58 protein-coding genes (2 of these 58 running past the window's edge) are annotated in these 57,671 nt (G+C 46.2%); 33 read left to right on the top strand and 25 right to left on the bottom strand.

All coding sequences use genetic code 11. The features are described 5' to 3' along the window. Positions 1-215 carry the 5' portion of a TIGR03862 family flavoprotein gene (locus tag ACFQS8_RS08335; protein WP_382166857.1) on the bottom strand. It extends 1,018 nt beyond the left edge of the window, so 215 of the gene's 1,233 nt are visible here — the first part of the coding sequence; the start codon lies at positions 213-215; its stop codon lies beyond the left edge, outside the window. A 130-nt stretch (positions 216-345) separates the two neighbouring features. On the opposite strand from ACFQS8_RS08335, the gene ACFQS8_RS08340 reads away from it, so the two are divergent. Beyond that, positions 346-1,005 carry an RluA family pseudouridine synthase gene (locus ACFQS8_RS08340; RefSeq protein ID WP_382166858.1) on the top strand — a complete coding sequence of 220 codons (660 nt, stop codon included), beginning with the start codon at positions 346-348 and terminating at the stop codon, positions 1,003-1,005. A gap of 23 nt (positions 1,006-1,028) precedes the next feature. On the opposite strand, the gene ACFQS8_RS08345 is transcribed toward ACFQS8_RS08340, so the two are convergent. The 6 genes from ACFQS8_RS08345 to cysS all read right to left on the bottom strand — a co-directional run bounded on the left by ACFQS8_RS08345 (position 1,029) and on the right by cysS (position 6,380). Further along, positions 1,029-1,580, bottom strand: coding sequence for a hypothetical protein (locus tag ACFQS8_RS08345; RefSeq protein ID WP_382166859.1), 552 nt, complete (start codon positions 1,578-1,580; stop codon positions 1,029-1,031). Between the two features lie 145 nt (positions 1,581-1,725). Continuing rightward, complete coding sequence (locus tag ACFQS8_RS08350; RefSeq protein ID WP_382166860.1) at positions 1,726-2,175, bottom strand: iron-sulfur cluster assembly scaffold protein; 450 nt, start codon at positions 2,173-2,175, stop codon at positions 1,726-1,728. A 45-nt stretch (positions 2,176-2,220) separates the two neighbouring features. Further along, complete coding sequence (locus tag ACFQS8_RS08355) at positions 2,221-2,856, bottom strand: exopolysaccharide biosynthesis protein (RefSeq protein WP_382166861.1); 636 nt, start codon at positions 2,854-2,856, stop codon at positions 2,221-2,223. A gap of 83 nt (positions 2,857-2,939) precedes the next feature. Beyond that, complete coding sequence (locus ACFQS8_RS08360) at positions 2,940-3,902, bottom strand: alpha/beta hydrolase family protein (RefSeq protein ID WP_382166862.1); 963 nt, start codon at positions 3,900-3,902, stop codon at positions 2,940-2,942. A gap of 63 nt (positions 3,903-3,965) precedes the next feature. Then, the gene (locus tag ACFQS8_RS08365; protein WP_382166863.1) at positions 3,966-4,928 is read right to left on the bottom strand and encodes an alpha/beta hydrolase family protein; all 963 of its coding nucleotides are present in this window, start codon (positions 4,926-4,928) and stop codon (positions 3,966-3,968) included. Positions 4,929-4,994: 66 nt separating this feature from the next. After that, positions 4,995-6,380 carry a cysteine--tRNA ligase gene (cysS, locus tag ACFQS8_RS08370; RefSeq protein WP_382166864.1) on the bottom strand — a complete coding sequence of 462 codons (1,386 nt, stop codon included), beginning with the start codon at positions 6,378-6,380 and terminating at the stop codon, positions 4,995-4,997. A gap of 344 nt (positions 6,381-6,724) precedes the next feature. Here cysS and folE point away from each other — a divergent pair, with 344 nt between their 5' ends. After that, positions 6,725-7,339 (top strand): GTP cyclohydrolase I FolE, encoded by a 615-nt coding sequence (gene folE, locus ACFQS8_RS08375; protein WP_382166865.1) that lies wholly within the window; start codon positions 6,725-6,727, stop codon positions 7,337-7,339. Between the two features lie 72 nt (positions 7,340-7,411). On the opposite strand, the gene ACFQS8_RS08380 is transcribed toward folE, so the two are convergent. Further along, positions 7,412-7,624, bottom strand: a complete 213-nt coding sequence (locus ACFQS8_RS08380; protein WP_382166866.1) for a helix-turn-helix transcriptional regulator — start codon at positions 7,622-7,624, stop codon at positions 7,412-7,414. Between the two features lie 14 nt (positions 7,625-7,638). Next, positions 7,639-8,058 (bottom strand): hypothetical protein, encoded by a 420-nt coding sequence (locus tag ACFQS8_RS08385; protein WP_382166867.1) that lies wholly within the window; start codon positions 8,056-8,058, stop codon positions 7,639-7,641. A 141-nt stretch (positions 8,059-8,199) separates the two neighbouring features. On the opposite strand from ACFQS8_RS08385, the gene hisI reads away from it, so the two are divergent. The 5 genes from hisI (at position 8,200) to ACFQS8_RS08410 (ending at position 13,739) form a co-directional block, all read left to right on the top strand. Then, positions 8,200-8,622, top strand: coding sequence for a phosphoribosyl-AMP cyclohydrolase (gene hisI, locus ACFQS8_RS08390; protein WP_382166868.1), 423 nt, complete (start codon positions 8,200-8,202; stop codon positions 8,620-8,622). Positions 8,623-8,791: 169 nt separating this feature from the next. Then, positions 8,792-9,967: a glycoside hydrolase family 108 protein gene (locus ACFQS8_RS08395; RefSeq protein ID WP_382166869.1), complete on the top strand. Its 1,176-nt coding sequence runs from the start codon at positions 8,792-8,794 to the stop codon at positions 9,965-9,967. 94 nt (positions 9,968-10,061) lie between these two features. Next, on the top strand, positions 10,062-11,186 hold the full coding sequence (locus ACFQS8_RS08400) for an RluA family pseudouridine synthase (protein WP_382166870.1): 1,125 nt from the start codon (positions 10,062-10,064) through the stop codon (positions 11,184-11,186). 463 nt (positions 11,187-11,649) lie between these two features. Continuing rightward, complete coding sequence (rpoH, locus tag ACFQS8_RS08405) at positions 11,650-12,537, top strand: RNA polymerase sigma factor RpoH (protein ID WP_382166871.1); 888 nt, start codon at positions 11,650-11,652, stop codon at positions 12,535-12,537. Positions 12,538-12,704: 167 nt separating this feature from the next. Then, a complete protein-coding gene (locus ACFQS8_RS08410; RefSeq protein ID WP_382166872.1) occupies positions 12,705-13,739 on the top strand; it encodes an NAD-dependent epimerase/dehydratase family protein in 1,035 nt (344 codons plus the stop codon). A gap of 28 nt (positions 13,740-13,767) precedes the next feature. On the opposite strand, the gene ACFQS8_RS08415 is transcribed toward ACFQS8_RS08410, so the two are convergent. Then, positions 13,768-15,060 carry an adenylosuccinate synthase gene (locus ACFQS8_RS08415; RefSeq protein WP_382166873.1) on the bottom strand — a complete coding sequence of 431 codons (1,293 nt, stop codon included), beginning with the start codon at positions 15,058-15,060 and terminating at the stop codon, positions 13,768-13,770. Between the two features lie 159 nt (positions 15,061-15,219). Further along, the gene (locus ACFQS8_RS08420; RefSeq protein ID WP_382166874.1) at positions 15,220-15,795 is read right to left on the bottom strand and encodes a hypothetical protein; all 576 of its coding nucleotides are present in this window, start codon (positions 15,793-15,795) and stop codon (positions 15,220-15,222) included. A gap of 222 nt (positions 15,796-16,017) precedes the next feature. Here ACFQS8_RS08420 and ruvB point away from each other — a divergent pair, with 222 nt between their 5' ends. From ruvB to thiD, 15 genes are all read left to right on the top strand, one after another. Further along, positions 16,018-17,049, top strand: coding sequence for a Holliday junction branch migration DNA helicase RuvB (gene ruvB / locus ACFQS8_RS08425; RefSeq protein ID WP_382166931.1), 1,032 nt, complete (start codon positions 16,018-16,020; stop codon positions 17,047-17,049). Between the two features lie 147 nt (positions 17,050-17,196). Next, positions 17,197-17,643 carry a tol-pal system-associated acyl-CoA thioesterase gene (gene ybgC, locus ACFQS8_RS08430; protein WP_382166875.1) on the top strand — a complete coding sequence of 149 codons (447 nt, stop codon included), beginning with the start codon at positions 17,197-17,199 and terminating at the stop codon, positions 17,641-17,643. Positions 17,644-17,925: 282 nt separating this feature from the next. After that, positions 17,926-18,735 (top strand): protein TolQ, encoded by an 810-nt coding sequence (gene tolQ, locus ACFQS8_RS08435; RefSeq protein WP_382166876.1) that lies wholly within the window; start codon positions 17,926-17,928, stop codon positions 18,733-18,735. A 3-nt stretch (positions 18,736-18,738) separates the two neighbouring features. Further along, positions 18,739-19,197 (top strand): ExbD/TolR family protein, encoded by a 459-nt coding sequence (locus ACFQS8_RS08440; RefSeq protein WP_382166877.1) that lies wholly within the window; start codon positions 18,739-18,741, stop codon positions 19,195-19,197. A gap of 90 nt (positions 19,198-19,287) precedes the next feature. Beyond that, on the top strand, positions 19,288-20,088 hold the full coding sequence (locus ACFQS8_RS08445) for a cell envelope integrity TolA family protein (protein ID WP_382166878.1): 801 nt from the start codon (positions 19,288-19,290) through the stop codon (positions 20,086-20,088). A gap of 101 nt (positions 20,089-20,189) precedes the next feature. Continuing rightward, on the top strand, positions 20,190-21,554 hold the full coding sequence (gene tolB, locus ACFQS8_RS08450; protein ID WP_382166879.1) for a Tol-Pal system beta propeller repeat protein TolB: 1,365 nt from the start codon (positions 20,190-20,192) through the stop codon (positions 21,552-21,554). A gap of 332 nt (positions 21,555-21,886) precedes the next feature. Further along, complete coding sequence (gene pal, locus ACFQS8_RS08455; RefSeq protein WP_382166880.1) at positions 21,887-22,429, top strand: peptidoglycan-associated lipoprotein Pal; 543 nt, start codon at positions 21,887-21,889, stop codon at positions 22,427-22,429. Between the two features lie 73 nt (positions 22,430-22,502). Next, the gene (gene ybgF / locus ACFQS8_RS08460; RefSeq protein WP_382166881.1) at positions 22,503-23,363 is read left to right on the top strand and encodes a tol-pal system protein YbgF; all 861 of its coding nucleotides are present in this window, start codon (positions 22,503-22,505) and stop codon (positions 23,361-23,363) included. A 28-nt stretch (positions 23,364-23,391) separates the two neighbouring features. After that, positions 23,392-23,934 carry a type III secretion system chaperone family protein gene (locus tag ACFQS8_RS08465; RefSeq protein ID WP_382166882.1) on the top strand — a complete coding sequence of 181 codons (543 nt, stop codon included), beginning with the start codon at positions 23,392-23,394 and terminating at the stop codon, positions 23,932-23,934. Beyond that, positions 23,888-25,354, top strand: a complete 1,467-nt coding sequence (gene tilS / locus ACFQS8_RS08470; RefSeq protein ID WP_382166883.1) for a tRNA lysidine(34) synthetase TilS — start codon at positions 23,888-23,890, stop codon at positions 25,352-25,354. The genes ACFQS8_RS08465 and tilS overlap by 47 nt, the downstream gene beginning before the upstream one ends. Before the next feature lie 241 nt (positions 25,355-25,595). Beyond that, the gene (gene ftsH, locus ACFQS8_RS08475) at positions 25,596-27,512 is read left to right on the top strand and encodes an ATP-dependent zinc metalloprotease FtsH (RefSeq protein ID WP_382166884.1); all 1,917 of its coding nucleotides are present in this window, start codon (positions 25,596-25,598) and stop codon (positions 27,510-27,512) included. Between the two features lie 73 nt (positions 27,513-27,585). Continuing rightward, positions 27,586-27,903 carry a cupin domain-containing protein gene (locus tag ACFQS8_RS08480; protein WP_382166885.1) on the top strand — a complete coding sequence of 106 codons (318 nt, stop codon included), beginning with the start codon at positions 27,586-27,588 and terminating at the stop codon, positions 27,901-27,903. A gap of 26 nt (positions 27,904-27,929) precedes the next feature. After that, positions 27,930-28,736, top strand: coding sequence for a dihydropteroate synthase (gene folP, locus ACFQS8_RS08485; protein ID WP_382166932.1), 807 nt, complete (start codon positions 27,930-27,932; stop codon positions 28,734-28,736). Between the two features lie 83 nt (positions 28,737-28,819). Next, positions 28,820-29,875 carry a toll/interleukin-1 receptor domain-containing protein gene (locus ACFQS8_RS08490; protein WP_382166886.1) on the top strand — a complete coding sequence of 352 codons (1,056 nt, stop codon included), beginning with the start codon at positions 28,820-28,822 and terminating at the stop codon, positions 29,873-29,875. Then, positions 29,872-30,729, top strand: coding sequence for a bifunctional hydroxymethylpyrimidine kinase/phosphomethylpyrimidine kinase (gene thiD, locus ACFQS8_RS08495; protein WP_382166887.1), 858 nt, complete (start codon positions 29,872-29,874; stop codon positions 30,727-30,729). The genes ACFQS8_RS08490 and thiD overlap by 4 nt, the downstream gene beginning before the upstream one ends. Here the strand turns inward: thiD and ACFQS8_RS08500 are convergent. Continuing rightward, entirely contained in the window at positions 30,713-31,174 is a 462-nt protein-coding gene (locus ACFQS8_RS08500) for a DMT family transporter (protein WP_382166888.1), read from the bottom strand. The genes thiD and ACFQS8_RS08500 overlap by 17 nt on opposite strands. A gap of 97 nt (positions 31,175-31,271) precedes the next feature. Further along, entirely contained in the window at positions 31,272-32,615 is a 1,344-nt protein-coding gene (locus ACFQS8_RS08505) for a methyl-accepting chemotaxis protein (RefSeq protein ID WP_382166889.1), read from the bottom strand. A 230-nt stretch (positions 32,616-32,845) separates the two neighbouring features. On the opposite strand from ACFQS8_RS08505, the gene ACFQS8_RS08510 reads away from it, so the two are divergent. Together ACFQS8_RS08510 and serA are read left to right on the top strand one after the other, a co-directional pair. After that, on the top strand, positions 32,846-34,006 hold the full coding sequence (locus ACFQS8_RS08510) for a phosphoserine transaminase (RefSeq protein ID WP_382166890.1): 1,161 nt from the start codon (positions 32,846-32,848) through the stop codon (positions 34,004-34,006). Between the two features lie 97 nt (positions 34,007-34,103). Continuing rightward, positions 34,104-35,681, top strand: coding sequence for a phosphoglycerate dehydrogenase (serA, locus tag ACFQS8_RS08515; protein ID WP_382166891.1), 1,578 nt, complete (start codon positions 34,104-34,106; stop codon positions 35,679-35,681). Positions 35,682-35,740: 59 nt separating this feature from the next. Here the strand turns inward: serA and ACFQS8_RS08520 are convergent, their stop codons facing one another. Further along, a complete protein-coding gene (locus tag ACFQS8_RS08520) occupies positions 35,741-36,640 on the bottom strand; it encodes a hypothetical protein (RefSeq protein ID WP_382166892.1) in 900 nt (299 codons plus the stop codon). 216 nt (positions 36,641-36,856) lie between these two features. On the opposite strand from ACFQS8_RS08520, the gene ACFQS8_RS08525 reads away from it, so the two are divergent. Then, positions 36,857-37,492 (top strand): trimeric intracellular cation channel family protein, encoded by a 636-nt coding sequence (locus tag ACFQS8_RS08525; RefSeq protein ID WP_382166893.1) that lies wholly within the window; start codon positions 36,857-36,859, stop codon positions 37,490-37,492. 4 nt (positions 37,493-37,496) lie between these two features. Here ACFQS8_RS08525 and ruvA read toward each other — a convergent pair whose 3' ends face one another. Both ruvA and ruvC read right to left on the bottom strand, forming a co-directional pair. Continuing rightward, positions 37,497-38,120 (bottom strand): Holliday junction branch migration protein RuvA, encoded by a 624-nt coding sequence (ruvA, locus tag ACFQS8_RS08530; protein ID WP_382166894.1) that lies wholly within the window; start codon positions 38,118-38,120, stop codon positions 37,497-37,499. Then, positions 38,117-38,620 (bottom strand): crossover junction endodeoxyribonuclease RuvC, encoded by a 504-nt coding sequence (ruvC, locus tag ACFQS8_RS08535; RefSeq protein WP_382166895.1) that lies wholly within the window; start codon positions 38,618-38,620, stop codon positions 38,117-38,119. The genes ruvA and ruvC overlap by 4 nt, the downstream gene beginning before the upstream one ends. A 157-nt stretch (positions 38,621-38,777) precedes the next feature. Between ruvC and ACFQS8_RS08540 the strand changes: the two genes are divergently transcribed. Continuing rightward, on the top strand, positions 38,778-39,527 hold the full coding sequence (locus tag ACFQS8_RS08540; RefSeq protein ID WP_382166896.1) for a hypothetical protein: 750 nt from the start codon (positions 38,778-38,780) through the stop codon (positions 39,525-39,527). Between the two features lie 21 nt (positions 39,528-39,548). On the opposite strand, the gene ACFQS8_RS08545 is transcribed toward ACFQS8_RS08540, so the two are convergent. Together ACFQS8_RS08545 and ACFQS8_RS08550 are read right to left on the bottom strand one after the other, a co-directional pair. Continuing rightward, positions 39,549-40,007, bottom strand: a complete 459-nt coding sequence (locus ACFQS8_RS08545; RefSeq protein WP_382166897.1) for a YcgN family cysteine cluster protein — start codon at positions 40,005-40,007, stop codon at positions 39,549-39,551. A 10-nt stretch (positions 40,008-40,017) separates the two neighbouring features. Continuing rightward, positions 40,018-40,512: a hypothetical protein gene (locus tag ACFQS8_RS08550; protein WP_382166898.1), complete on the bottom strand. Its 495-nt coding sequence runs from the start codon at positions 40,510-40,512 to the stop codon at positions 40,018-40,020. Positions 40,513-40,710: 198 nt separating this feature from the next. Between ACFQS8_RS08550 and ACFQS8_RS08555 the strand changes: the two genes are divergently transcribed. From ACFQS8_RS08555 to galU, 4 genes are all read left to right on the top strand, one after another. Beyond that, on the top strand, positions 40,711-41,313 hold the full coding sequence (locus ACFQS8_RS08555) for a hypothetical protein (protein ID WP_382166899.1): 603 nt from the start codon (positions 40,711-40,713) through the stop codon (positions 41,311-41,313). Between the two features lie 272 nt (positions 41,314-41,585). Then, positions 41,586-43,109, top strand: a complete 1,524-nt coding sequence (locus ACFQS8_RS08560; RefSeq protein ID WP_382166900.1) for a phosphomannomutase/phosphoglucomutase — start codon at positions 41,586-41,588, stop codon at positions 43,107-43,109. A 493-nt stretch (positions 43,110-43,602) separates the two neighbouring features. Next, complete coding sequence (gene glmS, locus ACFQS8_RS08565; RefSeq protein ID WP_382166902.1) at positions 43,603-45,429, top strand: glutamine--fructose-6-phosphate transaminase (isomerizing); 1,827 nt, start codon at positions 43,603-43,605, stop codon at positions 45,427-45,429. A 133-nt stretch (positions 45,430-45,562) separates the two neighbouring features. Beyond that, the gene (gene galU, locus ACFQS8_RS08570) at positions 45,563-46,456 is read left to right on the top strand and encodes a UTP--glucose-1-phosphate uridylyltransferase GalU (protein WP_382166903.1); all 894 of its coding nucleotides are present in this window, start codon (positions 45,563-45,565) and stop codon (positions 46,454-46,456) included. Between the two features lie 105 nt (positions 46,457-46,561). Here galU and ACFQS8_RS08575 read toward each other — a convergent pair whose 3' ends face one another. The 3 genes from ACFQS8_RS08575 to argE form a co-directional block, all read right to left on the bottom strand. Beyond that, positions 46,562-48,007: an MBOAT family O-acyltransferase gene (locus ACFQS8_RS08575; RefSeq protein ID WP_382166904.1), complete on the bottom strand. Its 1,446-nt coding sequence runs from the start codon at positions 48,005-48,007 to the stop codon at positions 46,562-46,564. Next, positions 48,004-49,074: a hypothetical protein gene (locus ACFQS8_RS08580; protein ID WP_382166905.1), complete on the bottom strand. Its 1,071-nt coding sequence runs from the start codon at positions 49,072-49,074 to the stop codon at positions 48,004-48,006. The genes ACFQS8_RS08575 and ACFQS8_RS08580 overlap by 4 nt, the downstream gene beginning before the upstream one ends. Positions 49,075-49,198: 124 nt before the next feature. Further along, positions 49,199-50,353, bottom strand: a complete 1,155-nt coding sequence (gene argE, locus ACFQS8_RS08585) for an acetylornithine deacetylase (protein WP_382166906.1) — start codon at positions 50,351-50,353, stop codon at positions 49,199-49,201. 98 nt (positions 50,354-50,451) lie between these two features. Between argE and ACFQS8_RS08590 the strand changes: the two genes are divergently transcribed. After that, positions 50,452-51,084, top strand: coding sequence for a glutathione S-transferase N-terminal domain-containing protein (locus ACFQS8_RS08590; protein ID WP_382166907.1), 633 nt, complete (start codon positions 50,452-50,454; stop codon positions 51,082-51,084). A gap of 65 nt (positions 51,085-51,149) precedes the next feature. Here ACFQS8_RS08590 and ACFQS8_RS08595 read toward each other — a convergent pair whose 3' ends face one another. From ACFQS8_RS08595 to ACFQS8_RS08610, 4 genes are all read right to left on the bottom strand, one after another. Continuing rightward, positions 51,150-51,827, bottom strand: a complete 678-nt coding sequence (locus ACFQS8_RS08595) for a glutathione S-transferase family protein (RefSeq protein WP_382166908.1) — start codon at positions 51,825-51,827, stop codon at positions 51,150-51,152. 14 nt (positions 51,828-51,841) lie between these two features. Further along, entirely contained in the window at positions 51,842-52,804 is a 963-nt protein-coding gene (locus tag ACFQS8_RS08600) for a cation diffusion facilitator family transporter (RefSeq protein ID WP_382166909.1), read from the bottom strand. Between the two features lie 39 nt (positions 52,805-52,843). Beyond that, positions 52,844-53,374, bottom strand: coding sequence for a CC0125/CC1285 family lipoprotein (locus ACFQS8_RS08605; protein ID WP_382166910.1), 531 nt, complete (start codon positions 53,372-53,374; stop codon positions 52,844-52,846). Between the two features lie 159 nt (positions 53,375-53,533). Beyond that, entirely contained in the window at positions 53,534-55,039 is a 1,506-nt protein-coding gene (locus ACFQS8_RS08610) for a helicase HerA-like domain-containing protein (protein ID WP_382166911.1), read from the bottom strand. A 201-nt stretch (positions 55,040-55,240) separates the two neighbouring features. On the opposite strand from ACFQS8_RS08610, the gene ACFQS8_RS08615 reads away from it, so the two are divergent. Then, positions 55,241-56,341 carry an AI-2E family transporter gene (locus ACFQS8_RS08615; RefSeq protein WP_382166912.1) on the top strand — a complete coding sequence of 367 codons (1,101 nt, stop codon included), beginning with the start codon at positions 55,241-55,243 and terminating at the stop codon, positions 56,339-56,341. 553 nt (positions 56,342-56,894) lie between these two features. After that, positions 56,895-57,671, top strand: the 5' portion of a protein-coding gene (locus tag ACFQS8_RS08620) for an NAD-glutamate dehydrogenase (RefSeq protein ID WP_382166913.1). It continues 4,062 nt past the right edge of the window; the window shows 777 of its 4,839 coding nt (coding positions 1-777); its start codon is at positions 56,895-56,897; its stop codon lies beyond the right edge, outside the window.

The following is a 57,671-nucleotide window of genomic DNA, read 5'->3' on the forward strand; positions in this document are numbered from 1 at the left end:
CGCGTATTCTCGCCATAACGGGAGAGAAAATCTTGTGTGTCTTCAGCATGTGTAATGTTGAGGCCGCTTTTCCCTGCCATCAAAAACTTACGTCCCATGCTTGGCATTGCATCAAATATATCGACGCCAACGCCATTTTGCGTCAGCACTTGCGCCGCCATTAGTCCAGCTGGTCCCGCACCTATAATTGCTACACGCTGAGAAACATCATTCATGGGTAAGTGTCCGGCTAGAAAAAAATCAAAAGCGCAAAGCGCGATCCCCTTGTTAGAGTGTTGCGCGTTAAATGCAAAGCTTGATTGAGAAGGCTTGCCAGCGCGCCAGCAAAGTGGCACTTCCCTGCTCATGAAACGTGAGTTTATCTACGCCCCCGCCAAACATCCCAATATTGTCGTCATTTATGAAGACGAAGCCTTCCTGGTGCTGGATAAGCCGTCTGGACTATTGAGCGTTCCCGGCCGCTTGCCTGAACATGCTGATTGTCTAGAAACACGCGCCCAATCTGAATATCCCGAAGCACGTACTGTTCATCGTTTAGACATGGCAACATCGGGTGTATGGGTTATGGCCCGCAAACGGGAAATGATGCGTCATTTAGGACTTCAATTTGAACGCCGCCACACATCAAAAACTTATATTGCGCGCGTATGGGGGGAGATTGAAAAAGATGAAGGCTTTATCGACGAACCTCTCATCTGCGATTGGCCCAACCGCCCTAAACAAATGGTGTGTTACGAAAATGGCAAACCATCCCAAACACATTGGCGCGTGCTAGAGCGAAGCAATGGCACAACACGCGTAGAGCTGACGCCCATCACAGGACGTACACATCAATTGCGCGTCCACATGCAGCATATAGGACACCCCATCCTTGCAGATCGTATTTATGCGCATGAGGAGGCTTTTGTTTTAGCTGATCGCTTACAGCTTCATGCTGCATCAATAACAATGCGTCATCCGATTGGGGGCGAACCTATCACATTTGAAAGTCCGGCACCTTTTTAGCGTTAGACTATTGAATATGTTGATTATTCGACGTCACATCCACGTGCAAACGCGCATTCTGTCAATTCGATAGTTGGATGTTCAGTCATAAAATCCTGTGCAACATCCTGACTTAGGTCTTGCATCACTATCGCACCCACAGCCGCAGCACTTCTCAATACAAATCCCAACTTACCATAGTCATTTTTATATGCCTGTGAATATTGGCCATTGTTGATGAGGTTTGGTTCCGCGCCACCAAATGCGAATGTTTCACCCGCAAAATGACCGTAACGATTGCCCGAAAATGTCATTCCAACACTTACCGAGCGTGTATTGCTGAGCTCACGAACTGGGCCCCAATATTGGCGTTCTGTGTATAAACCCACTCTTGGCTGGGAGGCATAATCACTACGTGCTGTTTCTTGCCCAAACGGAATAACCATTTTCACACCAAAGGAACGATCATATTCATAAGCAAGATCATTCACTTCATAAGCAGGAATAGATGTGAAAGGTGTTTGGGCCTGTGCTGAAGTACATAGCGCAAAAAGCGCTATACACGCACAGGAAGTCACTTCAAGAAGGCTACGCATGGAGAAGACTCTACCTTAGCAAACTAAACTGAAGGTAGTGTTTCACCTTCCCATTTATAAAAAGCTAACCGCAGTTCTTGTAGCTGACAAATGACAAAAATGACCGTTTTGTAACTTTTAGTAACAAATGCCGCCGCTTTAAGGCTTAATCCGTCGTATCTGCCTGATTTTCAAGCGCATTATCAATTGCAGCAATCAGCGCTTCAAACGCCAACAAAGTAGATGTATGGCGCTGGGGGTAATCTCTCACCCCTTCCAAATGCCGTAATTCCCAAAAATCACCCTCTGGCGGAGGTGCGCCCTCTTTAAGCATCGCGCGGAATGCATCTCTTACAGCTATGATATCAGCCCGTGTCTTGCCCTTAGCATGAGCGGACAACACCGAACACGATGTTTGCCCTAATACACAGGCTTCAGGCTCAAACCCAATATCTGAAATTTTGCCAGCTTCATCCAGTATAACGTCAGCAGTTATAACTGAGCCACATACACGCGATACCTTCTTGGCTGAACCATGCGGATTTTCCAAACGCTCTGCATTCGGAATATTGGCGGCCAGCTCAAGCACACGATTATGATAGATTTCATCAAACATAAGGCTTTAGGTCGGCGCGATCACCGATTTCGTCAAGAGGGCAATTTAACTTAATCCAACCATGCCCAGTATACGCCCAGCCAATCGTGTCATTAAAAAGATGCTCCCCCCAAAAGTCACGCCCGCAACAATAAGCAAAACTCCATCTCTGGAAGCCAGCCCCAAACCAATCATCAAGATCGCAAGACTAGGCAGTAAAGGCCCAAGAGGCACCAAGCCCAAAGGATAGGTCAAGAAAGCAGCTGCAACACAAATCAGCGCGACAAAATTCACGAAAGGTGGTTTTGATAAAGCGACGATTCTAGGTTTGGTAATTTTATCAATACGCTTGGCCCAAGGCTCAATTTTATCTAAACCGGACACTAGATATTCGCGCGGAAAATCTGAATCCAACACTCGCTTTGGAACCCACGGATATGGTCGCCCAAACACGATTTGTATCGCTATAATCCAAGTCACTGTCGCGAAAATCCAATTCGCCCCCGGCACAATTGTAAGCGGGGAAATTGAAATAAACCCGAGCAACAGAATGACAGGCCCATAGGCACGCCGACCGACCACATCCAAAAGATCACGAACTGTGACCTTATCGCCTTTCGTCCCGTCTTTTATTTTTTCCAGCAAGGTTGCAAACGTGTGGTTGGACTCTTTAACTTCAGAAGAGGCTTGTTCTTCGCTCATTATATTCCCGCTCAATCTGCATCAATTGTGCAATATCCCTGCGAATATAATGCATAACAGCACAAAACGTTGCATATTTCAGCTTACTCAGCTGCCACCGCCCCACCTCTCGTAGATTTCACTCTGTCAAAGAAAGGCGCAGCCCGCTCCACAAAGTCAGGCTGTAAAGGCACATTAATATGTGTACCCTTTTCAAAGTGAAGATAGGTCACGTCATTGCCCTGACGCTCCAAAGCATCCGCAAGAGATTGAGACAACCAAGCAGGAAGGATTTTATCTTTCCCTCCAGACAAAACGAGTATAGGCGCGGCAAACCCAGCCAAAGGCGTCGCGTTGTCGCCTTCTTGATCCGATTGAGCTGGCTCAAGCTTGATAAATGGTATCATTCTCAAAAACCAAGGCTTCCAAACCTTCGCAGCTTCTTCTGCGCTTAGTGCAGTCGTCTCATAAACAAAACCATCAAACTTAGGTGAAATCGCCGCCATGTGTGGACATACAAATCCGCCCAAGGAATGCCCCCAGAAAATCAACTGGCGGTCCCCCGAAAACTCATTCGCAAGCTCTACAATGGCAGGTGTAATCTTTTTAACAGCAGCAATTGATGGCTCTCCTGAACTATCGCCATAGCCAGGATAATCAAATTGCAACACATCGCCCCATGGCAGCAATTTTTCTGCGTAATACACACCGTGATTGGGCCTATCACCGCCTGAACCATAACAGCTTAAAATAAGCGGACGATCACTGTATCCACTTTTCTCATTTGCTGAAATCAAAGAATAAGCAATGCGCTCATCCTCCGCATCAATAAAACCGTGTTTGATAGTCGCGGGAAGTATATTCTTGAACTGAGACTGTTGGAGCAACTTAGATGCTTCTGATGTAAGCTTTGCTTCATCAACAAATTTCAATTCATCAGCAGTTAGTGCAATATCTTTCCATTTAGGAGGATTAAAAATTGCATCGTCCGACATTGTGATTGTGCACCCCGCACTGCCTAGCAGTGCCATCACGCCCACACCAATTTTCTTAAAATTATAAGTCATCACCCACACCCTCTTTTGCCTGTATAAGACTATACGAAGCTTAAGAGGAGTTGGTTCACCAATTTATTTATTTTTTAGATCTCTCACGTCTTCCAACAATGGATTGATACGTTTTTGAAAGTCAAATTGATCTGTAATCGTTGAATGTTCCGCTTTACGAAACTCAAAATAACTTACATTCAAGTCACGTTTTTTCAGCGCCTTGTGCAGTGAACGCGCTAGACCTACCGGCAGGGTTTCATCCTTTTTTGCACCCAAAACGATGATCGGCCCATCAAAGTGTGCAAGTGCACGCGCATTATCATAATCATTGAGGCTATCTTTGATATCTACACCAACAAATGGCAAATACCACGGTGTCCACGCTTCTGCGACCTCTTTCACGTTCAATGCTGTTGCTTCCAGCACAACCGCATCCGTTTCACGTGCTGTACGCGCCAGCTCTGAACACACAAACCCGCCCAAAGAATGCCCCCACATTATAACAGGACGATCAGCGCCAAGCTCATCTACATTATCTGAAACCAAAAGCTGCATGTCGTGCATGCTTTCTGTAGTCGCAACTCCGCCTGAATCTCCATAACCTGGATAATCAAACAGAAGCACATCTCCCCACATAAAACTCTTTTTCGCGGCCCATACCCCATCTCGAATACGGTCCGAAGCATTGCCAAAACAATTGACAATCAAAGGCCGCTTCGCCTGTTTTTCCGCACTTGTAACAGAGCTAACCAACGTCCATGCAATACGGCTATCACCCTCACCCCAGAAGCCATGCGTGAGGGTAGCTGGCATATGGGAAGCATACCCCCGCGCCTCAACCAGCTCGTCAGCAGATGGCTGGGTCAAGCTCTCTTCATTCTCAAGACGCATTTGTGAGGCGTTGATAGCGGGCGTTTCAATGGGACGCGGTTTAAACACCACAGACTCATCTATTTCTTTTTCAAAACACCCCGTTAAAAAAACCGAAAGCCCCAATGCTCCAACGAAAGCAAGACGATTGGCATTAAAAAGTTTCAACGTCATTTAGTCTTCCCCGTGAGAATCAGATGCAGCTCTCAGTTATTCATCTTTGTTGATATTAACGCTGAATCATACACGCCGCCAAGTAGATGCCTGCGCTTTGTCCATGATCTCAATGCCCTGCGCTGCTAATTCATCACGAATACGGTCAGCCTCAGCCCAATCCTTATTCGCACGCGCATCCAAGCGCGCCTGAACTAACGCATCAATACGTGCTGCATCATCACTATCATCGCCTTTTTCCCACTCTTCAGGCGTTAATTGCAACAAGCCCAACATGTCTCCTGCGAAGATGAGGTCAGCACGTGCCTGAGCCATAGCTTCTTGGTCTCCAGCATCTGCTGCTCTATTGGCCTCTCCTGAGAGACGCGACATTTCTGCTAACGCTTGAGGGGTATTAAGATCGTCACATAGCGCTTCAAGAACGCCAATATCTTCTACCTCTAGATCGGCAAAATCCCAGACGCGGCGCAAAGCCCCATAAGCGCGATCCAAGGTCGCTTTACACTGGTCCAGCAAGGCTTGCGTCCAGTCGAGAGGTTGACGATATTGCGCCGATAGCAAAGCCATACGCAGCACTTCACCATGCGTCGTTTTCAGCATCTCGTGCGGCAGTTTCACATTCCCAATGCTTTTAGACATTTTTTCTGATTCAATATCGAGAAAACCATTGTGCAACCAATAGTTCGCCATTGGCTCCCCATGCGCACATTCAGATTGTGCGATCTCGTTTTCATGGTGGGGAAATTGAAGGTCTATCCCTCCGCCGTGAATATCAATCGTTTTGCCTAAAACAGCAGCAATCATCGCCGAACACTCAATGTGCCAACCAGGACGACCTCTTCCCCATGGGCTATCCCAAATCGCATCTTCTGGTTCACCCGGCTTTGCTACTTTCCAGAGCGCGAAATCAGCCTGATCACGTTTCTCATCCGAAGTATCGACGCGTGAACCCGCAAGCATATCGTCAAGATTGCGCCCTGATAATTTTCCATATTCATCCATAGACTTCACATGGAACCACAAACCTGACTTTGTTCTATATGCGTATTTCTTACGCTCTAGCTTTTCCATCATCTTAATCATTTGCGGGATGTGAGATACAGCCGTTGGTCGGAAATTAGGTTCAAGGATATTTAGTGCTGCGGAATCTTCCAGATAAGCCTCTGTATATTTCTCAGTAATCGCAGAAATAGGTTCGCCAGTTTCGTTTGAAGCCGCGATTATCTTATCATCAACATCTGTAAGATTGGACGCATAGAGAACAGCTTCATCCCCGTAACGCGAGCGCAAAAGACGATATAAGACATCAAACGCAACAGGGGGACGAAAATTCCCAATGTGTGCGTAGGAATACACTGTGGGTCCACACACATACATTGTCACCCGCTTTTCGTCCTGAGGTACAAACACCTCTTTTTTGCGCGTCAGTGAGTTTGTAAGTTTGATTTCCACGAGTCTTATCTTCCTAATTTAAAAATGATCCAAACACCTTCTAGCCGATTGCACGCGTACCACAACCACAATCAGTTTGCGTTCCTCAAAATCAGCTTATGTTTCCTGTTTAATTGCGACATTTACGCCCTAGAGGGAGTATTTTCACCTTGTAGCCATGTGAATCGCGCAATCGTCAAGGTGATCCAATTTGACAATCTTGATTTGAAGACTATCTCTACAGCTCACCCTGAGGGGATTATTTTCGGGCGGGCGTTAAGTCCGGGCTTTGGCAAATGGACACACTCTATGCCAATTGAGCCCCGGCTCGACCCCCGTCCCTCAGACATGGAAAGGTCCATCAAGTGGACGCTATAGTAAAAGATGGTGCTGTGACGCGCGATACAGATGATAAGCGCCCTACGCGCGAAGAAGCTGAAAAAGCTGTAAAAACCCTATTGGCTTGGGCTGGTGATGATCCAGAACGTGAAGGTCTTTTGGATACTCCCAAACGTGTCGTAAAAGCCTATGAAGAATGGTTCTCTGGCTATCGCGACGACCCTGTAAAATACCTATCAAGGACTTTTGAAGACGTGCAAGGCTATGACGACATAGTGATGCTTCGCGACATTGATGTCGAAAGCCACTGCGAACACCACATGGCACCTTTCATGGGGAAAGCCTACGTCGCTTATATGCCAACAGATTCAGTTGTTGGTATTTCTAAACTTGCGCGCGTTGTTGAAATTTACGCCAAGCGTTTGCAAACCCAAGAAACAATGACATCGCAAATTTGTGATGCAATCAATGAAAGCCTAAAGCCTGCAGGGGTTGCGGTAATGATTGATGCTGTTCACCAATGTATGACGACACGCGGTGTTCACCACCCAAACGTCTCTACAATTACCACCCAATTTACGGGTGTCTTTAAAACAGACAAAGATCTACGTGACCGCTTCCTTCGTCTTAGCGAGCGTTGATTTAATTTAAAATTAGAACCTAAAAAGTCCCGACCGCGAGAGCAGTTCGGGACTTTTTTTATTGTCACTTGTCTAATCCGTCCACACAAAAACATCTGTTATACCAACGCCTAAAACATGCGAAATTTTAAACGCTGCCTCCAGAGAAGGTGAATATTTCCCCTTCTCTATGGCAACGATGGTTTGACGCGTCATACCTATCGCATCCGCTAATTCTTGCTGGGTTATTTTCTTTTCTTTGCGTAACTCAAGGATCGCGTTTGAAAATGGAAGGGCTTTTGCCATATCAGCTCCCCTTCTTATAGCCAGTGACGATATTTAGCGATTTGCATTCCATAACGCACCAGCTCGCCGACAACGACAGCCAAAATCACCCAATTTCCAACCTCAACACCATTGGCACCTCTAAACGCTGTTGCCGCTGCTAATAGCGCTCCGCCGATCGCGATATTTCCGCCTAACGCACCAGCTTTCGCAGCTATAAGCACATCACGTTCATCACATTGAGCATCCGCACCTTTGGGAGACGAAACCGCTGCAATTATATGTCCCACAATCATCACCACCACAATTGAAATCATCAATCCCAATTGAGTCATCATAAACGCATCACCCGATGTCGTGTCTCGAATACGAAAACCTGAGTCCACAAAATAATAGCCATATACCGCCAGTAAGCCGACCATACAGACCCACGCACTCTTCTCTCTGAAAGACATTTCCCGCTCCAAATGTAAAAAATAATATACACCCATATATGTCTAATATATTTTACATGTCAAATATTATTTACACAAAATGTCTACTATTTTTTACTTGCACTCCCTAGCGAGAGGCGACTATTCCCTTTAAAAGGCAGTATGACCGATACACAAAACACAGATATTTTCGCTTCCCCGCTTTCTGGTAAAGCGCAAGATGAAACGACCACACTTCGCCCCCGCTTTAACGAGGACGGATTGGTCGCGGCAATCGCACAAGATGCCAAATCTGGTGAAATTTTGATGTTAGCATGGATGAATGCTGAAGCGCTAAAACTCACCATCGAGGGTGGACGCGCAGTATATTGGTCGCGCTCACGTCAAGAATTATGGCGCAAAGGCGATACATCTGGTGCATATCAGCATGTTGAAGCGATTTTTACGGACTGTGACCAAGATGCCATCTTGCTCAAAGTACGCCAAACTGATGGCGCATGCCACACTGGCCGTGTGTCCTGTTTTTATCGTCAAATAACCGATACTTCGACACTCAATCTGACATCCAAACGCCCTAAAGCATGATTTCCTTTTAAGGCAAGGCGACCAGCAATACGTGACCTAGGGTCGTTTTCCTTCTTGTCGCAGTTTCACAAGCATGTAAAATGGCCCGAACACATTATGGTTAAGCCATAAAACACCTTATATGATGCAGGAAAGCTCATATTTGCGTCGAACTCAGGGGATGGTTTTGATGTCGGGTCCAAGCGTTTACGAAAGAACAATGAACCACATCTTCACATGGGAAGGTGGTTATGTAGATCACCCAAACGACCCGGGCGGTGCAACTAATTTTGGTATCACACGCAAAGTCTTGGCAGAATGGCGCGGCCAACCCTCACTCTCCAAGCAGGCGGTTAAAGAGCTGACGATCCAAGAAGCCGCCGAAATTTATCGTGCAAACTATTGGAATAAAATTATGGGGGATGAACTTCCTCCCTCTATCGCTCTTCTAATGATGGACGCTGCGGTTAACTCTGGTCCGGGTACTGCCGTTAAAACACTGCAACGCGCTGTGGGCGCATTAGGTAAACGGATCAGCGTTGATGGTGCAATTGGTCCAAATACGCTACGCGCAGCACGCAGCGTAGATGAAGAAAAACTGCTTAATGAATTTGTGGTCCGTCGCGGTGTTTTTTACGGAAGCCTCAAAACATTCACAACATTCGGATTAGGTTGGGCAAGACGCCTCGTCTCAGGCGCACGTGCAGCCAATACAATCCTCTCAGAGACACGAAACGCGATAGCGACGCCGCCTACACCTACCCCTGAAACACCATCCGAAGACACCTCCACAGAACTACAACTAGCACCAGAGTCTCAATTGCCAGCAAACATATCTTTAAAGCGGCACTTCTTTGATGAGCGCGGTGTGCAAGTTTATGGTAGCTTTTTTCAATGCTGGGGCGGCTGGATTACGGCCGGTCACGTCATACAACAAATGCTGCGCACATCACCGCCTTTCACAAGTGGGCAGCAGATTTTATATCCCGGACAATTAGATGCCTCTTTGATCGGATGCCAACTTCCCGATCAACAACCCGCGCCTCCAACTGTTGGACAGAAAATAATCGTCGCGGGCTACCCCGCCGGTTCAAACACGCCCTCTTTGCGAGAGGGTGAGGTATACATGCAGCGTCCCCAAACAACCGACTGGATTGCGACAATCTCCAATCCATCAGAGCCTGTTGTGGTGGGGATGTCCGGCGGTGTTGTGTATGATGCGAATAGCAATGTGATTTTGGGTATTTTAATCACGCGCAATTCACCCGCTGACCTTGATGCAGATGGTATTGCCGACCAAAATTTTGATTTCGTCGCCCTCTATGATGTGTGGAACCAGCTACGCACCTTCCCGCCAATTGGTTAAACTTCGCACTTTCGAGAATAGAAACGCATAAACTATCTAATTTATTTGCTACTGAGGTTTGACAAGATCGCACTTGCGCTGCACTCGTCATTTCATGACATATTCAAACGACACAAACTCATCTTCACAAAACTCTACAAATGCCGCCCAAGATGCGCGTGCTGATTCATTGGTCATTATTGCGCCAAGTGAATTTGCTGGCGAACGATTAGATAAATGGCTGCCAATTGCTCAGCCTGAATTATCTCGTTCACGGGCAAAAGCTGTAATTGAAGCTGGAGATGTGTTCTTAAATGATGTCGCCATAACCAGCGCAAAGCATAAAGTTGTTGCTGAAGGCCGTTATGTCATTCGCATGCCGCCGCCTTTAGATGCAGAACCGTTACCCGAAGATATTCCGCTGGATGTTTTGTTTGAAGATGAGCATCTCATCATCATCAACAAACCTGTTGGCATGGTCGTCCACCCCGCCCCGGGTGCGAGTTCGGGCACTTTGGTCAATGCTTTGCTACATCATTGCGCAGGACAATTATCTGGAATTGGCGGCGTTGCTCGCCCAGGAATTGTACATAGATTAGATAAAGACACATCCGGTGTTATGGTCGCCGCTAAAACCGAATTTGCGCACACAGGATTGTCATCCCTCTTTCAAGCTCACTTTATGGAGCGTGCTTATCTTGCCGTCACGCGCGGCGCACCGCGCCCGCTTGTTGGCCGCATCGAAAACCGAATTGCGAGATCAACAACCGATCGCAAAAAAATGTCTGTCGTCAGAGAAGCTCATTTTGCAGCTTCTGCAGAATGGCATGGCGAATCCGAAGATGATTACGAACAAAAAGGCAAGCACGCGATCACAAACTATAAAGTGCTTGAGCAATTTGGCCGCGTCGATGCTACATCTGGCCTACCAGCCGCAACTCTGACCGAATGCAGACTTGAAACAGGACGCACCCATCAGATCCGCGTGCACATGGCACATATTGGTGCTCCCCTTATTGGGGATCAAACATATGGGCGTTATCGCGGTTTGAAAGCTTTTGGCTCAGGCCCCACCTTTGAAGCCACGACGGAAGTCTGCAAAAACTTCAAACGCCAAGCATTGCATGCAGCTATTTTGGGATTTGAACATCCCGTCACTGGTGAAAATATGCGTTTTGAAACACCACCACCTCAAGACATGCTAGATTTGCTTGAGGCATTGCGCCAATTACCGAGTTAAATTCAGTCAAAACCTGCGATAATGCGGCTTGTGTCCGCCTCAAAAAGCATTTTTTGAGGCGATCAACATTATGTGATCTCTTTAAAAATAAAAAATTACACGCAAAGCTGCATGTGCTTTTTTAGAATAATCATTCTAAATTCAAAACGCTAACTTATCCGGCATTCCGCATCTAAATTTTGCCGCAAATAGAGTATAAAAATATATGAAATCAGCCTCTTATAAGTCGCTGAACAATTCCTACGTTAAACTTATACGCAACTAAATCAGGCGTTATACGTCTTTTTATAAGTTAAGCATGATGGGTGTTTTATATAAGCATACCGCCCATTATTCACGAAACTTATGGAACATATAGACAATATCGGGGCAGACGAGTTTTAAAAACTTCTGCATGTTGACCCCACACAAGGTTCACAGATGAGCATTGCTCTCATCAGATGGTAAAACACGGAGGCCGACCATGGCGCAGTTATCAACTTCTATCGCGCTCTCACCCGAACAAGGGCTATCGCGCTATCTGACAGAAATTCGCAAATACCCTCTTCTTGAAAAAGAACAGGAATTTATGCTCGCCAACCGCTGGCGCGACCATGAAGACACTGAAGCTGCTGAGAAGATGGTGACATCCCACCTTCGTCTCGTCGCAAAAATCGCGATGGGGTATCGAGGTTATGGCCTTCCAATCGGTGAAGTTATCTCCGAGGGAAATGTCGGCCTAATGCAAGCGGTCAAAAAGTTTGATCCAGATAAAGGCTTCCGCCTTGCTACATATGCAATGTGGTGGATACGCGCCTCTATCCAAGAATACATCCTGCGCTCTTGGAGCCTCGTCAAACTCGGTACGACCGCCGCACAGAAGAAACTCTTCTTTAATTTGCGTCGTATCAAAGGTGAAATTCAAGCGCTTGAAGAAGGTGATCTACGTCCTGAAAACGTTGCAGAAATTGCGACACGCCTAAACGTTACAGAAGACGAAGTTATCTCTATGAACCGCCGCATGACGGGTGGTGATGCATCTTTGAATGCCCCTATCGGCGGCACCGAAGGTGATGGCGAATGGATGGACTGGTTGGCAGATGACGACCAACAAAACCAAGCTGAAGAGTATGAACAAAATGACGAATACTCCTCACGTATGGAATTGCTAGAAATGGCAATGACAAACTTAAACGAGCGAGAAAGACACATTATTTCAGAACGCCGTTTGAAAGATGAGCCTTCAACACTCGAAGAACTTTCAGTTGTGTACAACGTTTCCAGAGAACGTATTCGTCAAATCGAAGTACGTGCTTTTGAGAAACTCCAAAACGCAATGAAAGATGCCGCAGAAGAAAAAGGCATTCTCTAAACTTAAAACACCCCCGCATGCAGCCAAGCCCCCTGATTTCTACGTAAATCGGGGGGCTTTATGTTATCTAGAGAAATTTTACTGACAAAACTCCCAAGTGTTAACCAATCTTTACCAAGATAGTGTATTGTTTACGCAAAGATTCTATATTTTGTTAGTTTGATAATATGCGGTTATTTGTTTCTGGTGGATGCGGGTTTGTTGGCTCATCTCTTGTGCGCCAAGCTGTTTCCTTAGGCATAAACATATTCAACGTAGACACACGCAACACCCCTCAAGGTGCCCCTCAATTGGAGGGGTCAAATAATGCCAAATGCTATTCTCAACTCATTGGCGATGTAACAGACAGCATTATGTTAAGTGCGCTGCTTCGTGAATTTAAACCCCACGCACTTATCCATTGTGCTGGCGGAATCCAACAAAAAAAAGGGACCACCACTACCCAAGGTGCAACCGCAACTATTGGCGTGCTTGATGCCGTCCAAAGTTATTTCGCCAACCTAACTGATGAGGCAAAAAAGGAATTTCGGTTCATCATTCCTTTTGATACCAGCGTGTTTGGTTCTCTGGATATTCACAAAGCTGAATTTTCTGGCATGCACCCCATTAACCCTCAAACTATTTTAGGCGGACGGGCCGCACTCGACATCGCTTTGATACAAGGATGGGCTAATGAAACGCACATTCCCATCATATACGCAGGAGCCTCTGCCCTCTATGGCAGCTGGCAACAAGCAGAAGCCTACATCCCCTCCACCATACGCCAAGCACTCAATCACCAGAGCATCAGCATCCCACGTGCACAAGACACGCTGGATTGGCTTCATATAGATGATTTCGCCAATGGATTACTCCAAACTGCAATCAAGGGCGAACAAAACAAAACTTATTTATTTTCAGCACGTTCTGAACGAAGAAATATCGATATTGCCAACAATGTTGCGACAATTCTTGATGGATTACTCCCTACATCTCAAGGCGAGAGCTATCGCACCCGTTTGCAGGAAGAAAATTCGCTCCCACCTTTAAGGTGCGCATTAGACTCTACTCCCGCAGAAACTAAATTAGGCTGGCACGCAAAACAGAATTTGTTGATGGGATTACGTGAAAATGTAGCGTGGCATTTAAACCAAATGCCTGCCGCACATAAAGAAAAGGCCGCAAATGGGGGCTCCCCCACTTCCGGCCTTGCCGCAGAGTAAGTTACTCTACTACATCACTTTTTTGGACTTAAGCGACGAATGGGTCGCGTACCAAAATAACATCTTCACGCTCAGGCGATGTAGAAAGTAGAGCGACCGGTTTACCCACTAACTCTTCTAAACGACGAACATATTTCACTGCCTCACCAGGAAGCTGTGTCCAGGAACGCGCGCCTTTTGTTGAACCTTTCCAACCCTTTAGCGTCTCATAAATCGGCTCAACTGCTGCTTGGTCAGTCATGCCCGCTGGGAAATAATCAATCACTTCACCATTCAATTTATAACCAACACAAACTTTAATTTCATCAAGTCCATCAAGCACATCCAGCTTCGTAACAGCCAGCCCAGTCACGCCCGATGTGGCACATGCTTGACGCACCATAACACTATCAAACCAACCACACCGACGCGCACGACCTGTCACCGTACCAAATTCATGTCCCACAGTTCCAAGACGCTTACCGACTTCATTATCTTGCTCAGTTGGGAAAGGCCCAGAGCCGACGCGCGTTGTATACGCCTTGGCTAGTCCAAGCACATAATTCACTGCATTTGGACCAATTCCAGATCCTGCAGATGCCTGCCCAGCAACCACATTCGAAGAAGTTACAAACGGATAAGTACCGTGATCAACATCAAGCATTACACCTTGCGCACCTTCAAAAAGAATACGGCGACCCAGCTTAACACTTTCGTCCAAACGCTTCCACACGGGTTGTGCGTAGGCTAAGATTTTATCTGCGATTTCAAGAAGATCCGCCTTCAACTGCGCTGCATCTGGCTCACCCAATCCCAGTCCCACACGGAGTGGACGGTGGTGTGCAAGCAAACGCTCAAGCTTCAAATCCAATGCTGCAGGGTCTTTAAGGTCTGCGACACGAATAGCGCGACGGCCTACTTTATCTTCATATGCCGGACCAATTCCACGCTTTGTTGTACCAATTTTAGCATCGCCAAGCGCACCTTCACGAGCAGCATCAATATCTTTGTGCCAAGGAAGGATCAAACAGGCATTATCAGCAAGCACGAGATCATCTGGCCCAAGCTCTACGCCTTGTTGCCCCATCGCTTCTACTTCAGACAACAACTGCCACGGGTCCACAACTACGCCATTGCCAATAACTGACAGCTTACCACCACGCACAACACCAGACGGAAGGAGGTTGAGTTTGAAGACCTTACCATCAATAACAAGTGTATGGCCCGCATTATGACCACCTTGGAAACGCACAATCACATCTGCGCGGCTGGATAGCCAATCAACAATCTTACCTTTACCTTCGTCACCCCACTGGGCTCCGACAACCACCACACCGGACATGTGCTTCTCCATTTTAAGTGAAAGCCGCGCGCAAAGGACATTAAACTGTCACTTATGGCAAGGGGGAATCTCCTTAGGATAGCTATTTGGACACATAAGTCGCAGAAAAAGGCGTGCTCGGCTTAAAGCATCGGCCTCTAAATCGGCAATTTAGAGATTTTAAAACGAATAAGCTACCCTCACCCCAACATCGTCCAAACCTTGATTGCGTCCGTTTCCTAATATCTGACCATGCGATAAATGATCATAAATAAGCTGCAGCGCCCATGTCTCATTGATATCCTTGGTTATTGCAAAACTTGTTCGAAACAAATCACGCGAGCCCAACAATAAGTGCTTTGAATCAAAAACTGCACGCTCCTGCGCGGTGGCTCCCTGACTTTCTAGTTTTCCGCTATGCAGCGCATATCCAAAACTTGGTTGAAAATGCCACCCCTCTAGAAACTCAAAGTCCCATTCCAATCCCACTGCAATATAAGATGTTCTATCTTCGGAATTCACAGATGCCATTAAATAAGGGTGTGGTGACCATGTTTCACTCGACAAATTCCATTTGGAAAACCGAACATCCGCGGATAAATTGAAACCATCTTCTTTATTCGCGTTTTTAGGCGTTAGCACTTTTACATTGTGGTCCATTACTCCCAGCCGCACACTATCGACGATATCGGCCTGAGCAGTCATATTAAATGTTCCAGCGCCAATCGTAGCAAAAGCTATCAAAGCCTTATTCATCGAGGTCACTTTCTGACAATTATATTATGCCTTTGATTCTCCAACCACACTTAAATTTACCCCAATTAGCTACTTTTAAAAGTGGAACAATCATCGCACCTATGATTAATGAAATTAATCACGTTCACATTTTGTTTTGCTTTTTCATGTGTTTTCACTTTAAAAATGCCAACAAACAGAAGTCGGATTGCCTGACTTCTCTAAAAAGAAATGACTGTACTTATGGGTAGAGAAGGCGACATTACAGATCCCACACAGCAAGCTGGTGAATCTCAAGACCGTGCGCTGCGGCCCCTCTCATTTGACGACTTTACGGGACAAGAAACCGCTAAGGCCAATTTAAAAGTGTTTGTGCAAGCAGCCCGTAATCGGGGTGATGCTCTGGATCACGTCCTCCTGTTTGGCCCCCCCGGATTAGGAAAAACGACGCTCGCTCAAATCATGTCGAAAGAGATGGGGGTTGGCTTTAGGTCAACATCTGGGCCTGTTATCGGCAAGGCAGGAGATCTAGCTGCACTTTTAACGAATTTAGAAGAGAATGACGTTCTTTTTATTGATGAAATTCACCGCTTATCTCCAATCGTTGAAGAGATACTTTATCCAGCAATGGAAGATCACACACTCGACATTATGATTGGTGATGGTCCATCCGCGCGTTCAGTAAAAATTGACCTCCCTCCATTCACATTGGTTGGTGCCACAACTCGCGCTGGCCTTTTGTCTACGCCTCTGCGCGACCGTTTTGGCATTCCAGTGCGTTTAGAGTTTTACACACCAGAAGAACTGGGCGGTATTGTTTACCGAGCTGGCATCAAAATGGGTGCGGCATTGACCCAAGACGGCGCAATCGAAATTGCCCGACGCGCACGCGGCACTCCCCGTATTGCTATCCGCCTGTTGCGCCGCGTTCGTGATTTCGCTGAGGCTGAAGGCGTACAAATCAACAAAAATTCAGCAGCAAAAGGACTTGCAAGACTGGAAGTTGATGCTGACGGTTTAGACGCACTAGATAGACGTTATTTAAACGCACTTGTAAAAACGTATTCAGGTGGACCTGTAGGCGCTGATACCTTAGCAGCTGCATTGTCAGAAGCACGAGATGCAATAGAAGAAGTCATAGAACCCTATTTGATGCAGCAAGGCTTGATTATGCGCACCCCTCGCGGCCGTGTCGCTGCTCCCGGCGCATATAAACGCCTTGGAATGGTGCCACCCCAGAATACAACGCAACCAGATATGTTTAACGAAAAATAATCAACCCTAGCGTGCAAAATATTTTACTTTTAGAGATGGGTTCGATACAAACTTCCTTTTTATTGATTCTATTCTTCATGCTGTACATCTTGAACATGCGGACGAGCATCTACACATAGGCAGAGATTACTATTCAGGACTTGCACAATGACTGATCAACCTGAAACCGGACGCATCGAAGCGGATGAACATATACTACCAGTCCGCGTTTATTATGAAGACACCGATTTCACGGGTGTTGTATATCACGCCAATTATTTGAAGTTCTTCGAACGCGGACGCTCGGACTTCTTGCGGTTTGTTGGCATGAGCCACGAAAAGCTCTCACAAGAAGAAAATCCGCTGGCTTTTGCCGTTGCCCGCATGGAGATTGATTTCAAACGCCCGGCTAAAATTGATGATGCGCTAAAAGTGCACACCCGTTTTTTAGGCGCTAAAGGTGCACGCCTCATTTTTGATCAAAACATATTTAGGGATCAAACTCTCCTTTGCGCGGCTAAAGTTACCATAGTTCAAATTAACATGGATGGCGCTTTGATCCGCCCTACCGAATCTCTTTTAAAAGCTTGGGGGCAATTTCAATTTACAAAGTAAGACATTCTGCATTCGATCAAGGAAGGCAGACATCGTATTAGGATCGATACCCAAAACGCCCAAAATTCTTACGCGTCTTCTCGTATAAGTGCTTTTTCTTGCTGCATTTCAAAAATTTCATGCGTTGACTGACTGCACAAATGCATTTTGCGTGTGTAATTGACACTTGTCTCCTTCATCTCGCCCAATTTGCATTCCATGCAGGCTATGAATAAGGAAACAAACTACGGAGTCAGATTGTCTGACCTCCGGTTAGACTGATCAATAAGCACTGAGGTCCTGATGATGTCGCTAGAACTTTTGATTACGAGCGGAAGCGATACACTTGCTGCTCTCCCACTTATGCAGGTGGTCACAGATAGCGTGGCAAGTAACGGACCGGCCGAAATCGCAGAAATTGCATCACATGATGACTTCTCTTTTGTCTCTCTTATTTTACAAGCTGGACCAGTTGTAAAAATAGTTATGCTTGTGCTTGTCATTATGTCCGTGTGGTCCTGGATGGTGACATTCAACAAATGGACCGGCATGGCTGCAACTCGATCAAAAGGTAAGAAGTTTGAGGAAGCTTTTTGGTCAGGCCAACCTCTCGATGAAATGGATGATCGTGTTGGAGACAAACCATCGGACGCGTTAGCCCGAGTGTATTCAGCCGGCTCACGTGAATGGCGCGAAGCCCGTCGCCTCCGCTCCCTAAATGACAGCGTTGCAACATCGCTTCTTCAACGCGCACGTTCTCAAATGGGGGTCGCTGTAAACCGCGAAGCGAGCAAAATGGAAGCAGGTTTATCAACACTAGCAATCATTGCCTCTTCGGCACCCTTTATCGGACTATTTGGAACTGTTTGGGGAATTATGACCGCCTTCCGTGATATCGGCATGGCTGGTGAAACAAATCTTGCAGTTGTTGCGCCGGGTATGGCTGAAGCACTTTTCGCAACAGCACTAGGTCTGCTTGCAGCTATTCCAGCCATGATTTTTTACAACAAGTTTTCCGGCGATGTGAATAAATTCGTTGAGCACATGGATACCTTTGCAGAAGAATTTACAGTTCGCATTTCTCGCCGTCTCGCTGAAAGATTGGATGAATAGACCATGGCTATGATGTCCCCCTCTTCAGGTGGTGGCCGAGGTCGCCGTCGTTCGCAAAATGCTGATATCAACGTGACTCCAATGGTGGATGTGATGCTGGTGTTACTCGTTATTTTTATGGTAACAGCTCCTATGGTTGTGACTGGCGAGCCAGTGAATTTAGCAAAGACAAATTCCAAACCTCTCCCCCCAAGTGAACAGCAATCCCTCGCGCTAACGGTGAATGCAGCAGGACAAATGTTCATAGGCAGCAACACGGAACCAGTGGCAGCAGGACAATTGGGCGCGCAACTTATCGCCATCGCCAAGAATGGATACGAAGATCGTGTTCTCGTGCGCGGTGACAAAGCAGCAGATTACGGCCAAGTGTTGTCTGCTCTGTCACTGGTTCGAGATGCCGGCTTCACGAATGTGGGCCTCGTAACCGATTCAACTGGAACCCGTAAGGCCAAAGGAAACTAAGGCGTGCGCCCAGGTTTTGCCCTCTCTGCTCTCTTACACATACTGATTTTTGGATCAGCCTATGTCGTCTTTCCGATGGCTAGTACAACTATGTCTGAGGAGCTCGTTATTGTGCCGATCGAACTGGTGACAGTCTCGGACACGACCAATCTAGCTGTATCGAAACCCAAAGAACCTGAAAAAGTTCTTGAGCCCGAACCTGAACCTGAGCCCGAACCAACTCCGGAGCCAGATGAGCCCATTCCTGAAGATGAAGCTGAAATTTCCGACGAGCCAGATCCATTTGCCGAAGAAGAAGGCAATACGGAAGCTACGCCCGAAGAAGCCGAACCTATTCCTGAAGAAATAGAGCCAGAAGAAGCCGAACCTGAAGAGAAGCCTGAGCCCAAACCAACACCTACTCCAAAGGTAATTCCACCTCAGGAAGAAAAGAAAGAAACGACCAACTCTTTCTTGAATAGCGTGCTTAAGACAACAGAAGACAAAAAGAAAACACGCGAACGCGAATTCAAATCGGCACCTGACTTAAAACAGGTAGAGAATGCGAACGAAAACAAACGTTCTGCAGGTGATCGCTCTCGCGATACTGCAACATGGTCTACTTTGTTACGGTCAAAAATAGAGACAAAGTGTTTCCGCGATCCATCTGATATGGCCAATGCCAAACGCCTGAAAGTAACTTACAAAATCACCTTCAATAGAGATGGTAATTTAATGCGTGCGCCTCGGCGTGTTCAGCCCACAATTATTCCTGCTGGCGATCAACAATTGCGAGTATTTGACATCAACGCATCTAGAGCAATTGAAAAGTGTGCCCCCTACAGTGACATTTTTCCACCTGAACTCTATGACGAATGGAAGGACTTTACGTTAAATTTTGGATCAGAATGATTCCGAATCTACGTATGAGAGTAGAAGACATAATTCCGCCGAGACTCTATGTTTTAGATATTTGGCTAAACCGAGACTTTGAAGGATAGGAGATCCTCGCCATGAAAACAGCTGTCAGCTTTCTTGCTGCGCTTCTGTGTAGTTTGCTTTGCCTGCCCGCTTTTGCGCAGGACGGGAATGTCGTTAATATCACCAAGGGCACATTCGAGCCTATGCCAATGGCGGTTCCTGATTTTTCTGGAGACACACCAGAAGCAGCCACTGTTGGTACGGATATAGCTGAGGTTATCCGGAATGACCTCGCCGGATCCGGACTATTTCGTATGATTAGCCCAGATGCTTTTGTTGAAAAAAATCTTGATATCGCAGTCCTTCCAACATTTGCAGACTGGAAAGTAATTAGCGCGGATGCCCTCCTTGTGGGAAAAACCATCATTGACCCTTCCGGCACAATGGCAACGCAGTTCCGCTTATTTGACGTGTTTACAGGGAAACAACTTTACTCCCAGGAATATACTGTCTCTTCTCCTGACAGCTGGCGTCGCATGGCTCACATCATTGCCGATGACGTATATGAACAACTGACACCAGATGGCGGATATTTCGACAGCCGGATTGTGTATATCGCCGAAAGCGGACCGAAAACAAAACGTATCCGCAGGCTTGCGATCATGGATCAAGATGGCGCAAACCCACAATATCTTACTGACGGTCGCATCGAAGTGCAGACTCCGCGCTTTGATCCTTCATCCCAGACAATCATTTACACAGCCTTGGTGCCAGATGCTCGCAACCCAATTCTAGAGCGTCGTCGCGTCTACTTGTTCGACATCGAGACAGGCCGCCAAGAAGTTATCGGTGACTATGGTGTCACTTCTTTTGCTGCTCGTTTCTCACCTGATGGCAGCCATATCGCAATGAGCCTGTCGGAAGACGGAAACTCTGACGTATATGTTTTGGACCTAGCTCGCCGTCAGCGCACCCGTCTTACAAATAATCTCGCAATTGACACATCTCCCTCTTACTCCCCTGATGGAAAAGAAATCGTATTCACATCTGACCGCGGTGGTTCACCTCAGCTTTATATAATGAATGCTGACGGGTCTGACAGAAACTGTGAGAACGGGCCTCGTAACAAAGTGTGTCGAATCACTTTTGGAAAAGGCATCTATTCCACCCCCGTCTGGTCCCCACGTGGTGATCTAATTGCCTTCACAAAACAAACTCAAGGACGTTTTGAAATTGGTGTCATCAAAACAGATGGCAGTGATGAACGCACTTTAACGTCTGATTTCTTGGCAGAAGGTCCCACTTGGTCCCCAAATGGGCGAATCATAATTTTCTTTAAGGAAGCACGTGGTGGTCGTCCAAGCCTATGGAGTATCGATTTAAGTGGTCGTAATCTAAAACGCGTACCTACTCCGGGAGACGCTTCGGACCCAGCTTGGTCACCAATTTTAAGATAAAAAACAAAGGCCACTCAACTATGAGTGGCCTTAATTGTTTGATTTTCATAATGCTTTGTATGAGTTAACTCTAAAACACCTTATATTTTCGTCGACTGAAGGTTGAGCAACCCGCTTAGCATTTTGACCATCTATTGGACGTGAGAATAAAAATCACGTTAGAGTAGGATTGAATGTATTGCCGTTTACAGAGTAGACGCATTATGTTGAACATACGTTCATCGATCGTGCGTAAGTTTCGTATTTTGGTCATAATCTGACGATATGAAGCAAGCGCAATCCGTTCACGTCCAAGCTGGACGTGCGCGTCCTAAGGGGAGTCTTAAAGACCAATGAGTTACAAAGTAAGCTTCGCTGCTCTGACCTTCACAGTAGCGGCTCTCGCATCCGGTTGTGCTTCTACTGTAGAAGAGCCGACTCCGGTTCCAACACCTACTCCTGTAGCAGCACCTGCTCCAGCACCAACACCTACTCCGGTGCCTGTAGCTCCAAAAGGACCGCTTGCTGGTTCTTTGGAAGATTTCAATGTTAACGTTGGATCCAAAGTGTACTTTGATGTAGACCAATACAACCTTGATGATGCTGACCGCCAAATTTTGGCGCGCCAAGCTGCATGGTTGAGCCAATACCCAGCCGTGACTATTCTTATCGCAGGTAACTGTGATGAGCGTGGAACACGTGAATACAACATCGCTCTTGGTGAGCGCCGTGCTGCAGCAGCAAAAGACTATCTAGTTGGTCTTGGAATTTCTGCGTCACGTATTGAAACAGTTTCTTACGGTAAAGAGCGTCCAACAGACCCTCGTTCTACGACTGATGCTTGGTCAGTTAACCGTAATGCCTTCACGCAACTTATTAGCGGCGTAAACGGCTAACATTACTGCTGCAGTTTGCCTCCGCACCGCCTTATTTTCGGCGCGGAGGCCTGCTAGCCTCCAAAATATGAGCATGATGCGTACTCTTCGATATTCAACTGCCGCAGTGCTTTCGCCTGTGGTTGTTTTGTTAACCGCCTTTACTTTGCCTGCACAGGCTCAGGTAAGTGCTGATCCTATGGCCGCTAGGTTGCAAAGCCGAATGGACACTATTGAAGAGAATATTCAACGTGCAACAGGTCGTGTTGAAGAATCTGGATTTCAGGTCAATCAACTACGTCGGCGCATTGAGGTGCAAGCCAGCGAAATTGCCGACTTGAAACAAGAATTATCAGCCCAAAACGACAGACTGAAAAAACTGGAAAGCATAATAAATGCCCCCGTTAATGCAGCTGCGAACGCTGCAAATGGTCCAGCAGAAACAACAATCCCTTTGGTTGGCGCAACAGACCCGTCTACTAAAGCTGCTTTGGCTGCCGCACGGACTATAGACGATGAAGCAATTGCCTCCAAATCAACTGAAACCCTCTCAGCTGAGCTACCTTCAGACCCTAGCAAGCTTTTCCGTCAGGCAAAAAACCTCCTCTTAAAAGGTGATTACCCTGCCGCAGAAACTGCATTTTCTCACTTAGTGGAAACACACCCAGAAGCACCTGAAGCAGCAGAAGCTCAATATTGGTTAGGGGAATCTCTTCTTATTCAGGAAGCCTTTCCTGAAGCAGCGGAAGCTTATGTTTCACTGATACGCACCTATCCGGACTCTACAAAAGCACCAGATGGCCTCGTAAAACTTGCGCGCTCATTGCGCATGATGGGCGATACGACGCAAGCTTGTGGTGCACTTTCAGAGTTAGCTAATTTATATCCGCAAACAAACCCAATGACTCGCAGTTTAGCGAAAACAGAACGCGATCGTGCGGGCTGTGCTGAATAATTCTATTATTAATAGAGGATAGATTCAGATGGCCTCCAAACAACCGGGCTTTAAGCTAAATATACTCGGAATGATTGTAGGAAGTGCACTCGTATCTATTTGTTCACAAAGTGCTTTTTCACAAACCACCCCCTCATCGGCCGAGAGTGTGAGAGGCGGAATTTTAGATGCATCCGATGCAAGTCGGCTATCAAGGTTTATGACAACATTGGGTTATCAAGCAGACATGGCGCACGGCCCTGCTGGGGACCCTACGATAAATGGGCGCATCTCAGCCACTGATTATTCAATTCAATTTTACGAATGCGAGAATGGGGAGTTTTGTAACTCTATCCAGTTTCTAGCCGATACGCCTATCCCTCCAGATATGACGATGGAAAAAGTGAATGCTTTTAACATGCGTTGGAGATATGTTCGCGCATCTGTGACTTCAAATGTTGTGCGTTTACAAATGGATGTAAACTTGGATGGCGGCGTAACTGCTGGTAATATCGAAGACACACTAGATATATGGCGGCGTCTCCTTGAAACTTTCGAAACTGAATTCGCAGCAAAAGCACCCGCTAGATAATAGCAAATTTGACTATAATTCTCTTAGCAGATTAAGCACCAAAGCCGCTAATTCTCGACGAATTTTACACACACATTTAGACCACCTCACTTCTCAGTTTGCAAAGAACAAACATATCGGAGTGGCCGTATCTGGCGGATCAGACTCACTATGCTTGCTTATATTGGCTGCTGACTGGGCTCTGCTACATGGGTGGAAGGTCTCTGCTTGTACGGTGGACCATGGGTTGCGCGCTGCTGCTACCCTGGAAGCTAACTATGTGCACCAGCTCTGCAATAGCGCCGGTATTGATCACGATATTTTGGCTGTCAAATGGCCCACCAACCTCCAATCCAAACCAACTCAAACAACAGCAAGAACTGCTCGCCATCAACTTTTGGCAAACTGGACCCGCGACAAAGACATTTCAGCTCTTCTTGTTGGCCACACGCTGGATGACAGAATTGAAACCATGTTGATGCGAGAAAGGTCTGGCTCAACAGATTACGGACTTGCTGCAATGCCAAGCAAATCTGCCAGTCCGGTCTGGCCTGATGGTCGCCACTTATCCATTTTGCGTCCTGCAAACACCCTATCTCGTAAAGATCTTTGCTATGTGCTCGAAGATATTGGCATCCAATGGGTATGCGACCCTTCCAATGAGAACACAAAATATGAACGCGTTCGCGCGCGCCTAGAAATAAGATCAATGTCAGAAACAAATCGAACATTGATAAAAAAGCGATTGGATGAGCTTACTCAGAAACGGATAGACACAAATGCTGTCGTTTCTGACTTTCTTGAAAGGCAAACAATCTGGCATAAAGATGGTCGGGCAAGTTTCAACACATCGCATTTCTTGAAACTTGCTGATGCAATCAAATACCGAATTTTGGAGCGCATTTTGCTTTGTGTGTCGGGCACCCCGAAACCCGTAAATATATCGCGTGTCAAAAAACTATTAGAGACGATTGACGGTTCTGAACTCAACACGAAATCAAAGGTTAATTGTCTTGGAAATTGTTGGATTCATACCAATATCGAAGAGATGCAAATTAGCTTGATGCCTCCCAAGAACAAAACCGTACCTAAGGACCAGACAGGGACGGACACCCCTATTTTGATTGCGCCCGGTCAATCTGCCATTTTTATGGGACGTTTCCTTGTAAGTCTGAGCCATGAAGCACGACCCGCTCTAGTATCCACATGGGAAAACACCTTCAAACACCAGATAAAACACGGAAAACATCCAGATCGAATTTGCTCGAATGCACACGCCAACCGCGCATATCCCGTGTTGATCGACGCCGATATCGAACAGTGTAAAAAGCGATCGGATGAATATACACCACAGCAACTTCTTCCTCATGAATACACCATAAAGTGCTTACATGAAGCGCGGAAAAACCACCTCTGCGACGAAGAATTTATCTTGATCTAAGCCTAATCGCGCCGATTCAACACATCTGCTGGCTCTATAAAACGTGATTGGCACATGCTAACTGAGAAAAATGCACGTTATTCAGCTTAACTATATTGAGCAAACAGCTGTTTTTATTCGTAAAACTGTACAAAACAACAGAAGTTTAATACAGGTTTGAATATTGCATCTCGTTTTTTATCAAAAGCTTCCCTATGTTGGGTAGTGATATTGTTTTTTCGACCGTTGAAAGGTTTGCTGCATGAACATGCGCAATCTGGCGCTTCTAGGCGTCGTTCTGCTTTTACTCTTCGCTTTCGTTACCTTGATGCAAGGTAATCAGTCACATGCAAATGCTGGCAACATCTCCTATTCCGCTTTCTTGGAGAAAGCTCAAAATGGGCAAATTAAAACAGCCCAATTCAAAGGCGATCAGATTTCCGGAAAAGATAGTGCAGATGCACCATATGTGACCACTATGCCAGGGATTGAATTCAATCTTGGTGAGAAGCTTGCTCAAGAATATGGCGTCGATGTATCTGCTGAATCTGTCAGCCGTGGCGGTGGTGTCCTAGGTTATATCGGAAACTTCCTACCGATTATTATCATTCTTGGAATTTGGTTCTTCCTATGGCGTCAAATGCAAGGTGGTGGCGGTGGTCGCGGTGCGATGTCCTTTGGGAAATCTAAAGCACGCCTCCTTACAGAACGCCAAGGGCGTGTCACTTTCGACGATGTTGCAGGTGTTGATGAAGCTAAAGAAGAGCTTCAAGAAATTGTGGAGTTCCTTCAAGAGCCTGGCAAATTCCAGCGTCTTGGTGGTAAAATTCCAAAAGGTGCTTTGCTCGTTGGTCCTCCGGGAACTGGTAAAACATTGATTGCCCGAGCCGTTGCTGGTGAAGCGAATGTACCTTTCTTCACCATTTCAGGTTCTGACTTTGTTGAAATGTTTGTCGGTGTGGGTGCATCCCGCGTACGGGACATGTTTGAGCAAGCCAAAAAGAATGCACCATGTATCATCTTTATTGATGAGATTGATGCTGTAGGTCGCTCGCGTGGAGCTGGCCTTGGTGGTGGGAATGATGAACGCGAACAAACACTCAACCAACTTCTTGTGGAAATGGATGGGTTTGAGGCCAATGAAGGTATTATTCTGATAGCCGCAACAAACCGCCCTGATGTGTTGGACCCTGCTCTATTGCGTCCAGGCCGTTTTGACCGTCAGGTTATGGTTGGAAACCCAGATATTATTGGTCGCGAAAAAATCCTAAAAGTTCACATGCGCAATGTGCCTGTTGGTAAGGATGTTGAAGCGAAAGTTATCGCACGCGGAACCCCTGGGTTCTCAGGTGCAGATCTCGCAAACCTTGTGAACGAAGCTGCCCTACTTGCAGCTCGCCGTGGGAAACGCGTTGTTGCTATGCGCGAATTTGAAGACGCTAAAGACAAAGTGATGATGGGTCCTGAGCGCAAATCCATGGTCATGTCTGACAAGGAAAAAGAACTAACTGCATACCATGAATCTGGTCACGCAATTGTAGGCCTGAATGTGCCTGCAACGGACCCTATCCACAAAGCAACGATTATCCCTCGTGGACGCGCTTTGGGAATGGTGATGCAATTGCCAACTGACGATAAGCTTTCAATGTCTAAGATCGAAATGATCTCACGCCTAGCTGTCCTTATGGGTGGACGTGTTGCTGAAGAGCTTAAATTTGGTGAGGACTATGTCACAGCAGGTGCGTCATCGGATATTCAGCAAGCCACACGCTTAGCACGCGCTATGGTGACCAGCTGGGGTCTTTCAGAAACGATCGGTCCGGTGGACTATTCTGAAAATCAGGGTGAAGTTTTCCTTGGCCAACAAATTATGAAATCTTCTAGCGTTTCTGAAGAAACATCTCAGAAAATCGAAGAAGAAGTGCGCAAGCTCGTGCAAGCGGGTATGGATACAGCACGTCGTATTTTGACAGAAAAACGAGACGACTGGATCGCCCTGTCTGAAGGCCTACTCGAATATGAGACACTTTCAGGTAAAGAAATCGACGAGCTTTTAAAAGGCAAACCGCCAGAGCGCCCTGATGACTTTGATGCTGGCCCGACATCGGCTGTGCCTGTCGTAAAACCAAAGAAAAAGCCCGATAATGGCATTGGTGATTCAGAGCCAGAAGGCGTTTAAACTAAGTTGTTTAGATAAAATTATAAGGTCCGCTTTTCCAAAGCGGACCTTTTTTATAAGATCGAGGAAACACATGCCTACCCTCTTCAACAACCTCACCAAATTTACAGCAGATAGAGCTTGGGGAGCCAAAGACATAGCGCTTATAGAGGGTGCCAGCGTGCGCCTTCATTGGACTGATAAACCCTATAAATGGCACATCAATGATGGCAATGAAGTCTTCATGGTTATCGATGGCATGGTTGAAATGGACTATAAACTCAACGGAAAAATTCACACCGCAAGCCTTGGCCCAAATGATATTTTCATGGCAGAGCTAGGAGATGAACATATTGCACGCCCCATTGGTGAGGCGCGCATTCTAGTCATTGAGAAACAAGGTAGTGTTTAAACGTGCAGTCCAACTCCCCTTCAATCATGGGCATTATCAATGTCACACCTGATTCATTTTCAGACGGTGGGCAATTCACAGCTATGGATATTGCCATAGAGCACGGGTTGAACTTAATTGCACAAGGTGCTGATTGGCTAGATATAGGCGGAGAAAGCACACGCCCCGGCGCTATGCCGGTTGACGTTAAAGATGAGATATCTCGGGTTATTCCGGTTGTCACTGGGATACGTGCGCATACAGACGCGCTTATCTCCATCGACACAATGAAGCCTTCTGTTGCAATCGCAGCGGTTCAGGCGGGTGCTGATATGTGGAATGATGTCAGCGCTGGACGCTTTGCTGATGATAGTCTTGAAATCGCCGCTCAACTCAACTGTAAACTCTGCCTGATGCACATGCTTGGCGAACCACGCTCTATGCAAGTGGCACCGCGCTATAAAGATGTGGTAAGCGAAGTTGCTGCTTTTTTGATTGAACGTGCGAACCTTGCTGTGAAAGCTGGTGTTAAAGAGAGCAATATATGGATTGATCCTGGTATTGGCTTTGGCAAAACACTCGCGCACAATCTGGAGCTAATGCGCAATTTGGACAATTTGATTGAAGCAACGGGTCTACCTCTCTTATTTGGTGCTTCTCGAAAACGGTTTATAGCCGAGATAGATACCAATGCCCAAAATGCCCAACAACGATTAGGAGGCTCCATAGCCGCCGCCGTAAACGCTGCTGAACTTGGTGCGGATATCATTCGCGTTCACGATGTGCAGGCAACTCAACAAGCTTTAAAAGTCTATAGCCTACTGTCGATACCGTCTGAATTAGATGATTTTTGAAGATTAAAGCTTAGATGGCTTTATTATAACGCATCTTCTTGGCATGCTCACCACGTGAACTTAGTGAGCATATGGGGTGGGTTATGGCTGATATTTTTATCTCCTACAAAAAAGAAGACGCAGGACGCGTCGTGCGTATCGTTGAAGGACTACGTGCGGAGGGCTTCAGCGTTTGGTGGGACCACGGCATAGCCCCCGGCTCACAATGGGACCAGACCATCCAAAAAGAGTTGAATGAGGCTAAGATGGTCGTGGCTGTGTGGTCTGACCTGTCAGTCACAGCACCATGGGTCAAGGAAGAAGCAGGCGTAGGTAAGACACGCGGGAATTTGCTGCCGGTGCGCATAGATGATGTTGCCCCTCCTCTTGGGTTTGGACTTATCCAGATGGCAAACCTCATTGACTGGGACGGAGATAAGGACGATCAACACTGGGTGCATTTCCTAGCCGCTGCGAAAGCTACTTTGTCGGGGAATCCAGTTATCGGGTTGGAACGCCCTGTAAAACACACATCCAAATTTGTGAAAATGCTGCCCATCCTAGCACTTTTAGCCCTAGTCGTAGGTGCTGGAGGATATGCGCTCTTCAAGTTAGACGGAAAGTCGGGAACTGGTTCTAGCTCAAATACAATCATTACCAATACTAAAAATCAAGACAACTCCACGCCAAGCGAATCTGAAACAGCTCTCTTTGAAAAAGCGCAAGACAGTACGCTAAAAGCTGACTATTTGGATTATTTGAAGATTTATTCCCAAGGTGCTTTTGCAACAAAAATTCGAGAAGATATTCTTCCTTTTTGCTCCTTTGAACAACGCGATAAGTGGATGCCAGTGCCACAACCAGCAGGACAAATGATCCGCGCGACATCCGATACGTCTGTTTATGATTTAGAAAAGCAAGTTTTCACTAGCCGTGAGGATGCTTGTTTCATGGCGCAATCTAACTTTGAGCGACAGGTGGACAAACTCTGCCAGAATTTTGCTTCCAACCCAAATTCCCGAAACCCTCAACTTACAATCAATCATGCTGATAAATGTGATTGTCAGGAATTTAATGGGGAATGGATGTGCTTTACAGATTCCACTTATGCCTGCACATGGGAAATGAAGTCTTTTGAAAACATCGAGGTCTGTAAGTGAACGACGAAAAACAACCCACCATTGGCCGTGTATTAGTTATAGCTGGATCCGATTCTGGTGGTGGTGCAGGTATACAAGCCGACATCAAAACGATCACTATGCTGGGGGGATACGCAGCCACTGCTATCACCGCTTTGACCATTCAAAATACGCAAGGTGTTAGCGGAATTGTGCCTGCACCAATCCCATCAGTAACAGCACAAATGACGGCGATACTTTCTGATATCGGCGCAGATGTTATCAAAACCGGTATGTTAGGCGATAAAAAGCTCATCGAAGCTATTGCTCAAACATTAGCTGACCACGCAATGGGATTACCCCGCGTGATAGACCCTGTGATGGTGTCTACAGCGGGAGACCGACTGCTTCCACCCGCAGCAATTGACACGCTAAGAGCTGTCTTAATTCCCAAAGCCATCATCACACCCAACGCACCAGAAGCAGGCTTGCTAACCAAACGCGACGTTTTTAATTTGGACGGACAACGCCGCGCCGCAGAACGATTGCTTGAGGATGGTGCACACGCTGCAATCGTCAAAGGTGGGCACATTGAAGGTGACACGATCATTGATCTAATTGCGACGCCGGAAGGTGAGATTTTTTGCGAACATGAACGCGTTGACGGCACGTCCACACATGGTACAGGGTGTACACTTGCGTCGGCAACAGCTACTGGGATTGCACAAAGTTTAAAGTTGGAGGATGCATTCAAGCGTGCGCAAACTTATGTTGCACACGCGATAAAATATGCGCCCATGCTCGGCAAGGGACATGGCCCCTTGGGACATGAATGGCCTATAAAACACCCCGAACTTGCAGATAATCTTCTTAATAAATTCAAGGCTTTAAAATAAGCCAAGCGCCCCCGAACAAAGCAATAACGCCAATAACTTTTTCCGCAGTGATATGCCGAACTTCTTGGTCAAATGCGCCAATGTGATCAAAAATAAGCGCGGCAATTAATTGCCCGGCGAGAAGCACAGCAAACCAGACTGTTACTCCCACACGAGGGACACCAAATGCAGTTGAGGCCACGATAAATGAACCGGCAACGCCGCCTAACATTGCCCACCACGGGGCTGTCGAAAGCTTTGAAAAGGTTGGCAATCCCTGTCCTGTCACGACCAATAGAGTGGTGAGGATTAGCCACCCCCCTGTGAATGAGATAAACGCGGCTTGGATGGGGCTGCCAAGCACTTGATTTAGCTTGCCATTTACCATGCCTTGCGCAGACACAACCACGCCGCCAAGAAATGCAGCGCATAAAAGCAGTAAACTGGTGAGACCGAGTGAAGGCATAGGGCAACTCTCTTATGGTTGAAAAGTCAGCTCTATCCCTTCCACATATTTCCAATGCAATCCACGCCTTATTGCAAATTGGACATCCTGATTGTGTTTAAGCTGCGCGAAAGCGGCTCAAAAAGATGCTAACTTCTTCGCGTAACTTATTGGCCTGCTCCCCGAGTTTAGCTGAGGAGGCCACGACGCGTGATGCCTCTTCTTCTGTTCTGGATGCCCCCTGCTGTACGCTTATTATGTGTGAGCTGACCTCTTGGGTGCCTTGAGCCGCCTCTTGTGTATTGCGTGCTATTTCTTGCGTTGATGAAGACTGCTCTTCAACTGCAGCATTAATGGCAAGGCTCGTTGAGCTGATATCGTCAATTGTTGTTTGAATGAGATCTATGGCTGATACAGCCTCTTGAGTGATCCGCAACATTTCATTGATTTGCAAACTAATCTCATCCGTTGCTTTGGATGTTTCACTCGCTAATTGTTTTACCTCTGACGCCACGACCGCAAAACCTTTACCCGCTTCACCTGCACGCGCACTTTCAATTGTCGCATTCAATGCAAGCAAATTTGTTTGTGAGGCGATATCTGAAATAAGAGAGATGACGCTTCCCACTTTTTCAGCCGCTGACGAGAGAGAATGTATCGTTTCACCTGTTGTTTTAGCCGTGGTTACAGCATTGGATGCTATTGATGAGGCATATCCAACTTGCTTGGCTATCTCTTGAACCGACATTCCCATTTCTTTTGCTGAGTTTGCAACAACGGAAACATTTGCCGTAGCTTCTTCAGCGGCCGCAGACACTGTCACGGATTGAGAAGACGTGGCATCTGCAATTTGTCCCATAGATTGTGCAACGGCTTGGAGGCCCTCAGCTGATTGGGCTACATTTTCCACAAACTCGAAGATGGATGCTTCAAAATCTTCAGCCAATTTTGCACGCTGCTCATCAAACTGTTCTTGTCTTTTCTGTTCAATAATGGACACAGTTATATCCATATCCAATAGCGCTGCACGTGTAACGGCAGCCGATTGGATGGAGAATGTTTTATATCCCCCGCCTTTGCGACCAAAACACACTTCAGCGAGTTTACTGTTCATCCTTTCAAGAATGAATGCGTAGCTGCCCATATAAAGATCTGTTGGCAATTGCAGACGGCTGTGGACGGCTCCAATTTTTTGCACAGACTGCTCATAATTGTTATCAAACTTGCCAGAAAGAATAAGCTTCCAGTGGTCAAGTTGCCTGTCTTTTGCATGATTCCTAATTGAATCATTTGGAAAAAAACTTGAAGCGGTCTCATCCGTTTTGAAGTGCAAATATAATTCGTCTAAAATTGATGGAAGCACTTTTTCAATTACACTAGATGCAGCTTTCAAAGCCTCACGCATATTGGTGTCAAATTTTAAATACTTCAGTCTCTTCTCAATATTTATCTGGGTATTCATGGTTAATATTCCAAATGGGAAAGCAATAACTACAGTATACCATTTAAATAAATCACTCGATTTAATGAACAAATTGCAAATTATCGACCCCGTATCGCTTAATATTTTAGGACAAACCAGCGCGGAAAAATATTCCTATTGACGAAAATGCAAGTTTAAGAGACAAGCACTGCGGGCCAAGCGTCCCCAACGGCGCTCAGCCTATCTGTAAGGATAGGAGTACAATTCAGATGACGACACTCACGAAACCAGACGTGCGCCCTGCGCGTGCCGAGTTTTCTTCAGGTCCATGTGCCAAACGTCCAGGTTGGACGCCGGCTGCTCTTGAAGATACACCTAATGGTCGGTCACACCGTGCCAAAATAGGCAAATCCAAACTTAAATTATTGATTGATAAGTCAGCAGAGCTTCTTGGCCTGCCAGCTGGTTACCGTATCGGTATTATGGCCGGTTCAGACACAGGTGCAATTGAAGCCGCAATGTGGTCTATGCTTGGCCCTCGCCCAGTTGATGTGTTCGCTTGGGAAAGCTTTGGGAATGACTGGGTCACCGATGTGACTAAGCAATTAAAAGTCGATGCAGAAGTACACACTGCCGATTATGGTCAATTACCTGATCTTAGTAAGGTTCGCAAAGAAGCTGACGTCATCTTCACATGGAATGGTACAACATCCGGCGTACGCGTTGCGAATGCTGACTGGATTCCAGCAGACCAAGAAGGCTTGGTTTTTTGTGACGCCACATCTGCTGTTTTCGCCCAAGACTTAGAATGGGAAAAACTCGACGTTGTAACTTATTCTTGGCAAAAAGTTCTTGGTGGTGAAGGTGCACACGGTATGTTGATACTGTCACCTAAAGCTGTTGAGCGTCTAGAGACATTTACACCAGATCGCCCGCTTCCAAAATTATTCCGCATGACCAAAAAAGGTAAGTTGAACGAAGGTATTTTTGAAGGCGCAACAATCAATACGCCTTCTATGCTTGCTGTGGAAGATTGTCTTGACGCCCTCAACTGGGTTGAAGGTATTGGCGGCGCAAAAGCAACAATGGCGCGCGCCGACGCAAACCTCGCTGCTATCGCGAAATTCGTAGAAACTTCTGATTGGGCTGCTTTCCTTTGTGAAGACGAAGCGACGCGTTCAAATACATCTGTGACGCTTAAAATCACAGATGCGCGTGTGGCTGGCCTCGACACAGATGGACAGCAAGCTTTCGTTAAAAAGATGACCGGCCTTCTCGATAAAGAGAATGTGGCTTACGACATTGCGGGATATCGCGATGCACCTCCAGGACTGCGTATCTGGTGTGGTGCAACAGTTGATACATCCGACCTTGAAAAGCTTGGACCTTGGCTTGATTGGGCATTCGCAGCGACAGTTGCAGAGCTTTAATCAGTTATAGACTGGCCGAAACCAAAGACGAGATTTCGGCCAGCCTTCTTCATCTATTCAGACATATTCGCGCCATAGCGCAAAAGGAAACACACCCATGACGATTAAAGTTCTTATTGGTGACAGCCTAGCTCCTGGAGCTATCGACATTTTCAAAGCTCGCGGCATCGAAGTTGATGTTAAAGTGGGCCTTTCTCAGCCAGAACTCGCTGAAATTATTGGTGAGTATGATGGTCTTGCTGTGCGTTCTGCATGTAAGCCAAATGCAGATGTAATCGCTGCAGCTACAAAACTAAAAGTTATTGGTCGTGCCGGTATCGGTGTGGACAATGTGGACATTCCAGCTGCTACTAAAAAAGGTGTCGTTGTGATGAACACGCCTTTTGGAAATGCCGTCACAACTGCTGAACACGCGATTGCAATGTTGTTTGCAGCTGCACGCCAAATTCCGGCAGCATCAGCACGCACTCAAAATGGTGAATGGCCGAAAAAAGACTATGTTGGAACAGAGCTATTTTCCAAAACGCTTGGCCTTATCGGAGCTGGTAATATTGGCTCACTCGTGGCTGAACGCGCACGTGGAATTAAAATGAAGGTTATCGCTTTTGACCCATTCCTAACAGAAGAACGCGCTGTTGAATTAGGAATTGAAAAAGTTGAATTGGACGCCCTACTTGCCCGCGCTGATGCAATTACATTGCACACGCCACTAACAGACCAAACACGCAACATTCTTTCACGTGAGAACCTTGAGAAGACGAAAAAAGGTGTGATCATTGTGAACTGTGCGCGTGGTGGATTGGTTGACGAAGAAGCCCTTAAAGACTTGCTCGACAATGGTCATGTGTCTGCTGCTGCGCTGGACGTGTTTGAAACAGAACCAGCAAAAGAACACCCATTGTTTGGCACTCCCGGCTTTATCGCTACGCCACACCTTGGTGCTTCAACTGTTGAAGCTCAAGACAATGTGGCTTTCCAAGTGGCCGAGCAAATGGCGGACTATCTGCTGACAGGCGCTGTAACAAACGCTTTGAACATGCCGTCTATCTCTGCTGAAGAAGCCCCTCGCCTCAAACCTTTCGCTGAGCTTGCTGAAAAGCTTGGTGAGTTTGCTGGTCAAGTTTCTACCGAAGGCTTTGATGCTGTTGAAATCGATTATGAAGGTGATGTTTGCGAACTTAACCGCAAGCCACTTACATCAGCCGCTTTGGCAGGTATTTTACGCGCGTCAATGAAAGACGTGAATATGGTATCCGCACCGTCTATTTTGAAAGATCGTGGAATAGACCTTAAAGAAACAACAGTTGAAGAAAGCGCAACATATGAAAGCTTGATCCGCATAAAAGTGCGCGTTGATGGCAAATGGCGCACAGTTTCAGGGTCAATCGTAAATGGTCAGGCACGCATTGTGGCTGTTAAAGAAATGACATTGGACGCAAAATTCCGCCCATTCATTCTCTTCATCAACAACACAGATAAACCTGGTTTCATTGGTGGTTTGGGATCAGTCCTTGGCGATGCAGGAATCAATATTGCGACATTCAACCTTGGACGTGAAGAAGAAGGTGGTGATGCGATTGCGATGATTGGTATTGATCAAGATATTCCAAAAGAAACAATGGATAAAATCAATGCACTCAGCCAAGTGCGTTATGCGAAAGTACTTCGTTTCTAAGCTTTAACGAAAGCACATGTGAAAACGCCAGCTCCGGAAAGAAGCTGGCGTTTTTTATTCTAGTTTTTAGAAATTCCGGCAAAACACTGGAAAAAATCGTTCTGATCATACATGCCATCGAAACCTAAAATATAGGCTAGTTCGACTGTATCTGAAAAATCAAACCCGCCGTCAGTAATATGGTGGTTCACATAAATAGCTTCAGGATTGTATTTATCAGCAATCTGCTTTGCTAATGCCCAAAGTGGGCCAACCTCTTGATTAGCAAGTAGGCGCGGCCATATTCTACCGTCCTGCGTTGCAAACCCGGGTGAGCCATTGCCTGCCATATTTCCATCTTGCACACGCACATATGACACATTGCTGTTCAACCATAATAGATGAGACAAATTCGACATGTGCTCATTCCAGATGGAGTGTTGAACAACAACGAATTTGGATTTCATATCAATCTCACCAGCCTCAATTATGGGTGAAATTAGATCATAAGTGAAATGCGATTGCCCTGCTTCCTGAAACCACACGCGACCGCCTTTGGCGAGTGTGTCTCGAATTTTTTTAGATACCGTTTTCAGCGCGTCTGAACGCTCATTGTGTGCATCCACCCAATTGTTCTCAAATGCAGCTGAAAATAGGTTTGGCACATCAACATATTCTCCATCCTGATTTCCATACGCCCCGACAACGGCAACATAATTTAAGTCACTGTATTGATTAGAACGTAGAACCGTTCCCATTGCGGCGATTGAATGGACGTCGTCCAAATCTGGTTTTATGTCAAAATTGGATATCAGCAAATCACTGTCAGCAGCAAAACGTGACATAAAATTTTCATCCGAAGGACACGTTTTTGACTGCGAGTGCGGATATATTCCAGCAGCTTCTATCTGTGGATTTATAGCACATCCTACTGCGCTAAGTGTGAAGCCCAATGCTAGAAGGCGATTTTTCAAATTCACAATACTTCTCCCCAATGCAGAGACCTTACTTTGAGCAGGCTTCTGCAGATTGAAATTAACATTTTTATGTTTTTATATCGCCCCACGCTCACTCTAGTTGGATGGCATAATTGACACAAGAGACACTTGCCCACTAAGCGTGTTGACCTTGAGCAATTAACCCATCACATATGCACTTTACTATTGCCTACAAACTCCCTGCTTATGAGGTTCAGGTTGGAAAACATCCTTCAGATAATAGCTTATGTCGGAATTATTGTGTTCGCTGTATCTGGCGCGCTTCTGGGATTACGTAAGCAAATGGATGTTGTGGGGGTTACCTTCTTGGCCACTGTTACAGGTGTGGGTGGTGGGACGTTAAGGGATGTTCTACTAGGTGCAACTCCTGTGAGTTGGGTGAACGATCCGACCAATATTGCTATCTGTATCATCAGCGCAGTGGTAGTGTGTTTTTTAAATAGTTGGATCATTGGCCAGCGCTTAAAATGGCTCTTATACGCAGATGCTGTTGGGTTAGCCTTGTTTGCCGTTCTAGGGGCAGCCAAGGCCCAAGAAGCAGGTGCTCACCCATTTGTGGCCATTTTATTTGGCGCTATGAGCGCTAGTTTTGGCGGTATCATCCGCGATGTTATCTGCGGTGACAAACCCATATTATTCGACAAGGAAATATATATTAGTGCCGCCCTTCTAGGTGGAGGTATATATGTTCTTGTGCCTGCCGACTGGATGAGCAATGAAGTCAAAACCGTTTTAGCAACGGTGCTCGCAATGGCATTGCGTATGTGCGCCATGATAAGGGGATGGCATTTAACCTTCCCCAAATACCCTGATGAACTTCCACCTGCGAAATAGAGATTTAGCTAGGTGCAAGCGCCTTTAGAGCTGCTTTAATGAGTGCACCTTCACTGGCATCATCGCCAAGCTCTTTTGCGGCAACAGCCACAGCGCGTTGGGCTTCTACATTTTGATATCCAAGATTGGTCAAAGCAGATGCCGCAGCTGCGCGACTACCTGTCGATGCAGACGATGCTAGACCTTCAACACCTTCTGAGGGTGTAAAACTTGCGGAGAAAAGACCACTTGGAGGCGGCTTGCCTTTAAATTCAGATACGACACGTTCTGCAAGCTTTTTCCCAACACCATGTGCGCGCTGAACAGAGGCTGCATCTCCCAATACGATTGCATCCAACAATTGTGCGGGCGCGAGCACATCCAGAATATTGAGCGCAGCTTTTGCTCCGACACCGGGTGCATCTTGCAGACGAGAAAACCAAGCGCGATCTTCAGCCGTAGTGAAACCATACAACTTTATGGCATTCTCAGACATTTGTGTTTCAACATAGACTGTTGCAACCTGCCCCACTACAAATTTGGAGAGCGTGCGGCTACCGCAAAAGACGACATATCCAACACCATTGACGTCGATCAAGGCCTGCCCATCGCCTACTGCGCCCACTTGACCTTTTAACCTTGCAATCATGCTGATTTCCTAAAACTACGTACATTGCGATGGTTAGCAGTCGTAATCGCAATTGCAAGCGCATCCGCCGCATCTGCTGTCATCGCTTCAGCTTTAGGTAACAGGCGTTTTATCATAAATGCGACTTGGTCTTTATCCGCCGCACCTGTGCCGACGACACATTGCTTAACTTTGGTGGCAGCAAATTCAGCGACAGTTAGACCCGCCATAGATAGACCAGCCATCGCAGCTCCGCGCGCCTGCCCCAGCAAAAGCGTGGACTTTGGGTTCTTGTTGACGAAGGTCTCTTCTATGCCTGACTCATCAGGTTTATGCGTATCAATAACAATATTGAGCTCGCGGATAATGTATGAAAGCCGCTCAGACATGGGTAAAGTCGTTTTAGGCTTGATCACGCCATGCGCGACCCAAGACAAACGCGGGCCATCCAAATCGATAATACCCCACCCTGTATTTCTTAACCCTGGATCGACACCTAAAATGCGAACTGATTGCGACATGAAATGTCCCCACTGACGACTTCAAGATAGCAAAAATGCGAATCTTGTTTTGTTCTTTCTAGAACATCTTGTTTTTGTGTACCTCACGTTAACGCGATTGCGTACATTCTAATAAAAATGACAGGTTTTTCGACTTTTTGCACTGTAGAGCACGCACATGACGGTAAACAAAGCTAGTTTTCACCTTTCACGCCGCCTTCTTTTGGGAGGAGCGGGTGTGAGCCTATTAATGCCTATGCCCGCAACTGCACGAAATCTGACGCGCAAAAACGCCCCCCTTCTAAAACTACCTGCATCATTGGTATTCCTTAGACTGGATGAAAACGGTGCTGTTGCACCCTCTTCTTTGGAGCGACGGATGTGGAGCCAATTCACAATGAATTTAGGGGCTTTAGTCTCTCGTATGGAACCCATTCCGCATAACAATCTTATTCCCGGTGGGCAGCTGGAAACAGATTTGGGATTAGGGTCAACAATTTTAAACGCACGTCTTGCTGCACAGTCTCAGGGTTATAATTATCTCGTCGTTTATGGTGTTGTGCCCAAGAATGAAGGCATAAAGTATAAGCAAAAGAAGAAAGTGGTCCCGTCAACTTCCTTTATCCAAAACATGCGCCACAAGCTTGCATTCTGGGATTGGGAATATACCGACACCCCATATATTGAAAACCGTGAGAGCCATATGGATCTAATGGGTGAGGTGCATTTACTGGACTTAAACGGAGGTGCGCCTCTCGCATCCGCATGGGCAGAACTTCCCAAACGCGGCCTGCTGACGCGGTGGACATCAAAAGACATGCGCGATGAAGAAATTGTTCAAATTCTGGTAGATGGTATGCAGCGTAAAATTCAGGATTTATCGATGCAGAATTTTGAAGACCAACGCTCTATCTCTCAGCGTTTTTGATATGGTTTCCTGAGCAGCACATTAAAATTCCATATCTTCCCAGTCCACAATCCAATCAAATTCAGTGCCCTCGAAAACTGTGTCTTCACACACTGTTTTACCTAGCACAGAGTGACCTTGTTTATGGATTGTATTGCGATCTCCAGTGATCAAATGATGCCAATCGGGGAGGTCTTTGCCCTCAGATATCAACCGATAGGAACAGGATTTCGGCATCCACTTTAAATCAGGAATTTTATCAGGGGTAAGATTTACACACTCAGGCACTTTAGCTTTACGGTTTTCATAATCTGCACACCGGCATGTTGATGCGTCAAATAGACGGCAATGCAATTTAGTGTATGCGATCTCGCCAGTGTCTTCATCTTCTAACTTAAGTAAGCAACATTTACCGCAGCCATCACAAAGACTTTCCCATTCATCAGTGGAAAATTGCTCAAGTGATTTCGATTTCCAAAATGGATCTTTATTCTGTGTCAAAATTTATTTTCTAATCAAACAAGGCATCAATAGCTGACTGATCTTCACCTGATACCGCAGCTTCTTCAATCCCTACAGCGTGATCTCCCAAACCATTTGGGTTCACGACACCACCGACGGCCGCAATCAATCCATAGAGCTGTTTGGACCAATATGTTGGATCGCCAAGGGCTTCAACACCGCTTTGCAAAATAACTTGAATTTCACCAATTGAAATTTCAACGGCCTGACACGCCTCGTCAAACCGTTTCTTTACGTCTTTATCGCACAATTCGTACGCTTTAATGGCTAGGTCTTTTGCGCGAAATCCGGTGTTATTGAAATGTTCAGGATAAGATAATGGTTGCCATTCCAAGATTTCCTCTGCCATATCCGGCATGGATTCCAGCATATCAATAAGCATCGCCACTTCATTGAAATGGTTTAAGTAATCCGTCGCTAAACCTGTTTCAGGGTTTATATTAGCGGCAGCCAATTCTGCTTTATCTAATTGTTTGGCGTCCATATTTCGCCTCAATAGCGGATCATTGTTGATTGGTGACTGTAAAGGTAGACTGTTACCAACGACTTACCAAATTCAAATACACCTATTTTTATAAAGGGTTTCAGAAAGAAGTGTTTATTTTCATTTCATCCCTTAACCAAAACGCCTCAACGTGGCATTTAGACAATTAAAGCGACCATCAAAGCGGCAGAGGATGCCATGTCAGACAAGTATTTTTTCTCCGCATGCGTGCTCTTAGGTACATTCCTTGTACTGATGGCTTTATCGCCGTGGTCCGATCGTCTTCCAACCGGAGCTATGAGTGCTGCAAATCTCAATGCGCATGACTTGTTAATCGCAGATCGCGACCTCAATCGCTTTGAAGCTGGGGAAGTTGGTAAAGTGTCGCTCAAAGAGCAAGATGGTGCATTCATGCTCGATGTTGGCGTGCAGGAAGGTCAGCTTTATGATGCACCAACCTTCGGCCCTCACCTACGTCTGGAAGCAGATGTTGAGCGCACCTACGCTAAAAACACACTCAATATCACAATTACCGCCCGCCACTCAAAAGCCTATCAGCCGAAAAATGCTGACGATAAAATGCAGTTTGAGGTAAATTATGCGGCAAACGCATCAGAAACATCAGGTTGGGAAAAATTTGATCTGACTCCTGATTTTGCAGAATACAGCTTTCAATACCGCCCCCCTGGCGCAGGAGATGGTATTGGAAATGATTTCTTGGCAATACGACCAAGCTCCAACAGTACAGCTTACAAAGTGATTGTAAAATCCATTCGTTTCCAAATTATGCCAGCAAATTGAAACGTAGAGATAATCGACAGTAAACGGACGAAGCTCGTATCATCATCAGGTTTTTGCGAAAATGAGACAAAAGCGTCATTTTTTCAGGCTATGTCACCCTACATAGCAGCATTTTTATACCAGATGCAGCAAAGAATGCCTTATCCTTTAACTCTGCGTTGTCAGTTGGAAGTTAGAGGTCTAATGAAAAGCTGAATAGGCTTCGAATATATTGTATGTTCGACAGCTAATCGTATGTATGTTCAGCGGGACCGAAAAGTGGGAAATTTTCAATGTCTATGACTCCAAAAGCCAACATCCAAGCCAACACACTCGAATTTGAAACAACTCCACTTGTAAAGCCTACCGGCTTTCGTGAGTATGATGCACGCTGGTGGTTTGGTATTGATGGCAATGCAAAAGCACCTGAACTTAACTATCTTGGTGTGCAAGCACTTGGGCTTGGTCTCGGGACAGTCATTCACCAAATGGGCGTCGCGCCAAGAATTGTGGTTGGACACGACTACCGCTCTTATTCTATCGCAATTAAACAAGCGCTGATTGTTGGACTGCTTGAAGCAGGCATGGAAGTGCACGATATCGGCCTCGCGCTATCTCCTACTGCTTATTACTCTCAGTTTGAACTTGATATTCCATGTGTGGCAATGGTCACCGCCTCTCACAACGAGAATGGTTGGACAGGTGTTAAAATGGGCGCAAACAAGCCATTGACATTTGGTCCTGTTGAAATGGGTCAATTGCGTGATGTCGTATTGAACGGTAAATTTGAACCACGTGATGGTGGTAAATTTATTCGCGTGGACGGTATGCGCGAAAAATACATCGCATCTGTATCAGACAAAATTGAAATTAAACGCCCGCTTAAAGTAATCGCAGCATGTGGTAACGGAACAGCCGGTGCCTTTGCTCCTGACGCATTGCGCGCAATGGGTGTAGAAGTCATCGAGCTTGACTGTGAGCTCGACCACTCATTCCCAAACTACAATGCAAACCCAGAAGACTCAGAAATGCTTCACGCAATGGCTAAAGCCGTTAAAGAACATGGCGCTGATGTGGGTCTCGGGTTTGATGGTGATGGGGACCGTTGTGGTGTTGTGGACAATACAGGTGAAGAAATCTTCGCTGACAAAATCGGTCTAATGCTCGCACGTGACCTTTCAAAAAACTATGATAACGCAAAATTTGTTGTCGATGTGAAATCAACTGGTTTGTATAAAACTGACCCTATTCTAAAAGAAAACAACGCAACAGTTGATTACTATAAGACAGGCCACTCCTACATTAAGCGTCGCACGACTGACCTTGATGCACTTGCAGGGTTTGAAAAATCTGGCCACTTCTTCTTCCGCCCACCACTGGGGTATGGTTACGATTGTGGACTTGTAGCGGCTGCAGAAGTGTTGCGGATGCTTGATCGCAATCCTGATAAATCTATCGCTCAATTAAAAGACGAACTGGGTATAGCTTACACATCTTTGACAATGGCAGCGCACTGTGATGACGAAATCAAATATGGTGTGGTTGATAAAGTTGTAGCTGCTTACGAAAAGCTAGGCAAAGAAGGTGCTTCTATTCTTGGCCGCAAGATTGTTGAAGTAAACACGGTAAACGGTGCGCGTGTAACACTTGAAGACGGATCATGGGTACTGGTTCGTGCATCTTCAAACAAGCCCGAACTCGTTGTTGTGGTAGAGAGCATGGTATCTGACGAAGACATGCGCGCGCTCTTCCGTGAAGAAGTAAAACCTCGTCTAGCTGCATTTGATGAAGTTGGTGATTACAACCAAGAAATCTAAGTTGCCTTAAAAATTGTAAAGTTAGTTTTCCCTGTGCGGTTTATCTAACTAATAATTTTATAGCCTTTAAAAGAGCACTCAGTTGGGTGCTCTTTTTTTTATAACGGGGTCATATTTATTCCTTGCTTTTGCAGCGAATGACCATCGTCCTGCCTTTTACCCGCCGCAATTGAGAGCCAGTATCTACTTGTCGGCGGCAAAGGTAGTCACGCTGCTGACATTAGCCCGACGGCAAACCTTAACAGCCCCCAAGCCCCTTGTCGTCGGGCCTCCCCTCCTCCCCAAGTCTTATTTTTTGGACGCAGTGTTTTATCCCAAAACACTGCGTCTTTTTTTTAACTGTATTCAACGACTTAATTTCCTAGCGTGATGAAACATTTTGCATCATAAAGTGTCACTGCTAAAGCTTTTCATATTCAGCTTTTTGGGCAATTGAACAGACGGGGCAATTTAATGACCCATCTTTGTGTATATTTGAGTAGGGTTTGAACACATGTGCGGTATCATCGGGATTTTGGGAAATGAGCCAGCAGGGCCTCGCGTTATTGAAGCACTTCGTCGCTTAGAGTATCGCGGATATGACTCAGCGGGCATTGCAACACTCGATCAAAATGAGATTTTTCGTGCACGTGCTCCCGGGAAGTTAAAGAATTTAGAAGGCGTGATGGCGAATGTCGCAACGCCAGGCAATACAGGTATAGGTCATACACGCTGGGCAACCCATGGTGCGCCAAATGAAACCAATGCTCACCCACATATTGCTGGCCGCGTAGCCATCGTACACAACGGTATTATCGAAAACTTCCGCGAATTAAGAGCTGAAATGGAAGCTAAAGGTCGCAAATTTGTCACCGAGACAGATTCCGAAGCTATCGCTCACCTTGTTGAAGTTGAACTTGAAGCAGGAAAGACGCCCTTTGAAGCCGTAAAGACAACACTTCCCAAACTTCGCGGCGCGTTTGGTATCGCCATCCTTATTAAGGGCGAAGAAGACTTGATGTTTGGAGCTCGCAAAGGGTCTCCCCTTATCATTGGTGTTGGTGAAGGCGAAACCTACCTTGGTTCAGATGCTTTTGCTGTTGCACCTTTCACAAACAAAGTTATCTACCTTAAAGAAGGCGAATGGTGTGCGCTCACCCGTCACTCAATCAATGTTTTCAACGAGACATCTGAGCAAGTTCCCTATGCAATTGATACCGTTCAAGGTGTGGCCGATGTCGTTGATAAGGGTAATTATCGACACTTCATGCTCAAGGAAATCTTCGAGCAACCAGAATCTACTGCTCGCACAATCGGCGCTTATGTAAATGCACTTAATCAAACTGCCGCGCTTCCAAATGGGCAAACTTTAGATTTCGCGGCATTTGACCGCGTTTATATTGTGGCGTGTGGAACAGCTTATTACGCCGGTTGCGTTGCTAAATACTGGTTTGAGAAATACGCAAAATTACCTGTCGAAACTGACATTGCATCTGAATTTCGTTATCGTGATCCTGCACTTACAAAAAATGCACTGGCAATCTTCGTAACACAGTCAGGTGAAACAGCAGATACGCTCGCGGCGCTACGTTATTGTAAAGAATATGGCCTTACCACAGCTGCAGTCGTAAACGTCCAAACCTCCACCATTGCAAGAGAAGTGGATGCAGTTCTTCCTACGCTTGCAGGCGCTGAAGTAGGTGTCGCCTCTACTAAAGCGTTTACTGCTCAATTGTGTTCACTCGCGAGTATAGCTATTATTGCGGGTCGCGCGCGCAAAGTTCTTTCCAAGAAGGACGAAGCGCGACTTACAGATCAGCTCATGCAGATACCAGGCCTAATTACACAAGCTCTTAAAATTGAAGATGCAACAAAAGAGATAGCAGTCGACCTATCTAGTGCTAGAGACGTTCTCTATTTGGGACGCGGAACCATGTTCCCTATTGCAATGGAAGGCGCGTTAAAGCTGAAAGAAATCTCCTACATTCACGCTGAAGGGTACGCAGCGGGAGAATTGAAGCACGGCCCTATTGCTTTAATTGACGAACATACTCCGGTTGTAATGATTGCTCCAACAGATCACTTATTGGAAAAAACCATTTCCAATATGCAGGAAGTTGCGGCGCGACATGGTAAAGTTTTGCTCATCTCTGATGAAAATGGGGCCAAAACGGGTGCAGATACTCCTTGGCAAACTCTAATTGCCCCAGCATGTGATCCCTTTATTTCGCCAATCCTATATTCAGTGCCTATTCAATTACTTGCTTATTATATAGCAGTCGAAAAAGGGACAGATGTCGATCAGCCTCGAAATCTCGCGAAATCTGTTACGGTTGAGTAATTTTTCTGCGATAAGTAGAAACGCGACGTATGAGATTGGTGTCATAGAACTTGCAGATTTACCTTTGCAAGTTCAGACTATTGTCTCCGAACGATACATTTTTGCTGCGACATAACATTTTAAAGGACCACCAATGGCTATTAAACCCGTGCGCAAAGCAGTTCTTCCTGTTGCCGGATTTGGAACACGTGTACTCCCAGCTACAAAATCAATTCCAAAAGAAATGATGCCTGTATTTGATCGTCCTGCGATTCAATATGTTGTCGAAGAAGCCATGGCAGCAGGCATTGAGCACATTGTATTTATTACAGGTCGCAACAAAGGCGCTATCGAAGATTACTTCGACACTGCGTACGAGTTGGAAGATGCTCTAAAAGCAAAAGGCAAATTGGACGTTCTAGAAACTGTTCAAGCTGCTGTGCCGCCTGCAGGCTCTTGCTCATTCATTCGTCAACAGTCGGCCAAAGGCTTAGGACACGCTGTTTTGTGTGCAAAAGCCGTTATTGGTGACGAACCATTTGCTGTTTTGCTTCCAGACGTATTGATTAATGGCCAAACATCCTGCTTGAAGCAAATGATGGAAAGCTACAATAAAGTTGGCGGAAACATTATTGCTGTTGATGAAGTACCAATGGAACGCGTTCACAAATATGGTGTTATCGCTCCTGCTAAAGGTGCCGATGCAGCAGACAAGCTGATCAAAATGGACGGCATGGTTGAAAAACCACCTCGCGACGAAGCTCCATCTAACCTGAAAATTACAGGTCGCTACATTCTGCAACCTGAAATCTTCGACCTCCTAGAAACGCAAGGCGCTGGTGCAGGGAATGAAATTCAGCTTACAGACGCTATGGAGCGCTTGATGGCTAAGCAAGAATTCTACGCCTCACGTTTTGAAGGCCAAGACTATGATTGTGGTGACAAAATGCTGTACCTTCAAGCTGTCGCAGGCTATGCATTAGCCAACAAAGAACATGGTGCTGAAGCACGCCAGATCCTGGAAGATCTGCTGAAAAAACTAGGCTAAAATTTTTAGCTCCAAAGTATTCAAAAGGCACTCTCTTTTATAAAAGAGAGTGCCTTTTTTTGTCTATATGCACCTAAACTAGAGCAGCCCTAGCTGACAGATGCTTTAAAACTGGAAATAAACGAAGGGAGCGGCCTGCAAAGGAAATACCGCAAGTGCAGCCCCAATAAAGACCCCTAACGCTCCCCAAAACATAGCTGGTTGACGCATAATCTCTGAACGGGAAAGGCGCGAGAAACCACTCTTACCTAGTATGCCATCCGCTATAACAGCCAGAGGTGCCAACCACACAATCCATTCTAATGATTTTAAACCAGCACCATCTCGAAGCCCTGTAAATGCAGCCCAAACTTCAAATACATCGCTCATGCCTTCTGCGCGGAATGGTGCCCATACCATAATCACAAATACTTGTGTGATTACCAAACCAATAGCGCCCCCCAGAACACCACCAATAAGATGTTTCTTATGGCCCATTATCAGCCTGTGCACTGCCAATGCAGCACCATGAAGCGCACCCCAGATAACGAAGGTCCAAGCAGCTCCATGCCACAAACCACCCAGCAACATGGTCGCAAACAAGTTTATATAGGTGCGCATTTTTCCGGCTCTATTTCCGCCGAGAGAGATGTATAGATAGTCCCGCAACCAGCTCGATAGAGAGATGTGCCAACGTCTCCAAAAGTCTGCAATCGAGGTTGCAAGGTAGGGAAAGTCGAAGTTACGCGGAATATAGAAGCCAAACCAACGCGCTACCCCAATCGCCATCATCGAATAGCCGGCAAAGTCAAAATAAATTTGAGCACCAAATGCGAATGTTGCACCGATTAGCGAAAGGTTTGTCCAGTTAGAAACATCTGAATCGCCACCGACCATCGGGTTACCAAAAACCGGATCTACAAATGGCGCAATATTATCTGCAAACCCTGCTTTATAGACCCACCCTATCGCAAAGAAACGCAATCCCGACAAAAGCAATTTGCTAGAAAGTCTGCGATCTTTTTCCATCTGCGGAAAGAAACCAGCTGCGCGGACAATAGGCCCGGCAACAAGCTGAGGAAAAAACGCTATATATAACGCAACACGGCGTAACCGTGTTTCAGTTGCCAGTTCCTCGCGTCGCACATCAACAATATAACTAATTGCTTGAAAAATATAGAAACTTACCCCAACAGGCAGAATAATTTTCAATGTAGATGGGTTTGCCGAAATGCCTGCGACATTCATCATCGCAATCAAACTATCCGCGAAGAAATTGAAATACTTAAACACCGCCAAAATTGCGAGGTTTAAACCAACGCCAATAATCACAGCGCGATTACGTGTTTTTCCATCCCGCGTCCTATCACCAGCAAATAATCCTGCCGCCCACGCAATTGCGATCACCCCGCCTATGAGCCCTAGGAAACGAACATCCCACCACCCGTAAAACACTGCACTAGCCACAAGCAACACCGTAAGGCGCGCTTCTTTATGTTTTGCAGGCGTGAGCCAATGAAGAGCAAATACAATGATCAGAAATGCTGGAAAAATTGCGTCGGTAAAAATCATTTCAACGCTCCACTTTCATCAATCTGTTTTGCGAGCCATTCGGTATAAATGCGTGCGCCATCGACCAATAAATGCTCTGAGTCGAACCAGAGTTGAGACTTCAATTGATCTAACAATTCAGCACTATTTGCCGGAATACAGGTAAAATCTTTAAGCTCACCAGCACACACATTTTGCGTGTAACCACGAACATCAGCATTGATGACGGGCGGCGCGTAATAGTTTATTTTCCGAACGCCTGCTTGTACTAATTGATCACGCTGCATAGCCCGAAAACTCATCGCCCAATGCGGGCCATTCCGCGCCTGAATAGGTAGAATTTCACTCAACCCCTCAACAATATCTTGGTCGCTCAGGTCTTCGCGCGGCTTGGTCTGAGGGTCATAGGCTGGGAGCGTTTCCACATCCGCAAAGCGTTCTCCACCCGATAGCAGCCCTACATTCAAAGAGTTCAAGCTCAAATGGATACCACCAAATACGATATCTTTGATACACCCTACCGTGCCATAACAAGAACCGCCCACTATACCCAACCCAGCCCATTGAGCTGATGGTAAATCGAACTGATCTATTGCACGGTCTGAAAATTTTGCGACTTTAAAAACATAAGCCGATAGTTCATCAAATTCTTGAACGACACTTAAAAACACAATGTCAGGCGCACGTGGAGCACGCTTTAAATATTCTTGAAGCGCCTTATTGCGTTCTTGGAGGGAGGATCCCTGCAAAGATAAATTTATCGCTTGGTGAGGGTATCCCTGTTCACGCAATAGCTGAGTTAACAATTGATCATCAATAGCATTGCGAGATAAACTTGCGCCTAAAAACAAGGCAATAGGCGCGTCTGTGTTGTCTGTTATCTCAAGACTATGCGCAACAAAATGATCAAACTCGGTTGTGCGTTGAACGTCAAAACTTCTTGAAAGAGTAGCTATTCCAAAAGCACTAATAACCAGCCCAACCACAAAACTAAGTGCGGGTATGAAGACACCGCCCTTTTGGGGGGCACGGATTAAGAACGCAATAATTAGTGCGCCTATTCCAACAAGAAACAGCAATATTGGCATAACTCATTTGCTCCCCTCAACCCGTTTTCACTTCAAACCCCAGAAGCAAATATCAAACAGGCCAGCATGGTTTCTTTGGCAATGATGCAAATTCTTCACCAAAGTCAACGATTTAAGGCATCGATCACATCATTGTGTTGAGGACCTTTTGCAATATCGTTAATCCCTTTTCAATTTCAGATGTTGCAACATATTCATCAGGTTGGTGTGCCTGCTCAATGGAACCAGGTCCGCAAATAATAGTGGACATTCCCACCTGCTGAAATTGCCCTGCTTCTGCGCAATAACCAACCATTCTCATTTCGTTGTCACCAGTTATTGCACGCGCCATTTGCTCTAATACGCCGTCTTCTTCAGCTCCTAAAGGCGGAGCATCTGCATGCTCAATAACTTCTACTCCGCATGAAGAATGAAATGATTTCAACCGCTTATCGACCTCTTCAACTTTCTCAAAGAAAGGTATCAATGTTGTTTTTGCATCCACACTTGGAGGGCATCTAAGATCAAACTCAAAGACACATTCACGGGCAATTATATTCGATGCTGTGCCACCATTTAAAACGCCAATAGTTAGCGTTGCATGCGGTGGATCAAAGAGACTTTCTGAAGGTGCTGTTTGTTCAAGCCAGTTTGCAGTCTGACGAAGTGTTTGCAAAATATCTAAGGCTTCATGTATCGCAGATGCTCCCAAATGCGGCAAACTTGAATGCATTTCACGACCTGTAACACGCACTTCATACACGCAAATTCCCTTATGCCCTGATACAACTTTCCAAAGCGTAGGCTCACCTACCCAGCACATTGAAGGCGGATTTTCGAGTGCTGCAAGGTCTTGAATCATGCTTTGAACACCGTCACACCCTGTCTCTTCATCGTATGAAATAGCTATAAAAAACGGGCGTTTAAGGTCAGATTGAGCCATTTTAGGCGCAAATGCTAACGCTAGAGCTAAAAAGCCCTTCATATCACATGAGCCGCGCCCATAGAGCTTACCATCTGTAGAGGTTAGTGTGAAAGGATCTGTGCTCCATGGCTGCCCATCCACAGGCACAACATCAGAATGACCTGATAGAACCATTCCACCGGCAACATCTGGACCAATACGAGCCCAGAAATTGGCTTTAGTACCGTCTTCATTGGGAATACGGCGCATTTGCGATGCAAAAGGCGCTAAATAGTTTTCCACCCAATCTATCAACGCTAAATTTGAATCGCGTGACGTCGTATCAAAACTCACCAATTTGGTAAGAATGTCGATTGCCGTTTTTAAATCACTCATTGTGAATACCTAGCGTTTATTGCATGCTTTCAATCAGCATACAGGCTAATCATTTGATAGTTTAGTCAATTCTCAGTTTTTCAAAGGAAAGTTGTCGGATGATAGATCTTTACACATGGGGCACTCCGAACGGGCAGAAAATCTCAATAATGCTCGAAGAATGTGGATTGGATTATACCGCACACCCAATCAACATTGGCAAGGGAGAACAATTTGCTCCAGATTTTCTGAAGATATCCCCGAATAACAAGATCCCAGCAATCGTAGATCAAAATGGGGCCAACGGACCTGTTAGCGTTTTTGAAAGCGGCGCGATACTCATTTATCTTGCTGAAAAGACTGGTAAATTTCTTCCCAAAGCCCCCCACCAACGCGCGAATACTTTGCAATGGTTGATGTGGCAAGTGGGTGGATATGGGCCAATGACTGGCCAATTTTATCATTTTAAAAATCTAACCGGAAAGCCTGACTTTAGCGACTACGCATTCAACCGTTTTAAAACGGAGGTGCAGCGCTTACACACTGTTTTAAATAAGCAATTAGAAGGAAAAGACTATATTACAGGCGAATATTCCGTCGCAGATATAGCGCTGTATGCATGGGTCAAAAAAGGTTATGAACTTGTCCCGTCATGCACTAGCGACCTACCTGCCCCCCACCTGCTACAGTGGTTGAATAGGGTTGGTCAGCGCGCGGCTGTAGGCAGAGGTATGTCTGTTCCTGCTGTGTAGGGCATTAGGTGCTGGCCCGCGTGTATTTAGGCAGTGCTAGCAAATCGTCATTGGATTTAGTCAGCTTAAAAATCGAGTTCGCTATAATGCGGGGCGGGTAAAACGCCCTGCAGGCTATCTTTTAAAATGTCACGGAAGCTGGATCTACTTTTCATCCGTAAGTACCAATCACTTGTATTTGGAAATCGGTTCCAGACGACATCCCCAAAATAATCCAAGCATGATAAATGCGCCGCTGCGCATACATCTGCCAATGTGAAATCTTCACCCGCAAGATAAGGCCGCACACCGCTTAAAGCCTCAAGATGTTTAAGATACCCCTCCAATGCTTTAGAGCCTTCCCTTAATGCATCCGTGTTGGGCCGCCCTGCTCGCAAATAGCGCATCATTATGCGTTCACGTAAAAGCGTTGTGTTCACATCGGCCTCAAAACCACGCTCTAACCATCCCATAACCCAACGCACTTCGGCGCGGTCCACGGGATTTTTCGGGAGTAAGGGATATCCAGTGTAGATTTCTTCAAGATATTCTAAAATTGCACGTGGTTCAGAAATGACCACCCGCCCTGCACTTGATGTATCAACCAATACAGGTGCACCACCAATCGGGTTCAAGTCTTGTGCGGTAGACTTTTCTTCAAAGGGAGAGGATTCCTCTAACGTGAATTCCAACTTTTTCTCAGCAAGAGCGATACGTACACACCGCGACAAGGGATCAAGCATCCAGTGATGTAAAGTGCGCATATTCAAGCTCCGGTTTAGTCACTCGGGGATGTGGTCTCTCTTGCCTCGTTAAAAAACGCTGTCCCATGTGGTGCCGCATCCTTTGGATCAGGATGGATGAGAATGTCTGCGCCTGGAAACTCGGTTAAGATTCGGTTTTCACACTCTACCATAATATCATGTGCTTGGGCCAATGATGTCGTCTCAGGTAAATCCAGATGAAATTGGATATGTATTATTGGCCCAGCGCTACGCGTGCGCAATTGGTGAACAGAGAGTTGAGCTTGTGAACCTTGAGCAAGTTCGATAATCCGCGCCCGCGCTTCATCGCTTAATTCCTTATCCATTAGCTGATCAATCGCTTCCCTTGCAACATTGAATGCGCCTAGCGCTAACCATGCTGCAACCCCCAATCCAACAAGAGGGTCAATGAAAGGTATTTTCAAATAAGCGGACCCAATTACACCGCCAATAACCGCAATATTTGCCGCAACATCCGCTGCATAATGTGCGCGGTCCCCTGCCGTAGCGACGGAACCTGTCTGCTTCAAAGCACGCGTTTGAAACACTATGAGAAGCATAGTCAGCGCGATAGATATGCACATGACGATGATGGGAATAATGCCCTCAATAATGGGGCGAGGATCAAGAAAACGATCTACTGCTTCACGCGCTATGAGAGCTGCAGATGCTCCAACAAGCGCGGCCTGCATTAGCGCCGCAAACCCTTCAGCCTTACCATGACCATAGCGATGTTCATGATCAGGTGGAGCAGCAGCATAAATTACAGCCCCCAATGTGACGAGAGATGCCGCGAGATCAAGACCGGAGTCCGCAAGAGATGCCAGAACGGACACTGAGTCCGACACGATCCATGCCCATAGCTTTATCGCGATGAGGATTGAAGCAGTCGCTACCGATAACAATACGGTACGCTTTGTAATCGCGGCGGCCTCGGTCGGGGTGAGCCGACCAGCAGGCATTGAATCATGCGCCATAATTTATCTTTTTAAAGCGCCCCTTTAGAGGCATTCATTCTAATAGGAATTGTGAACCTTCGGCCCGACATTGTTTACAACATCTTGCGCATCAAACGCGCGAACTTCATCTTGCGGCTTCTCACCTTTATACATCAAGATTTCAGCAGTCGCTTCGTATTTGGTAACTTCGTTATAGTTTGGTCCATCCCAGAAAGGATCATACGCACCATACCAACCAGCGCGTGGATGAAAATAAGAGTAGCCAAACCCATAGCGCGATGGGTGTCTTCCAAAAGCACTTGGGTAGAGACGGCTTTTAGATTCAGTGTCGCGCTCTGCGATCACAAAATAATCATACCCATTTTGAAGCGTTAGCTCTGCTGACCGCAATAAGAGATATGTTTCCACATCATCACGCGGTGTAAGAGAGCTACCACGGAACGATACTTGATAGCGGTTTGTCTCGATAATCTGCTCTGAATAGCCAGCCCCATTGTAGGAGGAGGACGGACGATAAGCAGGCTGGGACGCACATGCTGCGAGAACCAAGCTTGTTGTTGTTAGAATGGCCAATACAGACTGACGCATATTAAAATCCTTCGTCACATGAAGCATGGCGCAATGCCTGTGCTTCGGTTACCCCGTTACAATAAATGTAAGTATAGCAGATATGTTCCTGTCGAGTCACACTTATTCACATATGTATCAGATCCTCATGCAACATACGGACCTGATTTATGTAAAATATTACCGACGACGCCCACCAAATACGCCCCTCAGAAGATATTTAGTAAGTTCTCGCGCGGCTGTACGCATTGCTGATTTCGTTGCAGCTTCTGCAGTGGATTGACGACGAGATCGTGTGGCAGGCTTTCTCTTCTTTGCTTTAGCTGCTTGCTCTTTGGCTTTTTCTTCCGCCGCCTTTAGCTCTGCTTCTTCTTTTGCAGCTTTTTCTTCGCGTTGGTTGAGCAATTCATACGCACTTTCACGATCAATTGCTTTATCGTATTTTCCAGCGACTACACTGCCAATGATAATCTCATTGCGTTCGGCATCAGTAACCGGTCCCAAGCGTGAAGATGGCGGACGGATCAATGTACGTTGCACGATTGAAGGGGCAGCTTTGGCATCAAGCGTTGAAACCAACGCCTCCCCTACGCCAAGCTCAGTAATGACAGCTTCGGTATCAAGGTCTGGGTTTTCGCGAAAGCTTTCAGCAGCAGCACGAATGGCTTTACGCTCTGACGGTGTATAAGCGCGCAATGCGTGCTGCACCCTTGCTCCCAATTGGGCAAGCACAGAATCTGGCAGGTCACGCGGGTTCTGCGTGACAAAATAGATGCCTACTCCTTTTGATCGGATAAGACGCACGACTTGCTCAATCTTATCAACCAAGGCTTTAGGTGCATCATCAAAAAGCAAGTGCGCTTCATCAAAGAAGAACACCATTTTTGGTTTTTCTGGATCACCGACTTCTGGCAATTCTTCAAACAGGGACGACAATAACCAAAGCAAAAATGTAGAATACAGTTTGGGAGAATTGATCAAAGTTGTTGCATCTAGGATAGAGACAATACCACGTCCATCACGTGTGGTGCGCATGAAGTCAGCTATCTCTAAGGCTGGCTCTCCGAAGAATGCTTCAGCTCCATCACGCTCTAAAACAAGCAAGCGGCGCTGAATAGCACCAACAGAAGATGGTGAGACATTGCCGTATTCTTTTTGGATTTCATCACGTACTTCCGTGATGTGAATAAGAAGCTTACGAAGGTCTTTCAGGTCAAGAAGGAGAAGATCATTATCATCGGCGTATTCAAATGCGATGATCAGCACACCTTCTTGAGTTTCATTCAACTCCATTAGGCGTGAAAGAAGTTCAGGCCCCATTTCAGTTATTGTGGTGCGGATGGGATGGCCTTTTTTACCGTATAAATCCCAAAATATTGTCGGCGTTGTGCCATAGCCAAAATCATCAAAACCGATCTTCTCAGCGCGCGCGACCAATTTCTCATGGAGTTTATGTGCTGGGTCACCTGCTTGGGAAAGGCCCGACAGGTCACCCTTCACATCTGCACAAAAAACTGGAACCCCTTGAGCAGAAAAGCCTTCAGCCATGATTTGCAGCGTGACTGTTTTCCCTGTCCCTGTTGCACCGGCAACAAGTCCGTGTCGGTTTGCACGTGAAAGCATCAACTCCTGAACGAGAGTGCTGTCTGGCCCACCGCCGCCGAGGAAAATCGCATTTTCCGCCATAATAAAATCCTAGCCCATCAAAATGATTCGTCTTCACGCCACATTATGAGGCCATTGCCCAAGTCGCAATCATGCCGCGCCAACAAAATACAGCCAGTTCAGCGCCTAATCTATCAATAAACCAGTGAATTCAATTGACCTTGCAACCTGTTTGGGGATTCCTGCGTTTGAACCTTTGCATGCTGACATGAGGGAATAAAAATGGGCTCTATACCTGCTGGTATCTGGGTGATTGCATCCGGCGTAATCATTTATGGGTTATATGTGGGTGCCGATATATTCGCTCCTCTCGCATTGGCTGTGTTCTTATGGCTCGTGATTGAAGGCTTCGCACGCATGCTGCAGGAACGCTTCACCAAGCTGCCGCGATGGTTGGCGCAATTGGGCGCTGTCCTCGTCATCCTCGGTGCCACGACCGCAGTTATTGTTATCTTTATTGATGGATTGAATGAATTTGCCAAGAATGCCGGCGCATACGAAACGCGTATCAATGAAGTGATTGTAGGTGTCTACAAGACGTTCAATATCAACACTGTAGCTCCGCCTGATCTATCCAGCATGTTGTTCAACATGCAGAACACGAAATTTGTGCAACCCATCATCGACTCTGTACAAGGGCTGGCGTCTTCTTTCGTGCTGATCATGATTTACATTGCATTCCTGTTTTTAGCTGAACGCAATTGGCCGACAAAACTCGACTTCATTTTCCCTGAAAGCAAAGCACGAGAGCAAGCGCGCGAAGTGGGCCATCAGGTCCGCAAATCTATGGAGCAATATTTGTGGGTGCAGACCGTGATCTCGGTCATCATCACCATCATCACTTATATTAATTTATTGATATTGGGCTTGGATAATGCTCTGTTTTGGGCGTTTATCGTCTTCTTCCTCAACTATATACCGACCATTGGATCTATTGTTGCAGCCTTCCTCCCGGGCCTTTTTGCTTTGGCCCAACCTGATTGGCCCTCTTACATGCCTGCGGATGCAACACTCAACGCAGTGATTGTTTTAGCGTGTGTGAGTATTTGGCAATTTGCGATTGGAAACTTCGTACAACCTCGCATGATGGGGGAGTCTCTAAATCTATCTGCATTGGTCGTGTTGGTGTCTCTTGCTGTATGGGGCGCAATATGGGGCATTCCTGGAATGTTTTTATCCGCACCGCTTACAGTGCTCCTCATGATCTTGTTTGCTCAAATCCCTGGCGTGCATTGGATCGCTATTTTACTATCAGCGGATGGTAAGCCGATAAAATTGAAAACGCAGCAGATAGCTGAAACAGAACAAATTGCAGAAAACTAGCAATCTATATGTGCGATTATTTCTTGCGATAAATTTCAATTCCTATGTCTGATCAGTGATTTTGCGCTGAAACTCATACTAAAGTCGCATGTTTTTGGCGTAATTTAGAGTTGAAAATTTCGTCATCTGGGAGTATCTTTAACCTATCAAATTGTCACTGATGTGACGGTGAGATCAAGGTTAGTTTGCGAGCGTCCCCCCCACCCAGCAAGCAAATTAACCGGATTTTCGGCGATCGAACGTGTCCCCGTTCGGTCGCCAATTAATGTGGTGATAGGGGCAATCAAAAATATCTCCAGAATGGATAATTCACGAATGTAGCACTTCGTGGAAGTCTTCTCCCATTCTGGCGCTATCTTCTCATGATTTTTCAGCAGTTCAGTAATTTTCTTGGCTCTTTAACCATTCTACAATGGTAAGACATGGATGATGCAACTTAACCCTGCCATATTCTCAGGCTCTGGGTTGCAAAAACCGCAACGCACGACAATTCTACACAACGATACTCAAAAAATTAAGCGAATAAAAAAATCGCATATCATGGGACGAGACTATGTCATTCAAGACAACGAATTCCAGCCTAGCTTTTGCAGTAGATGAAATACTCGCGGCAGCAGAGAATTTATCCAAAGGCAAAACTTCCGAGAAAAAGCTGAATGCACGGAACAATTTTCTAAAACAATTTTGTAATAGTGCTTCTATGGAGGAGTTTGCCCCCTTCTCAGCCGATGACGCCGCTGTAAATGCAATGGAGTTATGGAATTACTCTCTGGATGCAGATGTCAGTAAACGCAATATCAGATCTCGCCCATGTGTGGGTGCAAACAATAAAGAATTTGAGCGGACAGTATTTGAAATCGTTGGTCCCGATATCCCCTTCCTTGTAGACAGCGCGGTGTCAGCAATTGTGGAAGCGGGCGTGGAAATTGTCGCGATTGTACACCCAGTTGTAGACGAATTATCATTGATACAAATCCACACGCCGCCGCTGATTGATTCACGTCGTGCCGAAGTGGAAGAAATCCTTCGTCTGACTTTCAATGATGTATCCCTAGCAACGCTAGATCACATGGCGATGAAGAAAGTCATGCGTGATACTGCCAAATCACTCCTTTCAATGCCAGTCAGCGAAGGGCGCAGTAAAGAAGACCTAGAAGAAGCCAATCACTTTTTAACATGGCTTGAAGAAGACCACTTCTTCTTTTTGGGTGCGCGTCAATACAGCTATAGCAACCAATCTAAAGTGAAAAATGGAGAAGAAGCTGTACTTGAGCCTGAGATTGTCGGGGATGGTTTAGGTATTCTCCGTGATGTCGATCGTCACGTTCTG

It is taken from the genome of Hirschia litorea (genome assembly GCF_042665075.1).
GTDB classification, from domain to species: Bacteria; Pseudomonadota; Alphaproteobacteria; order Caulobacterales; family Hyphomonadaceae; genus Hirschia; species Hirschia litorea.

Coding starts and splice junctions, on each gene's coding strand:
- ACFQS8_RS08445 (WP_382166878.1), top strand. CDS start 19,288: ATGTCTGAGGAGCTCGTTATTGTGCCGATCGAACTGGTGACAGTCTCG.
- tolB (WP_382166879.1), top strand. CDS start 20,190: ATGAAAACAGCTGTCAGCTTTCTTGCTGCGCTTCTGTGTAGTTTGCTT.
- argE (WP_382166906.1), bottom strand. CDS start 50,353: ATGAGTGATTTAAAAACGGCAATCGACATTCTTACCAAATTGGTGAGT.
- ACFQS8_RS08360 (WP_382166862.1), bottom strand. CDS start 3,902: ATGACTTATAATTTTAAGAAAATTGGTGTGGGCGTGATGGCACTGCTA.
- ACFQS8_RS08510 (WP_382166890.1), top strand. CDS start 32,846: ATGACGACACTCACGAAACCAGACGTGCGCCCTGCGCGTGCCGAGTTT.
- ACFQS8_RS08365 (WP_382166863.1), bottom strand. CDS start 4,928: ATGACGTTGAAACTTTTTAATGCCAATCGTCTTGCTTTCGTTGGAGCA.
- ftsH (WP_382166884.1), top strand. CDS start 25,596: ATGAACATGCGCAATCTGGCGCTTCTAGGCGTCGTTCTGCTTTTACTC.
- ruvC (WP_382166895.1), bottom strand. CDS start 38,620: ATGTCGCAATCAGTTCGCATTTTAGGTGTCGATCCAGGGTTAAGAAAT.
- ACFQS8_RS08385 (WP_382166867.1), bottom strand. CDS start 8,058: ATGTCTTTCAGAGAGAAGAGTGCGTGGGTCTGTATGGTCGGCTTACTG.
- ACFQS8_RS08440 (WP_382166877.1), top strand. CDS start 18,739: ATGGCTATGATGTCCCCCTCTTCAGGTGGTGGCCGAGGTCGCCGTCGT.
- ACFQS8_RS08400 (WP_382166870.1), top strand. CDS start 10,062: ATGACATATTCAAACGACACAAACTCATCTTCACAAAACTCTACAAAT.
- ACFQS8_RS08340 (WP_382166858.1), top strand. CDS start 346: ATGAAACGTGAGTTTATCTACGCCCCCGCCAAACATCCCAATATTGTC.
- ybgF (WP_382166881.1), top strand. CDS start 22,503: ATGATGCGTACTCTTCGATATTCAACTGCCGCAGTGCTTTCGCCTGTG.
- ACFQS8_RS08590 (WP_382166907.1), top strand. CDS start 50,452: ATGATAGATCTTTACACATGGGGCACTCCGAACGGGCAGAAAATCTCA.
- rpoH (WP_382166871.1), top strand. CDS start 11,650: ATGGCGCAGTTATCAACTTCTATCGCGCTCTCACCCGAACAAGGGCTA.
- ACFQS8_RS08500 (WP_382166888.1), bottom strand. CDS start 31,174: ATGCCTTCACTCGGTCTCACCAGTTTACTGCTTTTATGCGCTGCATTT.
- ACFQS8_RS08575 (WP_382166904.1), bottom strand. CDS start 48,007: ATGATTTTTACCGACGCAATTTTTCCAGCATTTCTGATCATTGTATTT.
- ACFQS8_RS08595 (WP_382166908.1), bottom strand. CDS start 51,827: ATGCGCACTTTACATCACTGGATGCTTGATCCCTTGTCGCGGTGTGTA.
- hisI (WP_382166868.1), top strand. CDS start 8,200: ATGACCGATACACAAAACACAGATATTTTCGCTTCCCCGCTTTCTGGT.
- ACFQS8_RS08610 (WP_382166911.1), bottom strand. CDS start 55,039: ATGGCGGAAAATGCGATTTTCCTCGGCGGCGGTGGGCCAGACAGCACT.
- glmS (WP_382166902.1), top strand. CDS start 43,603: ATGTGCGGTATCATCGGGATTTTGGGAAATGAGCCAGCAGGGCCTCGC.
- tolQ (WP_382166876.1), top strand. CDS start 17,926: ATGATGTCGCTAGAACTTTTGATTACGAGCGGAAGCGATACACTTGCT.
- ACFQS8_RS08605 (WP_382166910.1), bottom strand. CDS start 53,374: ATGCGTCAGTCTGTATTGGCCATTCTAACAACAACAAGCTTGGTTCTC.
- ybgC (WP_382166875.1), top strand. CDS start 17,197: ATGACTGATCAACCTGAAACCGGACGCATCGAAGCGGATGAACATATA.
- ACFQS8_RS08380 (WP_382166866.1), bottom strand. CDS start 7,624: ATGGCAAAAGCCCTTCCATTTTCAAACGCGATCCTTGAGTTACGCAAA.
- galU (WP_382166903.1), top strand. CDS start 45,563: ATGGCTATTAAACCCGTGCGCAAAGCAGTTCTTCCTGTTGCCGGATTT.
- ACFQS8_RS08540 (WP_382166896.1), top strand. CDS start 38,778: ATGACGGTAAACAAAGCTAGTTTTCACCTTTCACGCCGCCTTCTTTTG.
- ruvB (WP_382166931.1), top strand. CDS start 16,018: ATGGGTAGAGAAGGCGACATTACAGATCCCACACAGCAAGCTGGTGAA.
- ACFQS8_RS08580 (WP_382166905.1), bottom strand. CDS start 49,074: ATGCCAATATTGCTGTTTCTTGTTGGAATAGGCGCACTAATTATTGCG.
- ACFQS8_RS08490 (WP_382166886.1), top strand. CDS start 28,820: ATGGCTGATATTTTTATCTCCTACAAAAAAGAAGACGCAGGACGCGTC.
- ACFQS8_RS08550 (WP_382166898.1), bottom strand. CDS start 40,512: ATGGACGCCAAACAATTAGATAAAGCAGAATTGGCTGCCGCTAATATA.
- serA (WP_382166891.1), top strand. CDS start 34,104: ATGACGATTAAAGTTCTTATTGGTGACAGCCTAGCTCCTGGAGCTATC.
- ruvA (WP_382166894.1), bottom strand. CDS start 38,120: ATGATTGCAAGGTTAAAAGGTCAAGTGGGCGCAGTAGGCGATGGGCAG.
- ACFQS8_RS08465 (WP_382166882.1), top strand. CDS start 23,392: ATGGCCTCCAAACAACCGGGCTTTAAGCTAAATATACTCGGAATGATT.
- ACFQS8_RS08410 (WP_382166872.1), top strand. CDS start 12,705: ATGCGGTTATTTGTTTCTGGTGGATGCGGGTTTGTTGGCTCATCTCTT.
- ACFQS8_RS08350 (WP_382166860.1), bottom strand. CDS start 2,175: ATGTTTGATGAAATCTATCATAATCGTGTGCTTGAGCTGGCCGCCAAT.
- pal (WP_382166880.1), top strand. CDS start 21,887: ATGAGTTACAAAGTAAGCTTCGCTGCTCTGACCTTCACAGTAGCGGCT.
- ACFQS8_RS08600 (WP_382166909.1), bottom strand. CDS start 52,804: ATGGCGCATGATTCAATGCCTGCTGGTCGGCTCACCCCGACCGAGGCC.
- folP (WP_382166932.1), top strand. CDS start 27,930: ATGGGCATTATCAATGTCACACCTGATTCATTTTCAGACGGTGGGCAA.
- ACFQS8_RS08355 (WP_382166861.1), bottom strand. CDS start 2,856: ATGAGCGAAGAACAAGCCTCTTCTGAAGTTAAAGAGTCCAACCACACG.
- ACFQS8_RS08555 (WP_382166899.1), top strand. CDS start 40,711: ATGTCAGACAAGTATTTTTTCTCCGCATGCGTGCTCTTAGGTACATTC.
- ACFQS8_RS08420 (WP_382166874.1), bottom strand. CDS start 15,795: ATGAATAAGGCTTTGATAGCTTTTGCTACGATTGGCGCTGGAACATTT.
- ACFQS8_RS08415 (WP_382166873.1), bottom strand. CDS start 15,060: ATGTCCGGTGTGGTGGTTGTCGGAGCCCAGTGGGGTGACGAAGGTAAA.
- ACFQS8_RS08395 (WP_382166869.1), top strand. CDS start 8,792: ATGTCGGGTCCAAGCGTTTACGAAAGAACAATGAACCACATCTTCACA.
- ACFQS8_RS08345 (WP_382166859.1), bottom strand. CDS start 1,580: ATGCGTAGCCTTCTTGAAGTGACTTCCTGTGCGTGTATAGCGCTTTTT.
- ACFQS8_RS08505 (WP_382166889.1), bottom strand. CDS start 32,615: ATGAATACCCAGATAAATATTGAGAAGAGACTGAAGTATTTAAAATTT.
- ACFQS8_RS08560 (WP_382166900.1), top strand. CDS start 41,586: ATGTCTATGACTCCAAAAGCCAACATCCAAGCCAACACACTCGAATTT.
- ACFQS8_RS08615 (WP_382166912.1), top strand. CDS start 55,241: ATGGGCTCTATACCTGCTGGTATCTGGGTGATTGCATCCGGCGTAATC.
- ACFQS8_RS08480 (WP_382166885.1), top strand. CDS start 27,586: ATGCCTACCCTCTTCAACAACCTCACCAAATTTACAGCAGATAGAGCT.